Annotated in this window: 39 protein-coding genes; 18 read left to right on the top strand and 21 right to left on the bottom strand. The window is 73.7% G+C overall.

Annotated elements, in window-relative coordinates; genetic code table 11:
* Nucleotides 1-102: 102 nt before the first annotated feature.
* The 6 genes from AB0M92_RS35895 to AB0M92_RS35870 form a co-directional block, all read right to left on the bottom strand.
* Nucleotides 103-1,134 carry a lactonase family protein gene (locus AB0M92_RS35895; RefSeq protein ID WP_366106553.1) on the bottom strand — a complete coding sequence of 344 codons (1,032 nt, stop codon included), beginning with the start codon at nucleotides 1,132-1,134 and terminating at the stop codon, nucleotides 103-105.
* 138 nt (nucleotides 1,135-1,272) lie between these two features.
* Nucleotides 1,273-2,409, bottom strand: a complete 1,137-nt coding sequence (locus tag AB0M92_RS35890; RefSeq protein ID WP_366106548.1) for a nitric oxide synthase oxygenase — start codon at nucleotides 2,407-2,409, stop codon at nucleotides 1,273-1,275.
* Between the two features lie 227 nt (nucleotides 2,410-2,636).
* Nucleotides 2,637-4,130 carry an FUSC family protein gene (locus tag AB0M92_RS35885; protein WP_366106552.1) on the bottom strand — a complete coding sequence of 498 codons (1,494 nt, stop codon included), beginning with the start codon at nucleotides 4,128-4,130 and terminating at the stop codon, nucleotides 2,637-2,639.
* Between the two features lie 274 nt (nucleotides 4,131-4,404).
* Nucleotides 4,405-5,046 (bottom strand): methyltransferase domain-containing protein, encoded by a 642-nt coding sequence (locus AB0M92_RS35880; protein WP_366106547.1) that lies wholly within the window; start codon nucleotides 5,044-5,046, stop codon nucleotides 4,405-4,407.
* Between the two features lie 102 nt (nucleotides 5,047-5,148).
* Nucleotides 5,149-7,299, bottom strand: coding sequence for an FUSC family protein (locus AB0M92_RS35875; protein ID WP_366106546.1), 2,151 nt, complete (start codon nucleotides 7,297-7,299; stop codon nucleotides 5,149-5,151).
* A 54-nt stretch (nucleotides 7,300-7,353) separates the two neighbouring features.
* Entirely contained in the window at nucleotides 7,354-7,947 is a 594-nt protein-coding gene (locus tag AB0M92_RS35870; RefSeq protein WP_366106545.1) for a histidine phosphatase family protein, read from the bottom strand.
* A 51-nt stretch (nucleotides 7,948-7,998) separates the two neighbouring features.
* Here AB0M92_RS35870 and AB0M92_RS35865 point away from each other — a divergent pair, with 51 nt between their 5' ends.
* Together AB0M92_RS35865 and AB0M92_RS35860 are read left to right on the top strand one after the other, a co-directional pair.
* Nucleotides 7,999-8,730, top strand: a complete 732-nt coding sequence (locus tag AB0M92_RS35865; protein WP_366106544.1) for a YoaK family protein — start codon at nucleotides 7,999-8,001, stop codon at nucleotides 8,728-8,730.
* 131 nt (nucleotides 8,731-8,861) lie between these two features.
* Nucleotides 8,862-9,449: a sigma-70 family RNA polymerase sigma factor gene (locus AB0M92_RS35860; RefSeq protein ID WP_366106543.1), complete on the top strand. Its 588-nt coding sequence runs from the start codon at nucleotides 8,862-8,864 to the stop codon at nucleotides 9,447-9,449.
* Here AB0M92_RS35860 and AB0M92_RS35855 read toward each other — a convergent pair.
* From AB0M92_RS35855 to AB0M92_RS35845, 3 genes are all read right to left on the bottom strand, one after another.
* A complete protein-coding gene (locus AB0M92_RS35855) occupies nucleotides 9,376-10,344 on the bottom strand; it encodes a MerR family transcriptional regulator (RefSeq protein WP_366106551.1) in 969 nt (322 codons plus the stop codon). The two genes, AB0M92_RS35860 and AB0M92_RS35855, sit on opposite strands and share 74 nt — an antisense overlap.
* 126 nt (nucleotides 10,345-10,470) lie before the next feature.
* Nucleotides 10,471-11,859: a deoxyribodipyrimidine photo-lyase gene (locus AB0M92_RS35850; protein ID WP_366106542.1), complete on the bottom strand. Its 1,389-nt coding sequence runs from the start codon at nucleotides 11,857-11,859 to the stop codon at nucleotides 10,471-10,473.
* Nucleotides 11,856-13,487 (bottom strand): SDR family oxidoreductase, encoded by a 1,632-nt coding sequence (locus AB0M92_RS35845; protein ID WP_366106541.1) that lies wholly within the window; start codon nucleotides 13,485-13,487, stop codon nucleotides 11,856-11,858. The genes AB0M92_RS35850 and AB0M92_RS35845 overlap by 4 nt, the downstream gene beginning before the upstream one ends.
* A gap of 112 nt (nucleotides 13,488-13,599) precedes the next feature.
* Here AB0M92_RS35845 and AB0M92_RS35840 point away from each other — a divergent pair, with 112 nt between their 5' ends.
* Genes AB0M92_RS35840 through AB0M92_RS35830 form a run of 3 tightly spaced genes read left to right on the top strand, consistent with a single transcriptional unit; the run spans nucleotide 13,600 to nucleotide 16,020 of the window.
* Nucleotides 13,600-14,079, top strand: coding sequence for an Lrp/AsnC family transcriptional regulator (locus AB0M92_RS35840; RefSeq protein WP_366106540.1), 480 nt, complete (start codon nucleotides 13,600-13,602; stop codon nucleotides 14,077-14,079).
* Between the two features lie 46 nt (nucleotides 14,080-14,125).
* Nucleotides 14,126-14,803, top strand: coding sequence for an HAD family phosphatase (locus tag AB0M92_RS35835; protein WP_366106539.1), 678 nt, complete (start codon nucleotides 14,126-14,128; stop codon nucleotides 14,801-14,803).
* Nucleotides 14,804-14,853: 50 nt separating this feature from the next.
* The gene (locus AB0M92_RS35830) at nucleotides 14,854-16,020 is read left to right on the top strand and encodes an FAD-dependent oxidoreductase (RefSeq protein WP_366106550.1); all 1,167 of its coding nucleotides are present in this window, start codon (nucleotides 14,854-14,856) and stop codon (nucleotides 16,018-16,020) included.
* On the opposite strand, the gene mltG is transcribed toward AB0M92_RS35830, so the two are convergent.
* A complete protein-coding gene (gene mltG, locus AB0M92_RS35825; RefSeq protein ID WP_366106538.1) occupies nucleotides 16,017-16,991 on the bottom strand; it encodes an endolytic transglycosylase MltG in 975 nt (324 codons plus the stop codon). The two genes, AB0M92_RS35830 and mltG, sit on opposite strands and share 4 nt — an antisense overlap.
* A 63-nt stretch (nucleotides 16,992-17,054) precedes the next feature.
* Complete coding sequence (locus AB0M92_RS35820) at nucleotides 17,055-18,911, bottom strand: ABC transporter ATP-binding protein (protein WP_366106537.1); 1,857 nt, start codon at nucleotides 18,909-18,911, stop codon at nucleotides 17,055-17,057.
* 112 nt (nucleotides 18,912-19,023) lie between these two features.
* Between AB0M92_RS35820 and AB0M92_RS35815 the strand changes: the two genes are divergently transcribed.
* The 4 genes from AB0M92_RS35815 (at nucleotide 19,024) to AB0M92_RS35800 (ending at nucleotide 26,289) form a co-directional block, all read left to right on the top strand.
* A complete protein-coding gene (locus AB0M92_RS35815) occupies nucleotides 19,024-19,485 on the top strand; it encodes a MarR family transcriptional regulator (RefSeq protein ID WP_366106536.1) in 462 nt (153 codons plus the stop codon).
* Between the two features lie 68 nt (nucleotides 19,486-19,553).
* Nucleotides 19,554-22,502, top strand: a complete 2,949-nt coding sequence (locus tag AB0M92_RS35810; protein ID WP_366106535.1) for an FAD-binding and (Fe-S)-binding domain-containing protein — start codon at nucleotides 19,554-19,556, stop codon at nucleotides 22,500-22,502.
* A 155-nt stretch (nucleotides 22,503-22,657) separates the two neighbouring features.
* The gene (locus tag AB0M92_RS35805) at nucleotides 22,658-24,511 is read left to right on the top strand and encodes an ABC transporter ATP-binding protein (RefSeq protein ID WP_366106534.1); all 1,854 of its coding nucleotides are present in this window, start codon (nucleotides 22,658-22,660) and stop codon (nucleotides 24,509-24,511) included.
* Nucleotides 24,508-26,289, top strand: coding sequence for an ABC transporter ATP-binding protein (locus AB0M92_RS35800; protein WP_366106533.1), 1,782 nt, complete (start codon nucleotides 24,508-24,510; stop codon nucleotides 26,287-26,289). Before AB0M92_RS35805 ends, AB0M92_RS35800 begins: the two co-directional genes overlap by 4 nt.
* Before the next feature lie 97 nt (nucleotides 26,290-26,386).
* Here the strand turns inward: AB0M92_RS35800 and AB0M92_RS35795 are convergent, their stop codons facing one another.
* Nucleotides 26,387-27,178, bottom strand: a complete 792-nt coding sequence (locus tag AB0M92_RS35795) for a metal-dependent hydrolase (RefSeq protein ID WP_366106532.1) — start codon at nucleotides 27,176-27,178, stop codon at nucleotides 26,387-26,389.
* Between the two features lie 145 nt (nucleotides 27,179-27,323).
* On the opposite strand from AB0M92_RS35795, the gene AB0M92_RS35790 reads away from it, so the two are divergent.
* The 3 genes from AB0M92_RS35790 (at nucleotide 27,324) to AB0M92_RS35780 (ending at nucleotide 31,313) form a co-directional block, all read left to right on the top strand.
* On the top strand, nucleotides 27,324-29,846 hold the full coding sequence (locus AB0M92_RS35790; RefSeq protein ID WP_366106531.1) for a DUF3516 domain-containing protein: 2,523 nt from the start codon (nucleotides 27,324-27,326) through the stop codon (nucleotides 29,844-29,846).
* 82 nt (nucleotides 29,847-29,928) lie between these two features.
* Complete coding sequence (locus AB0M92_RS35785) at nucleotides 29,929-30,831, top strand: acyl-CoA thioesterase II (RefSeq protein ID WP_366106530.1); 903 nt, start codon at nucleotides 29,929-29,931, stop codon at nucleotides 30,829-30,831.
* Nucleotides 30,832-30,911: 80 nt separating this feature from the next.
* Entirely contained in the window at nucleotides 30,912-31,313 is a 402-nt protein-coding gene (locus tag AB0M92_RS35780) for a YchJ family metal-binding protein (protein ID WP_366106529.1), read from the top strand.
* On the opposite strand, the gene AB0M92_RS35775 is transcribed toward AB0M92_RS35780, so the two are convergent.
* Nucleotides 31,277-32,137, bottom strand: a complete 861-nt coding sequence (locus tag AB0M92_RS35775; protein WP_366106528.1) for a DUF6397 family protein — start codon at nucleotides 32,135-32,137, stop codon at nucleotides 31,277-31,279. The two genes, AB0M92_RS35780 and AB0M92_RS35775, sit on opposite strands and share 37 nt — an antisense overlap.
* Before the next feature lie 104 nt (nucleotides 32,138-32,241).
* Complete coding sequence (locus tag AB0M92_RS35770) at nucleotides 32,242-32,640, bottom strand: roadblock/LC7 domain-containing protein (protein ID WP_030158066.1); 399 nt, start codon at nucleotides 32,638-32,640, stop codon at nucleotides 32,242-32,244.
* Between the two features lie 107 nt (nucleotides 32,641-32,747).
* On the opposite strand from AB0M92_RS35770, the gene AB0M92_RS35765 reads away from it, so the two are divergent.
* Nucleotides 32,748-33,176: a PPOX class F420-dependent oxidoreductase gene (locus tag AB0M92_RS35765; protein WP_366106527.1), complete on the top strand. Its 429-nt coding sequence runs from the start codon at nucleotides 32,748-32,750 to the stop codon at nucleotides 33,174-33,176.
* Between the two features lie 39 nt (nucleotides 33,177-33,215).
* Here AB0M92_RS35765 and AB0M92_RS35760 read toward each other — a convergent pair whose 3' ends face one another.
* The 5 genes from AB0M92_RS35760 to AB0M92_RS35740 are packed head-to-tail and all read right to left on the bottom strand — an operon-like array spanning nucleotide 33,216 to nucleotide 38,190.
* Entirely contained in the window at nucleotides 33,216-33,863 is a 648-nt protein-coding gene (locus AB0M92_RS35760; RefSeq protein WP_366106526.1) for an ATP/GTP-binding protein, read from the bottom strand.
* Nucleotides 33,863-34,243 carry a DUF742 domain-containing protein gene (locus tag AB0M92_RS35755; RefSeq protein ID WP_366106525.1) on the bottom strand — a complete coding sequence of 127 codons (381 nt, stop codon included), beginning with the start codon at nucleotides 34,241-34,243 and terminating at the stop codon, nucleotides 33,863-33,865. Before AB0M92_RS35755 ends, AB0M92_RS35760 begins: the two co-directional genes overlap by 1 nt.
* 17 nt (nucleotides 34,244-34,260) lie before the next feature.
* Complete coding sequence (locus AB0M92_RS35750; protein ID WP_099894014.1) at nucleotides 34,261-34,704, bottom strand: roadblock/LC7 domain-containing protein; 444 nt, start codon at nucleotides 34,702-34,704, stop codon at nucleotides 34,261-34,263.
* Nucleotides 34,704-37,340 (bottom strand): nitrate- and nitrite sensing domain-containing protein, encoded by a 2,637-nt coding sequence (locus AB0M92_RS35745; protein ID WP_366106524.1) that lies wholly within the window; start codon nucleotides 37,338-37,340, stop codon nucleotides 34,704-34,706. Before AB0M92_RS35745 ends, AB0M92_RS35750 begins: the two co-directional genes overlap by 1 nt.
* Before the next feature lie 49 nt (nucleotides 37,341-37,389).
* Nucleotides 37,390-38,190: an MHYT domain-containing protein gene (locus tag AB0M92_RS35740; RefSeq protein WP_366106523.1), complete on the bottom strand. Its 801-nt coding sequence runs from the start codon at nucleotides 38,188-38,190 to the stop codon at nucleotides 37,390-37,392.
* A 157-nt stretch (nucleotides 38,191-38,347) separates the two neighbouring features.
* On the opposite strand from AB0M92_RS35740, the gene AB0M92_RS35735 reads away from it, so the two are divergent.
* Nucleotides 38,348-38,947: a methyltransferase domain-containing protein gene (locus tag AB0M92_RS35735; RefSeq protein WP_366106522.1), complete on the top strand. Its 600-nt coding sequence runs from the start codon at nucleotides 38,348-38,350 to the stop codon at nucleotides 38,945-38,947.
* Nucleotides 38,948-39,011: 64 nt separating this feature from the next.
* Here AB0M92_RS35735 and AB0M92_RS35730 read toward each other — a convergent pair whose 3' ends face one another.
* On the bottom strand, nucleotides 39,012-39,926 hold the full coding sequence (locus AB0M92_RS35730) for an oxygenase MpaB family protein (protein ID WP_366106521.1): 915 nt from the start codon (nucleotides 39,924-39,926) through the stop codon (nucleotides 39,012-39,014).
* A gap of 135 nt (nucleotides 39,927-40,061) precedes the next feature.
* Here AB0M92_RS35730 and AB0M92_RS35725 point away from each other — a divergent pair, with 135 nt between their 5' ends.
* Entirely contained in the window at nucleotides 40,062-40,856 is a 795-nt protein-coding gene (locus AB0M92_RS35725) for a hypothetical protein (RefSeq protein ID WP_366106520.1), read from the top strand.
* Between the two features lie 22 nt (nucleotides 40,857-40,878).
* Entirely contained in the window at nucleotides 40,879-41,334 is a 456-nt protein-coding gene (locus tag AB0M92_RS35720) for an SAM-dependent methyltransferase (protein ID WP_366106549.1), read from the top strand.
* A 26-nt stretch (nucleotides 41,335-41,360) separates the two neighbouring features.
* Here the strand turns inward: AB0M92_RS35720 and AB0M92_RS35715 are convergent, their stop codons facing one another.
* The gene (locus AB0M92_RS35715; protein ID WP_366106519.1) at nucleotides 41,361-41,543 is read right to left on the bottom strand and encodes a hypothetical protein; all 183 of its coding nucleotides are present in this window, start codon (nucleotides 41,541-41,543) and stop codon (nucleotides 41,361-41,363) included.
* A gap of 213 nt (nucleotides 41,544-41,756) precedes the next feature.
* Between AB0M92_RS35715 and AB0M92_RS35710 the strand changes: the two genes are divergently transcribed.
* Nucleotides 41,757-43,145, top strand: coding sequence for a GAF domain-containing protein (locus AB0M92_RS35710; RefSeq protein WP_366106518.1), 1,389 nt, complete (start codon nucleotides 41,757-41,759; stop codon nucleotides 43,143-43,145).
* A 57-nt stretch (nucleotides 43,146-43,202) separates the two neighbouring features.
* Nucleotides 43,203-44,726: an aldehyde dehydrogenase family protein gene (locus AB0M92_RS35705; RefSeq protein WP_366106517.1), complete on the top strand. Its 1,524-nt coding sequence runs from the start codon at nucleotides 43,203-43,205 to the stop codon at nucleotides 44,724-44,726.
* Nucleotides 44,727-44,816: the final 90 nt, after the last annotated feature.

The following is a 44,816-nucleotide window of genomic DNA, read 5'->3' as shown; positions in this document are numbered from 1 at the left end:
TCCCCCCGCCGGGGCCCCCCCGTCGGGGGCCCCCCCCGCCGGGGGTTGAATCCCCCGGGTCGCGGGCCCTCGTCCGTGTGCACGGGCAGGGTTGGGCGCCGGTCAGGCGAAGACCACGCAGGTCGCGGCCGGTACCGCCACCGATCCGGCCCGCCGCGGCTGCCCGGTCAGCGGGTCGACGTCGAACCAGGTGACGTCCCCGGAGCGCTCGTTGGCCGCGTACAGCCGTCGCCCCGAAGGGTCGGCGGCGAGGTCCCGCGGCCAGCTGCCGCCGCAGTCCACGCTGCCCACCAGGCGCGGCTTCTCGGGCCCGTCGGCGAGCGAGAAGGTGGCGATGGCGTCGGCCCCGCGCACGGCCGCCCACACGAAGCGGCCGTCGGGCGAGGCCACCACGGCCGAGGGGTAGGCCCGTACGGCCCCTGGAGCGGTCGCGGGGGCGACCGGAACCTCGCCGATCGGTTCCAGCTGCCCGGAGTCCGCGTTCCAGCGGCAGACGGTCAGCTGCGGATCCAGCTCGTGCAGGACGTACACCACGTCCGCGTCCGGGTGGAAGACGAGATGGCGCGGGCCCGTCCCGGCGCGCAGCGCGGTCTCGGCGTGCAGGCGCAGCTCCCCGGTGGCCGGGTCCGGGGAGCAGACCCGGACCGAATCGGTGCCGAGGTCCACGCTGAGCACCCAGCGGCCGCCCGGATCGGGCATCACCTGGTGGGCGTGCGGCCGTTCCTGACGGCTCGCGTCGGGGCCGTCGCCCTCGTGGACGAGGACCGACGCCGGTCCGCGGAGGCTGCCGTCCGCGGCGAGCGGGAGGCTGCTGACGCTGCCGGAGGTGTAGTTGGCGGTCAGCAGCCGACGCCCGGCCACGCCGAGGTGGGTCGGTCCGGAGCCGCCGACGGGGACGGCGGGACCGAGGGCGGTGAGGCCTTCGGGGGTGGACCGGAAGGCGGCGGCCGCGCCGTGGTCCGTCTCGCTCACGGCATAGAGCACCCCGGTGCCCGGATCCAGGGCGAGGTACGAGGGGTCCGCGACCGCGTCGGTGGCGGAGAGGAGGGTCAGGGCACCCGTCGCCGGGTCCACGGCCGCGGTGGTGATGCCGCGGCCGCCTCCCGAGGTGAACGAGCCGATGTGGGCCCGCAGTCCGCCGCTCCGGCCCGTGCCGTCCGCGCCTTCCGTACCTTCGGCGCCTTCCGCGCCTTCGGTGCCTTCCGTGCCGTTCACAAGGTCCCCTCTCCACCGTCCGGATCGATCCGTGGGGAGCCGACGGTAACAGAAGGTCTAGACCAGATGGCGCCCTTGGGCCCGTTCCTGCGCGCCCGGGTGGTGCACGTACGCCGTCGAGCTCGGCCGGTCGTCGTACGTGCGGTGGAAGACGGGGGTGGCGGAGCCGGAGATCGGCGGCACGATCCAGGACCAGTCCGCGCCCACGTCACGCCCCTTGCGCTCCTCGCGCTCCACGTGACTGAGGAAGCGCCGGGACTCGGTGTGGTGATCGGCGATGGTGACCCCGGCCCGGTCGAAGGAGTGCAGTACGGCCCGGTTGAGCTCGACGAGGGCGCGGTCCTTCCACAGCGAACGGTCGCTGGCGGTGTCGAGGCCGAGGCGCCGGGCGACGGCGGGGAGGAGGTTGTACCGGTCGTTGTCGGCGAGGTTGCGGGCGCCGATCTCCGTCCCCATGTACCAGCCGTTGAAGGGCGCGGCCGGATAGTGGACTCCGCCGATCTCCAGGCACATGTTGGAGATGGCGGGTACGGCGTGCCAGCGCAGCCCCCAGTCCGCCCAGCCGGCGTCGTCGGGGTGTTCGATCGGAACTTCCAGCACGGCGTCCGCGGGGGTGTCGAACCAGCGGGGCTTGTCGTCGACGCCCTGGACCACGAGCGGCAGGAGATCGAAGGGCGTGCCCGCTCCCCCGGTCCAGCCGAGGGCGAGCAACGCACTGGTGAGCGGGGCGTTGCGGGCGTCGCCCACGGTCACGGAGTGGTGGTCGCCGTAGCCGGCGTACCGGACCAGCTGCTCGCTCCAGATCGTCGGGCCGGGTCGGTCCGGGGCGTCCGGGGCGAAGACGGTGATGGTGGGTCTGACCCGGCCGCCGTTGGTCGCGTCGCGCAGGTGCTCGAAGCACTCGGCGGCTATCTCGTCGGCGCCGGTGAGCTCGCGGCGGTCGCGCACGCGCAGCGAGTTCCAGTACAGCCTGCCGATGCAGCGGTTGCTGTTGCGCCAGGCGACACGGGCCCCGTGGACCAGCTCTTGCGGGGTGTGCCGGTAGCTTCCGGTGGCCGCGAGCTCGGCCCGCACGGCGGCGAGCCTGGCCCGCGGATCACCCGCCTGCGGATTCTCCCGGTGGAAGAGCTGGATGAACTCCTCGGCCGCTTCCCACACCTGGGCGGTGGTCGAGCGCTGTTGAAGTATTTCCATCCCGGGCGTTACCCCCTGTCCGGCCAGATCCACCCCGTACCTACCGGATGAATGCGCGGTCAACCCTCACCCGTTGTACATGCGGCAGGTCAGCGGCGAAGGGCACGTACATCCGGAACAACTCCACCGAGTGATCTTCGGGCCATTGCCCTGCGGAGCGGACCTGACAGGGCGTACGATCCGCCGACGCCGTTCTCCGACGTGGCGGATCAGGGGCCGGGGCCGGGTCAGGCCGTGATGGCCAGGGGGGCGCGCGGGTCGGTGCGCAGGGGGCCGTGGAGGGCCACGAGGGCGTGCTCCAGGCCGTGCAGGTGCGCGAGGACCGGCTCCGCGGCGGTGGGTCCGGGATGGGCCGCGGCGACGCGTTCCGACATGACCCGCGGGGCGGTCAGCGCCTCCACCGCCCTCTCCACCCGCCAGCAGGCGGCGGCCAGCCGGGCGTCGTGCGAGGCCTGCGGGTCTGCGGCGACGGCCACCAGTCCGCGCACCTCGCGGGCGCAGTCGTCGAGCAGGCCGAGCACCTGCCGGGCCCGCGCCTTGCGGGCGCGCAGCGGGCTCAGCGGGTGGACGAGGGGGGCGAGGGCCATGCGTACGCGGCCCAGCAGCAGTTCGAGTTCGGCGGCGTGCGGGGCCGGATCCGCGTCGGGGTCCCCGGCGAGGCGGTCGAGGGCGGCGGCCGTGGAGGCCCGTACGCAGTGCAGGGCGCGCTGGATCCAGGCGTCGTTGGCGGCGTGCGTGGTCACCGGGAGGACGAGCGCCACCGCGAGCGCCGCGCCGAGCGCGCCGATCGCGGTCTCCTCGAAGCGCAGGAGCAGCAGGCCCGGGTGCAGGACTCCGAGGAGCCCGTAGAGCAATCCGGCCATGACGGTGACGAAGAACATCATCCAGGAGTACGAGGGCGCCGCGGTGTAGAAGATCCCGAAGACGCATACCGCGACCAGGGCCGCCGTGGGCGCGGGGGCGCCGTGCAGCGGTACGGCGATCAGCAGCCCGGCGGCGATGCCGACGACCGTGCCGAGGACCCGGCGGAACCCGCGGACGAGGGTCTCGCCGCGGGAGGCGGTGTTGACGAAGATCCACCAGGCGGTGCCGACGGCCCAGTACCAGCGGTCGTCGGAGAGCGCCTGGCCGATGCCGAGCGCGAAGGCGCAGGCGGCGGTGGCCTGGAAGGCCTGGCGCGTGGTCGGCCGGGCCAGGCCGGTGCCGGGCAGGCCGGGCGGCGCGGCGGGCGGCGGGGTGCGGCGCTCGATCGGCCACAGGACGAAGCGCACGGCTCCGGCGGAGAGCAGCGCCAGCCCGACGGCGGCGTACAGCTCGGGCAGCTGACCGGGTACGGCGTGCAGGAACTGCGTGACGAAGAACATCATGAAGCCGAAGATCCCGAGGGCGTGCCCGCGCGGCCCCCAGCGGCGGGCGTAGACCCCGGCGAAGACGACGGCGAGGAAGGCGGCGTCCCGGGCGGGCGGCGTCCCGTGCAGGGTGGTGGCCAGGGCGAGGACGGGAAAGCCGGCGACCGGCAGCAGGGCACTGGTCACGCGCTGGGCCCGCACGGTCGGGTCGAGCACGGTGAAGAGGGTGAGCAGGGCAGCCAGTCCCCCGGTGATGGAGGCGGTGAGGGAGAGGCCGCAGAGCTCGGACACGGCGACGGCGAGCCCGATGCCGAGCACGGCCCGCAGCGAGTTCCTCAGTCTCTGGCGCCCCGGATCCGGAGCCACGAACATCCTCTTCACGGCGGTGTGCCGCCCCCCTTGCAGTGGTGCGCGCCGGTCCCGCGTCCGCCCGGGGGTGGTGGGCGGCAGGCGGGCACGGCGAAGGCACCGCGCTCCGGACCGGCCTCGTTGCCGCCCGGCGCTGCGCGGCGCCGTAAGTACATGGATACGACACAGATAAGCATCCGAAGGCCCACTGGCTCAACACACCTCCGCTTCACTGGACCATTGGCCCAGTACAGGCGTGCAGCCGTCGGCCACGAGCGACCAACGGACCAGCGTTCGCTCAGGCGGGCCGACGGGCGTGGCAGAAGAAGTGCTCCTCGGGCTCGCCCCCCTCGGGCCGGAACAGCGCGGTGTGGTGATCCAGCACCTCCAGGCCCGCCGCGCCGAGCAGTCGCAGGTGCTCCGCCGGGGAGAGGCTGCTGACCGTGACCTCGTGCCCCATCCACACGATGTCCAGGTCGCTGATGTCCCCCGGGACCGTGGCCAGTACGAGGTACCCGCCGGGCGCCACCCACGAGGCCATCCGCGCCAGGGCCGCGGCCACCTCCGGCTGGGACATCACGAGCAGCGGGAAGAAGGAGCACACCGCGTCGAAGCCGCCCTCGGCGGGCGTGTAGGTGCGTACGTCGGCCTGCTCGAAGCGGGCCCGCGGGACCCGGGAGCGCGCGAGGCCGACCATGTGCGCCGATACGTCGATGCCGGTCACGGCGCAGCCGGCCCGCGCGAGGACTTCGGCGGTCGGACGGCCCGTACCGCTGCCGACGTCGAGGACGCGGGCGCCGGGGGCGAGGCGGGCGGTGAGCCAGTCCAGTGCGGCGAGCTGTCCGGGGACGTGCCCGAACGCCTCCTCGTACCGTGCGCCGACCTCGTCGAAGACCTCTGCCGCGGACCGACCGCCCTTCATCGGCTCCCCCACCGTCACCCTCGATCCGTGCGTCCGCGCCCGGCCGGTCCGGACGCCGTGGAGGTTCTGCCCGGCGGCGCGGCCGGGAAACGGCGGGGCGGGGTACCGGCGTGCCGGCGCTCATCCGGGGATGCGGGCCGCGGCGCGGCCCGAGGCGATGGTTTCGAGGTCCGCAGTCAGGGAGTCCAGCCAGGCCGTCGTGGCGAAGTAGGGAAGCCCGGCGTCGGGCGGCGCCGCCTCCGTGGGCGGGGTCAGTGCCTCCGGGAGGAGGTCCCCGGGGCCGCCCGGTGGGCCGCCGTCCCGGGTCTTGTGGGGGGTTTCCGCAACCGCCGCCGCGCGGCGCAGTCCGGCCGCGACGCGGGCCGCGTACTCCTGGAGCCCCGCCGCCTCGCCGCCCGCGAGCGGTGTGCCGTCCGCGCTGCCCAGCACCCGGCCGGCGCCCCAGAGCACGTGGTGCCCGGTCATCACCGCGGCCTGCCAGTCGGGGCCCGGCCCGGGCGGGCGCTGCGCCTCGCTCTGGTACTGGGCGTACGCCGACTCGGCCATCACCAGCGTGACCCGGACCCGGTGCTCCTGGTCCCCGGGCGGCTCCGCGGGCCGCCCCGGCGCCGTGACCACGGCGGTGGTCGACTCGACGTCGTCGGCGCAGGCGCGCAGCAGCCCGGCGACCGCCCGGCCCAGCTCGTCATGGGCCCCGCGCGGCCAGGCGAGCAGCCCGCACACGATCCCGATCGAGCTGCCGATGAGCACGTCGAGGAAGCGGACCTCGGCCAGCTGCCAGGTGACCGCGGACAGCTGGGCGAAGACGACCGAGACGACGAGCGTGAACAGCGCCTGCGCCCAGCCCACGCCCTTCACCGGCCCGACGGTGAACGTGAACAGCATCAGCGGCGCGAGCGCGATCGCGTACACGGTGGTCTGGCCGCCGGCCAGTGCGAGCACCGTGCCGGCGGCGAGCGCGCCCACGCAGGTGCCGATGAGTGCGCTGCGCACGGTGCCCCGGGTCTGCACGGCGGTGGTCCGGGTGAGGCTGACGACGGCGAGCATCGCCCAGAAGCCGTGCGGGAGGGAGTCGATCCCGGCCACGGTGCGGGCCACGGCGAGGGCGAGGGCGATCCGTACGGCGTTCTGGAAGTGCACGGACCGGGGCCCGGTGTGCGCGGCGAGCCGGTGCCACCACAGGCGTACGGTGCTCTGCCGGACGTACCAGAACCGGTCCGCCGCGTCGGCGTCCGGATGCGCGCCGCGCCCCCGCACGGCGATCTCGGCCGACGTGCGCAGCGCCACGGCGGCGTCCGCGACCTCCAGCAGGGCGGCCTGCCGGCGGCGGGACTCGGGCAGTTCGGCGGGGGTCCGGGCGTTGCGGGCGCGCAGCCGGAGCAGTTCCGCCGAGTCCGTGGCGGGCCGGCGCCCGTCACCGAGCAGGGTCGCGGTCCCGCACACCGATTCGCGGACGGCGCCGAGGAGGTCGATCCCCGCCTGTCTCGGCTCCCGCCCTGCGGGTGGTGCGGGCAGGTTCCGCAGCCGGGAGAGCAGGGTGCGCGCGGCCAGTCCGGTGTGGGCCAGGCCGCGCTGGCGCACCCCTGGTCCGGCGGCCCGCTCCGCCTCCGGGACGCGGGAGGAGCGCAGCGATTCGGCGGCCGCCCGGGCCCGGTCGGAAGCCGGAGCGGTCAGTACGTACGGCGGCCGCCCCAGCGCGGCGGCGCACCGTACCGCCTCGGCCGCGGCGCCCGCGGCCCGCTCCGCGTACGTGGGCACGCGCGGGTCGGGCAGGATTGACGCCTCGGCGGCGATGAGCAGCAGGAGGCCGACGAGGGCGCCGCCCAGCCGCTCGCCGAGGGTGTGCGGGAGGTACGGCGGGAAGCTGGGCAGGATGTAGAGCAGCTGGAGGCCGGGCGCGGCGCCCGCCGCCCGCGGTCCCGCCGCCGAGGAGAAGGCCAGGCAGAAGCCGACGACGGCCATGCCGAGGACGGCGCTCCAGGTCCGTACGGCGAGGAAGGTGCCGAGGACCACCAGGAAGCAGACCACCGGGAGGAGCCTGACCATGACGGCGGCCCGCTGCCGTCCGGTGCCCGGGATGCGGGCGAGCCCGGCCAGGGAGACGGCGCCGAAGAGGGCGTAGGTGGCGGCGACGGGCCGGTCGAACACGTACAGGAGCACGAGGAAGCTCGTGCAGGAGGCGAACGTGGTCCGGACGGCGCGGCGCGCGGCCGCCGGCACCGGGCCGGTGCCCGTCCGCAGTTCCCGTTCGAGTTCCCCAAGGGCTCGCACGGTTTCAGAATCCCACGGGGACGGCCGCGGGACCTGTGGACGGGCCGGACCTGCCTATGGGTGGGTGTTCCAGCCCGCGATCACCGGGAGGCCGTGTTCGGTGGACAGGATGCTGACCGTGCCGGTGCGCAGGAGGAAGAGCCGGCCGTCCTGCGGCGGCAGGCCGAGGTAGCGGGCGGTCAGGACGCGCAGGAAGTGGCCGTGGGCGACGATGACGGCATCGCCGCGGTCCTCGGCGAGGACCTCGCCGGCCCGGGCCAGGGCGCGGTCCGCCCGGGCGCCGACCTGGGCGGCGTCCTCGCCGGGGTGCTCGGCGTCGCCGGGCGGGACGCCGTCGGTCCACAGGGACCAGTGCGGCCGCGTCCGCTGGATCTCGGCCGTGGTGACGCCCTCGTAGCCGCCGTAGTCCCATTCGTACAGGTCGGGGTCGGTGACGCCGCCGTTCAGGCCCGCGAGTTGGGCGGTGGCGACGGCGCGGCGCAGCGGGCTCGTCAACACCAGGGCGAAGTGCCGGTCGCGAAAGTACGGGGCGAGCGAGATGGCTTCTTCGACCCCGGCGGCGGTCAGCGGGATGTCGGTCCGTCCGGTGTGGCGCCCGTTGGCGCTCCAGGCCGTCTCGCCGTGTCTCACCAGCAGCAGGTCACTCATGATCCGGACCCTAAGCCCTCCGGCATGTCGGCGCCGGAGGATTCGGACGGCATGTCACTGTCGGGCGTCATGGACGAGAGCGCGCACCTGTGGCGGCTGCCGCCGTTGACGGCGCTGTTGGTCGTACTGACCTTCGTGACCGGAATGATCGAGGCGGTCAGCCTGCTCGCGCTGGGGCCCGTGTTCACGGCGATGCAGACCGGGAACGTGCTGTTCCTGGCCTTCGGGGTGGCGCGGGAGGGGAGTCTGCCCGCCCTGGCGCCCGCGGTGTCGCTGGCCGCCTTCGCTCTGGGGGCGGTGTGCGGGGCCCGGCTCGAAGACGCGGCGGAGGCGCTGGGGCGGCGCTGGTTCGTGATCGGCCTGGGGATCGAGGGAGGGCTGATCCTGGTCGCGGCGGGGGCGGGCTGGGGCCTGGCGGCCCATTACGGCGAGCCGACCGGGCGGCACATGACGGTGGCGGCGCTGCTGGCCGCGACGATGGGCATGCGCAACGTCACCAGCATGCGGGTGAACGTGCCCGGGCTGCCGACCACGCTGGTCACCCGGTCCATGACCTCCTTCCTCGGCGGTTCGGCGCTGGGGCAGGACAGTGCGTTCGGGTACGGGACGGGGGCCTGGGCGCGGCGGGCCGCCGCCGTCCTGGCGATGTTCACGGGCGGGATGGCGGGGGCCCTGCTGGTGCGGGCCGGCTGGCCGGTGAACTGGCTGCTGGTGGCGCCGGGCGCGGTGGTGCTGGCGGTGGCCCTGGCCTATCTGCCGCAGCCCCTGCTGCACGCACGCTGAGCGACCGGACGCCGGCCGTCGGCAGCTGGCGTCGGCGTCGGCGTGGGAGTGGGAGTGGGCGTGGGCGTGGGAAAATCGATGCGCAAACGCTGCGAGTGGCTCCTTCGGGGCGCGCTCGCGAGGCTCGGACCATGGACGAAGCCATGGACGAGCGGGAGCGCGAGGAGTGCGTCGCGGCAGGTTTCGCGGCGGGCGACGAGCGGTGCATGGAGGCGGTCTACCGGCGCTGGCGGCCGCTGGTCCACGCACTCGCCCACCGGTACCTGGGTGACGAGCGGGAGGCGGAGGACGTCACCCAGCAGGTGTTCCTCGCCGCCTGGAACGGCCGGCACCGCTACCGGCCCGGGCCCGGGGGCCTCGGGGCCTGGATCACCGGAATCACCCGTCACAAGGTGGCCGACGCGCTGGAGGCGCGGACCCGCCGGGCCCGGGTGACAGCAGCCGCCGTACGCACCTCGCCCGGCGCCACCGACCGGCTCGGGGGGCCGGCGCGCCAGGAGGCGGAGCAGGTCCTGGACCGGGTGCTGGTGCTCGGGGAACTCGCCCGGCTGCCGTCCGAGCAGCGGCGGGTGCTGCACCTCGCCTTCTACGCGGACCTGACCCAGACCCAGATCGCGGACCGCACGGGGCTGCCGCTGGGCACCGTCAAGAGCCATATGCGAAGGGCCCTGCACCGGCTGCGGGGGTCGCTTCTCCAGGCGGCGCCAGCGACTCGATGACCACCAGGCCCGAACGCAGCCCGTACAGCCGCTCGGTGCGCGGCCCCGGCGCCTCGGCTCCCCATCCGGGCCCGGCGAGCAGCAGGGCCGGACGGGCCCGGGCACCGCGCAGACCCCACTCGATGCCGGCCACCGACCGGGCCAGGGCCACGTCGGCGGTCGTACGGGACTGCGCCCACAGGACGACGCCGCGCGGGCCGGTGCGCCGCACGGCGTCGTGCAGGGCCTCGGGCGGCAGGGCGGCCCCGAACATGCGGGCGGGCACGCCGCGCTGGCCGAGGGCCGCGGTCAGGGCCTCGATGGGCAGGCTGTGCTGTTCGCCGGGGACGCAGGCCAGGAGTACCGGCGGGCTCATGGGCGGCTCGGGCAGGGGCCGGATCCGGTGCAGCGCCGCGGAGATCTGCCAGGACAGCAGGTGTTCGACCTCCACGTAACGCTCCCCGGCCGTGGCCCACTTGCGGCCCACGGCGTGCAGGGTCGGCGCGATGACCTCCTCCCAGGCCGTGACCAGACCGTCCTCGGCCAGGACCCCCTCCAGCAGCTCCGCCACGGTCGGCGCGTCCAGGCGTACGGCGGCCCGCGAGAGCCCCCGGCACTCCTGACGGACCGCCCCGAGCGGGAGGGCGTCGGGCCCGCCGGGGGTCGCCGGCGGTACGGCCGCCCCGGCGCGGGTCGCCGCGGGGGCGCCGCCGAGCGCGGCGCGGGCGGCCTCGGCCGGAGGGATCCCGTCGGCGGTGAACCGGCACATCAGCTCCAGCCGGGCGATGTCCTCGGGGGTCCAGCGGCGGTGCCGGCCCGTCTCGCGGCGGGCCGGGCCGATCGCGTACCGGCGCTCCCAGGAGCGCAGCGTCGTCGGCGAGACCCCGAGGCGGCGGGCGACCGCGCCGGTGCTCAGCGCGGCGGCGGGGCCGGGCGGGGACTGGGGCGGCGGCTGGGGGTGCGGTGGTGTCTGGGGGTGCGGTGGTGTCTGGGGCACGCGGTCCACGCGCTCACGATAGGGGTCAGGGAACGGCTCCGCCGCTCACTCCGCTCCCCGGCCGCGCCGGAACCGGTCGAGCCCGTCGGCCAGTTCCACGATCGGGTCCGGGTAGTCGTAGCGGGCCCGCTCCAGCCCGGGCAGCCGCCAGGGCTCGTGCACCCTGGGGGCGTCCAGCCCGGCGAGCTCGGGGACCCAGCGGTGTACGTACCGTCCCGACGGGTCGTAACGCAGGCCCTGGCGCACCGGGTTGAGGACCCGGTTGGGACGGGTGTCGGTGCCCGTCCCGGCCACCCACTGCCAGTTGAGCTGGTTGTTGGCGAGGTCCCCGTCCACGAGGAGGTCCAGGAAGTACCGGGCTCCGATCCGCCAGTCCACGTACAGGGTCTTGGTGAGGAAGCTGGCGGTGAGCAGCCGGCCCCGGTTGTGCATCCAGCCCTCGTGGCGGAGCTGGCGCATGGCCGCGTCGACCACCGGGTAGCCGGTGCGGCCCTCCTTCCAGGCCTCGGCCTCCTCCTCGGCGGCCGCCCCGGTGCGCCAGTGGTCCCGGCGGTCGCGGTAGTCCCGTGCGGCCGTCTCGGGCCGGGCGGCGAGCACTTGGTGGTGGAAGTCGCGCCAGCAGAGCTGGCGGACGAACGCCTCGGCGCCGGGGTCCCCGGCGGGCCCCGCGGCGGCGGAGCGGGCGCGGTGGACGGCCTCGGTGGGCGAGAGCGTGCCGAAGTGCAGGTGCGGGGAGAGCCGCGAGGTGGCGTCGCCGGCCAGGTCGTCGTGGGAGTCCGCGTAGCGGGAGAGGCCGGCGCGCAGCCAGCGCCGGAGGAGGTCGCGTGCTTCGCGCTCGCCGCCCCGGGCCAGGCCCGGGGAGACCCCGGTGAGGTCCGCGCGCCGCGGCAGCGGGTCGGAGCCGATGCCGTCGGGCACGCGGACGGAGCGCGGGGCGGCGGCGACGGCGCGGGGCGGCAGTTCGGACCAGCGGCGGAAGTACGGGGTGAAGACCGCGAAGTGGTCGGAGCCGGCGGGGAGCACCGCCCCGGGGGCGGCGACCGTGACCACCGCCTCGTGTACGTAGAGCCGCACGCCCTCGGCTTCGAGGGCGGCGCGCAGCCGTTCCTCGCGGGCGTGGGCGTAGCCGCTGACCCCGGCCGCCATGTGGACCTCGTCGGCGTCGCATTCCCGGACGAGGGCGAGGACTTCGGCGACGGCGTCGCCGGAGCGCAGGACCAGGCGGCCGCCGCGCTCGCGCAGTCCGTCGTCGAGGTCGGCCAGGCAGTCGGCGAGGAAGGCGAGCCGGTTGGGCGCGGCGAAGCCGGCCGCGTCGACGGCCCGGTCGCGTACGAACAGCGGCACCACCCGGTCGCAGGAGGAGAGGGCCGCGCGCAGCGGCGGGTGGTCGTGCAGGCGCAGGTCGGAGGTGTACAGGACCACCGCGACGTTCATGGGTTCTCTCGCTCCGCGTCGGGACCGGGGGGACGGCTGTCGTCGGATACTTCGGCGGACGGGCCCCGGCCGGATGCGGACACGGGGGCCGGATGCGCGGCGGCCTCCTCGTCCAGGCGGTGCGCGGCGCGGGCGATGTTGCGGGCCATGCCGCCGAAGACGACGGCGTGGAAGGGCGACACGCTCCACCAGTAGAGGTGGCCGAGCAGTCCGTGCGGATGGAACAGGGCCCGCTGGCGGTAGCGGGCGCCCTGCACGGCGCCGCCCCGGTCCCCGTCCCGTGGTGAGGGGGACACCGGGTCCGCGCACATCTCCAGCCACGCCAGCCCCGGCAGCCTCATCTCGGCGCGCAGCCGCAGCAGGCGACCGGGTTCGATCGCCTCCACCCGCCAGAAGTCCAGCGAGTCCCCCACCCGCAGCCGGGACGCGTCGCGCCGGCCGCGCCGGATGCCGACGCCGCCGGCGAGCCGGTCGAGCCAGCCCCGTACGGCCCAGGCCAGGGGGAACGAGTACCAGCCGTTCTCCCCGCCGATCCCCTCCACCACCCGCCACAGCGCGGCGGGCGAGGCGTCGACCGCGCGTTCGCGCCGGTCGGTGTAGAGGCTGCCGCCCGCCCAGTCGGGGTCGGTCGGCAGCGGGTCGCTGGGCGCGCCGGGCAGGGAGGCGGAGGACCAGCGGGTGGCCACGTCCGCCTCGCGCACCTTGCGCAGGGCCAGGGAGACGGCCCGGTCGACGCCGATCGGGGCGCCGGGCGGATCGGGGACGTACCGGGCGATGTCGTGTTCAGCGCACACGACCTCGTGGCGCAGGGATTCGGCGAGCGGCCGGGCCAGCGCCCGCGGCACGGGCGTGACCAGGCCGATCCAGTGGCTGGACAGCCGCGGGGTCAGCATCGGCACGCGCAGGATGAGCCGGTGGGGCAGCTCGGCGACGGATGCGTAGCGGCGCATCATCTCCTCGTACGTGAGCACGTCGGGCCCGCCGATGTCGAAGGCCCGGCTCACCTCGGGCGGCATGGCGGCGCTGCCGACGAGGTAGCGCAGTACGTCGCGGACGGCGATGGGCTGGACGCGGGTTCCGACCCAGCTGGGGGTGACCATGACGGGGAGCCGCTCGGTCAGGTAGCGCAGCATTTCGAAGGAGGCCGAGCCCGAGCCGATGATGACGGCGGCGCGCAGGACGGTGGTCGGCACCCCGGAGCCCAGGAGGATCTCGCCGACCTCGGCGCGGGAGCGCAGGTGCGGGGACAGCTCGCGGACCGGGATTCCGGCCGGGGTGAGGCCCCCGAGGTAGACGATGCGGCCGACGCCCGCCGCACGGGCCTGTTCGGCGAAGATGCGGGCGGCGGTGCGGTCGCGGTCCTCGAATCCGGATCCGGCGCCGAGGGCGTGGACGAGGTAGTAGGCGACGTCGATGCCGCGCAGGGCGGCCGCGACGGACTCGGCGTCGGTGACGTCGCCGCGGACGGTCTCGGCGCGCCCGGCCCACGGGTGGTCGCGCAGCTTCTCGGGGGACCGGGCCAGGCACCGCACGCGGTGCCCGGCGTCGAGCAGCTCGGGAACCAGGCGGCCTCCGATGTAGCCGGTGGCCCCGGTGACCAGGCAGTGCAGGCCGGTTGTGGCCGTCATCGCGCTCTCCGTTCCTCGACGTGTGCCCACAAGGGATTCCGGCCGACCGCTGGTCGCGGATGCGGCGGTCCGCCGGAAAGGCACCGCTCTGGGCCATTGGTACAGTCGCGGCATGGCGGTGGACGAGCTCGACACCCGGATCCTGCGTCTGCTGATCGAACAGCCGCGCACCAGCGTCCGCGAGTACGCGCGGATCCTCGGGGTCGCGCGGGGCACCTTGCAGGCCCGGCTGGACCGGCTGGAGCGCACCGGGGTGATCACCGGGACCGGCCCCGTCCTGTCCCCCGCGGCGCTCGGGCATCCGGTGCTGGCCTTCGTGCACATCGAGGTCACGCAGGGACACCTGGACGAGGTGGGCGACGCCCTGGCCGCCGTGCCCGAGATCATCGAGGCCTTCTCGATCACCGGCGGCGGTGACCTGCTGACCCGGGTCGCGGCCCGGGACAACGCGCATCTGGAGGACGTGATCCAGCGGCTGATCCGGCTGCCGGGCGTGGTGCGCACCCGTACGGAGGTGGCGCTGCGCGAGCGGGTCGCGCACCGTTTGCTGCCGCTGGTCGAGTCCGTGGCACGAGGAGTGCGCAAACCCTGACAGGATGGCCGGGACAGGTACACAACCGGCAGGACGGGCAGAGCGGATGATTTCCGTCATATTCGATCTCGACGGCACCCTCGTGGACAGCGAGCCGAACTACTACGAGTCGGGGCGCCGCACCCTGGCCCGGCACGGTGTCCGCGACTTCACCTGGGAGCAGCACGCGCGCTTCATCGGCATCGGCACCCTGGAGACGCTGGAGATCCTCAGGGAGCGGTACGCGATCGAGGCCCCGGTGGAGCAGCTGCTGGCCGAGCAGAACGCCGCTTACCTGGAACTGGCCCGGACCGGGACCGAGGCCTTCCCCGAGATGCGGAAGTTCGTGGAGCGGCTGCACGCGGAGGGGATCCCGATGGCGGTGGCGTCCGGGTCCTCGCGCGAGGCGATCGACGCCGTCCTGGCCGGGACGGGCCTGGACGCGCTGCTGACCACGGCGGTCTCCGCCGAGGAGGTGGCGCACGGCAAGCCCGCGCCCGACGTCTTCCTGGAGGCGGCCCGCCGCCTCGGCGCGGACCCCGCCGACTGCGTGGTGGTCGAGGACGCGGCCCCGGGAGCCCGGGCCGCGCACGCGGCCGGCATGTCCTGCGTGGCGATCCCGTACGTCCCGGCCACGGCCCACGACCCCGCCTTCACCGGCGCCGGCCTGCTGTTCCGCGGCGGGCAGCGCGATTTCAGCGCGGAGGCGGCCTACGACTGGCTCTGCGAACACCCGGCCGCCTAGCGGGTGGGAAGATCCCGCGGTCGGCGCGGGTTGGTAGAACCGTGAACGACATGGTGCGGGGAGCGGCGGGCGTCGACGTGGTGGTCGTCGGGGCCGGGCAGGCGGGGTTGTCGAGCGCGTACCACCTGGCGCGGGCCGGGATCGGGTACGTGGTGCTCGATCACGCGCCGCGGCCGGGCGGGGCCTGGCAGTTCCGCTGGCCCTCACTGACGTACGGCAAGGTGCACGGGATGCACGCCCTGCCCGGCATGGAGCTCACGGACGCCGACCCGCGGCGGGCCTCCTCGGCGGTGATCGGGGAGTACTTCGCGGCGTACGAGGAGCGGTTCGGGCTGCGCGTGCGGCGGCCCGTGGACGTCACGGCCGTACGGGACGGGGACGGCGGGCGGCTGCGCGTGGAGTCCTCGGCCGGGATCTGGTCCGCGCGGGCGCTGATCAACGCGACCGGGACCTGGGACCGGCCGTTCTGGCCGCGCTACCCGGGCCAGGAGAGCTTCCGGGGCCGCCAGCTGCACACCGCGAACTATCCGGGGCCCCAGGAGTTCGCCGGGGCCCGGGTGGTCGTGGTGGGCGGCGGCACCTCGGCGGTGCAGCACCTGCTGGAGATCGCGGAGGTGGCGGCCGGGACCACGTGGGTGACCCGCAGGCCCCCGGTGTTCCGCGACGGGAGCTTCGGAGAGGCCGAGGGCCGGGCCGCGGTGGCCCTGGTCGACGAGCGGGTACGCCAGGGGCTGGCGCCCCAGAGCGTGGTCAGTGTGACCGGGCTCCCGCTGAACGAGGCCGTCCGCGCCGGGCTGGCCTCGGGTGCGCTGGACCGGCAGCCGATGTTCGACCGGATCACGCCGGCGGGCGTGGTCTGGGCGGACGGGCGCCAGGTGGAGGCCGATGTGATCCTGTGGGCCACCGGCTTCCGGGCCGCCATCGATCACCTGGGTCCGCTGCACCTGCGTGAACCCGGGGGCGGCATACGGGTCGAGGGCACCCGCGCGGTCCGCGACGAGCGGATCCACCTGGTCGGCTACGGCCCGTCGGCATCGACGATCGGCGCCAACCGCGCCGGCGGGGCCGCGGTCCGCGAGATCCGCCGCCTACTGGCCGGCGGCGCGGCCGGCACGCGGAGTACGGACCGCACGGCGGCCACGGACGGCACGCAGGCCACGGACCGTACCGATGGCGGCCGCCGCCCGGATCGCGCCCCTTCCGCCCGGCCGGCCTAGCCGGCGCGGGAGCCGGGCCGGGCGCGGCCGGCGGCGACCTCGCTGGTCCCCGACCCGGCCTCCGACCGCGGCCCCGTGCTCGCGCCGGCACCGGCACCGGTACTGGCACTGGCACTGGCACTGGCACTGGCACCGGCACCGGCACCTGCCCCGGCCCGGATCCGGTTGAACTCCGCGACGTGCTTCTTGTGCTCCTCGTACGTCGCCGAGAAGCGGGTGTCCCCCGGCTTCACGGTGACGAAGAACAGCCAGTCGCCGGGCGTCGGCGCGACGGCCGCGGCCATGGCCTCCACTCCCGGACTGTCGATCGGCGTCGGCGGGAGCCCTTGGCGCTCATAGGTGTTGAAGGGGCTGTCGATCCGCGTCTCGCTCAGCCTGGTGCCCACCGTGCTGCGGCCCAGCGCGTAGTTGATGGTGGAGTCCATCTGGAGCGGCATCGACCTCGCCAGCCGGTTGTGGACCACGCGGGCGACCTTGCCCCGGTCCGAGCGGGACTCGGCTTCCGCCTCGATGATGCTGGCGAGCGTGGCCGTCTGGTACGGGGTCATCCCGTGGGCCTTGGCGCCGTCCGCGACGGCTCTGGTCGCCAGCTTCCGATTGGCCGTGTCCACCATGTACGCGAGCAGGGAGGCCGGGGTGGACTTCGAGGTCACCGGGTACGTCGCCGGGAAGAGGAAGCCCTCCGGATTGCCCTTCGCCTCCGCGGGCAGGGCCAGTGCGGCCTTGGGCACCACGGACTTGGTGGAGCCGGCCGGGAGCTTCAGCTCGCGGTCGATCGCGGCGTACACCTGGGGTGCCCGCCACCCCTCCGGAATGGTCAGCCGGCGTGGCTTCTCGGGGGCTTCTCCGCCTCGCATCAGCGGAAACAGGGCGGCCGCACCGACGGCGAGCAGCATGCCGAGGAAGAGCGCCAGACGGCCCCGGCGGGTGAGCCGGGAGCGACGCCGTGGCGGCTGGTACTCATGGCGCATGCCGGCACGCTAACCCGCGAAGGGTCACATTTCCGGTATCACACCCAAAATCCGGTCATACGATCACACTTTTACCGGCGTGGGCTGCACGGCCGGCTCCGGCGTGAGCGCGGCGTCCCGGTCGCGGCGGACCAGGGCCGCGTACCGGCCTTCCGCCTCCAGCAGCTCCTCGTGCGTACCGCGCTCGGCGATGCGGCCCTTGTCCAGGACGACGATCTGGTCGGCGTCGCGGACGGTGGAGAGCCGGTGCGCGATGGTGATCGTGGTGCGCCCCTGGGACAGGTTGTCGATGGCCCGCTGCACGGCGTGTTCCGTGCGGGTGTCGAGCGCGCTGGTGGCCTCGTCGAGGATCAGCACCGGCGGATCGCGCAGGATGGTGCGGGCGATGGCGAGGCGTTGCTTCTCGCCCCCGGAGAAGCGGTAGCCGCGCTCGCCGACCAGGGTGTCGTACCCGTCGGGCAGGGACTCGATGTGCTCGTGGATCTGGGCCGCGCGGGCAGCCTCGGCGATCTCCTCGTCGGTGGCGTCCGGCTTGGCGAAGCGCAGGTTGTCGGCGACGGAGGCGTGGAAGAGGTACGTCTCCTGGGAGACCACGCCTATGGAGCGGGCCAGCGAGTCGAAGTCGAGATCCCGTACGTCCACGCCGTCGAGGGCGACCCGGCCGCCGGTCACGTCGTAGAGCCGGGGCACGAGGTAGCTGAGCGTGCTCTTGCCGGAGCCGGTCGGTCCGACCACTGCGAGCGAGCCGCCGGCCGGGACGGTGATGTCGATGCCCGTCAGGGTGGGCCCGTGCTTGGCGTCGTACGCGAAGTGCACGTCCTCCAGCCGGACCTCGCCCCGGGCCCGGTCCAGCCGTACCGCGTCCGCGCGCTCGGTGATGTCCACCGGCAGGTCGAGGTACTCGAAGATGCGGCCGAACAGGGCGAGCGAGGTCTGGATCTGCACACCGGTCGACAGCAGGCTCACGGCGGGCCGGAACAGGCCCTGCTGGAGCGTGACGAAGGCGACGAGGGTGCCGACCGAGAGCGAGGGGGCGCCGGATTGGAGGGCCATGCCGGCCGCCCAGTAGATGAGCGCGGGCATGGCGGCCATGACGATGCCGATGGTGGACATGCGCCACCGCCCGGCCATGCTGGAGCGGACCTCAAGGTCGACCAGCTTCTCGGACTCGTCGGAGAAGGAGCGGGTCAGCGAGTCCGCGCGGCCCATCGTGCGGCCGAGCAGGATGCCGCTCACCGACAGCGACTCGGTGACGGTCGCGGCCATGGCGGCCATCTGCTTCTGCCGCTGGAGGGTGATCTTCTTGCGCTCGCGGCCCACGCGCCGGCTGATCCACACGAACACGGGCAGCAGGAGCAGGGAGACGAGGGTGAGCCGCCAGTCCAGCGCGAGCATCGCGACGATGGAGGCGATCACGGCCGTCAGGTTGGAGACGAGGGAGGTCGCGGTGGAGGTGACGGTCGCCTGCATGCCGCCGATGTCGTTGGCTATGCGGGACTGCACCTCACCGGTCCGGGTGCGGGTGAAGAAGGCCAGCGGCATCCGCTGGAGCTGGGCGTAGACGGCGGTGCGCAGGTCGTGCATGACGCGCTGCCCGACGGTGGTGGATATCAGGGTCTGCAGCACGCCGAAGACGCTGGTGACGACGGCGGTGAGGATCATGCCGAGCGCGAGCAGGCTGAGCAGCCCGGTGCGCCCCTGCGGGATGGCGACGTCCAGGATCTCCTTCAGCAGGAACGGCGAGGCCACCGAGACCAGCGAGGAGGCGCAGACGAGCAGCCCCACGACGGCGAGGCGGCCGCGGTAGGGGCGGAACAGGGCCACGATCCGGCGCAGCTCACGCGGCTGCTCCGCAGGGGCGGGGCGGGTGGGATCGAGCGCTTCTTTCGATGGGGTCCATTTCGGCTCTTCGGGGCGCATGGGCCTCCTTCTGGCGAGACCTGACGGAGTACAAGACCTGTGAGACTCGAATGAGCATAGCTCATTGTTACCTATGCTCACAATGAACGTGGTCCTGGTACTGTTTCCCAGTATGAGGACAGCTTCCGAAACCGACAGCACGGACGGCGTGCTCGCCGAGCAGCTGCTGCGGCTGACCCGCCGGCTCCACCGGATCCAGAAGCACCACCTGGAACCGCTCGGCATCACCCCCGCCCAGAGCCGGCTGCTGCGCCTCGTCTCGCACTACGACGGCGACCAGCCGCCCCGGATGGCGGACCTCGCCGCCCGCCTCGAAGTCGTGCCCCGCGCCGTGACCACGCTGGTGGACGGCCTGGAGGCCGCCGAGTGCGTGCGCCGCGCGCCCGACCCGGCGAACCGGCGCGTCATAAGGATCGAGCTCACCGACACCGGCCGCGCCACGCTGCGCCGGCTGCGCAACGCGCGAACCGACGCGGCGGAGGAGATCCTGGCTCCGTTGACCGCCGAGCAGCGCGAGGTGCTCGGCGGCCTGCTGAACGCTCTGACGGACATGCCGATGGAGCGCAGCTGCTGAGCAGGCCGCACCGGGGCCGGGAGAGGGTTCCCCGGATTGGGCCGAACGAGTAAGGCGAGGGGTCGCGCATGCCGCTGCTGGAACCGAAGCCCGGGGCCCTGCGGCCGCACGGCGTCGCCGGCCCCGCTCCCGACCGGGTTCCCGACCACCGGGCCGCCGGCACCCCGGATCCGCTGCGCGCCGAGCTGACGGAACTGCTGGGCGCCGAGAAGGTGCTGTGGAAGGTCTCCGACCTGGTCCGCTACGCCTCCGACGCCTCGCCGTACCGGTTCGTGCCGCAGGTGGTGGTGGTCGCCGAGGACATCGACGACGTCTCCGCCGTCCTCTCGTACGCGCACGGCCGCGGGCGCGAGGTGGTCTTCCGCGCCGCGGGGACCTCCCTGAACGGCCAGGCCCAGGGCGAGGACGTCCTGGTCGACGTACGCCGCCACTGGGCCGGTGTCGAGGTGCTGGAGGAGGGCCGGCGGGCCCGGATCCGGCCCGGCACCACCGTGGCCCGGGCCAATGCCGCGCTCGCCCGGCACGGCCGCGTCCTCGGCCCCGACCCGGCGAGCGCCATCGCGTGCACCCTCGGCGGGGTCGTCGCGAACAACGCGTCCGGCATGACGGCGGGCACCACGAGGAACTCGTACCGCACCCTGTCCTCCCTCACCTTCGTGCTGCCCGGCGGGACGGTCGTGGACACCGCGGACCCACGTGCGGACGAGGAGCTGGCGCGCGCGGAACCGGCGTTGTGCCGCGGGCTGATGGAGATCAAGCGGGAGATCGAGGGCGATCCGGAGCTCGTCGCGCGGATCCGGGCCAAGTACGAGATCAAGAACACCACCGGCTACCGCCTCGACGCGTACCTGGACGGCGCCACCCCCGTCGAGGTCCTGCGCGGGCTGATGGTCGGCTCGGAGGGCACGCTCGGCTTCATCGCCGAGGTCGTCTTCGACACCGTGCCGCTGGACCGCGAGCTCACCAGCGCGCTGCTCTTCTTCCCCTCGCTGCCCGCGGCGGCCGCCGCCGTACCGCGGTTCAACGCGGCGGGCGCCCTCGCCGTGGAGGTGATGGACGGCAACACGCTGCGCGCGTCGGTCAGCGTCGACGGCGTTCCCGCCGACTGGGCCGGGCTCCCCAAGGACACCACCGCCCTGCTGGTGGAGTTCCGCGCCCCGGACGAGGCGGGCCGCGCGGAGTACGAGCGCCGCGCCGCCGAGGTGCTCGCCGGGCTGGACCTGGTCGCTCCGGTGGCCTCGGTCACCAATGCGTTCACCCGCGACGCGGGGACGGTCAACGGGTACTGGAAGGCCCGCAAGGCCTTCGTCACCGCCGTCGGCGGCGCCCGCGCCCCCGGCACCACCTTGATCACCGAGGACTTCGCGGTACCGCCCTCCCGGCTGGCCGAGGCCTGCGAGGCGCTCCTCGCGCTCCAGGCCGAGCACGGCTTCGACGCGGCCGTCGCCGGCCACGCGGCCCACGGCAACCTGCACTTCCTGCTCGCCTTCGACGCGGCGAAGCCCGCCGACGTCGAGCGGTACGGGGCCTTCATGGAGGCCTTCTGCCGACTGGTGGTGGAGGTCTTCGACGGCTCGCTGAAGGCCGAGCACTCCACCGGCCGCAACATGGCCCCGTTCCTGGAACTGGAGTGGGGGCCCAGGGCAACGGAGCTGATGTGGCGGACGAAGCGGGTCGTCGACCCGGACGGGCTGCTCGCCCCGCGCATCCTCCTCGACCGCGATCCGGCGGCGCATCTGCGCGGGCTGAAGACGATCCCGCGCGTCGAGGCGGTCGCCGACCCGTGCATCGAGTGCGGCTTCTGCGAACCGACCTGCCCCAGCGGGGACCTGACGACCACCCCGCGCCAACGGATCGTGCTGCGCCGGGAGATGATGCGCCAGCAGCCGGGCTCGCGCGTGCTGGGGGGACTGCTCGACGCCTACGGCCACGACGCCGTGGACACCTGCGCGGGCGACTCCACCTGCAAGCTGGCCTGCCCCGTCGGCATCGACACGGGCGCGCTGATGCGCGGCTTCCGCCACCGCCGGCACAGCGCGCGCGAGGAGCGCGCGGCCGCCCTCGCCGCGCGGCGGTTCAAGGCCGTGGAGGGCGCTTCCCGGCTGGCCGTGGCCGCCGCCGACCAGCTGGTGGGCCGTCTCTCCGACCGGGTCGGTGACCGGCTGTTGGAGGCGGTCACCGGGGCCGCCCGCAAGGCCGTGCGACCCGACCTGGTTCCGCAGTGGCTGCCGCAGCTCCCCGGCGCCGCCGCCCGGAAACCGCCCCGCACCGAGCGGGTGGGCGCGGCGGCCGTGTACTACCCGGCCTGTGTGAACAGGATCTTCGGCGGCCCCGGGGGCAGGCCCGGCCCCTCGTTGCCCGAAGCCGTGGTGGCGGTGTCGGAGCGGGCCGGGAGGCCGGTGTGGATCCCCGGCGACGTCGCGGGCACCTGCTGCGCGACGATCTGGCACTCCAAGGGCTACGAAGCCGGGAACCGGGTGATGGCCAACCGGATCGTGGAGGCCGCCTGGGGCTGGACCGCCGGCGGGCGCCTGCCGCTGGTGGTCGACGCCTCCTCGTGCACGCTGGGCATCGCGCAGGAGGTGGTCCCGTTCCTGACGGACGACAACCGGGCGCTGCACGCGGAGCTGACCGTCCTCGATTCGGTGGTGTGGGCGGCGGACGAGCTGCTCCCGCACCTGGAGATCCGGCGCACCGTGGGCTCGGCCGTGCTCCATCCGACCTGCTCGATGCAGCACTTGGGCGATGCGGCGCAGCTGCGGTCGGTGGCCGAGGCCTGCGCCGCGGAGGTGGTGGTCCCGGCGGATGCGGGCTGCTGCGCCTTCGCGGGCGACCGGGGCATGCTGCATCCGGAGCTGACGGCCTCGGCGACGGAGCGCGAGGCGGCGGAGGTGACATCGCGGGCGTTCGACGCGCATCTGTCGGCGAACCGGATGTGCGAGGTGGGCATGGACCGGGCGACCGGCCGCAGTTATTACTCGGTCCTGCTGGAACTGGAGCGGGCCACCCGCCCTTGACCCGCCGGCACGCGGCCTTGACCTGGCGGTTTACGGCCGCGCGGGCCGCACATCCCGCCGCGTGAGGCCGTGGCCAACGCAAAATCGATTGCCCGGAACCGGTCCGGAAGGCGAACCTTGCTCGGTTTGAACCACTCGACCAGTCTTGAGGCGTCATGCAGATCAGCGATCTTCCGTATCCGGACCCCGGAGTACCCGACGCCCGCTCCGGCCCGCGATTCTTGGTGTGGCTGGGGCGCGGCCAACTCGGCGGACAGGCCAAAAGCCTGTGCTGGGGACTGGTGCACTTCGGCGGCGTCGCCGGGCTCCCGTACGCGGTGGGCCTGGGCGTCGAGGCGGTCGTGCAGCGCGACGGCACCCGACTGCTGCTGGTCGGCGCCCTCCTGGCGCTGATCGGCGTCGCCATCTCGGTCGGCGACACGATGCTCCACCGGACGGCCGTCACCAACTGGATCACCGCCGCCGCGCGGGTCCAGCAGCTGCTCGCCCGCAAGACCGCCGAGCTGGGCTCCGCCCTGACCCGGCGGGTCGCGGCGGGCGAGGTGGTCGCGGTCTCCACGGGAGACGTGGAGAAGATCGGCTGGTTCGTCGAGGCGGTCTCCCGCTTCCTCGCCGCCGCCCTCTCCGTCGTCGCCATCTGCGTCGGCCTGCTGTTCTTCGCGCCCTCGATCGGCTTGGTCGTCGCGATCGGCGTCCCGGTGCTGGCCCTGTCGGTACTGCCGCTGCTGCCGCGCGCCACCCGGCGCGCCGACGTCCAGCGCGAGAAGGCGGGCAAGGCCACCGAACTGGCCTCCGACACCGTCGCCGGCCTGCGGGTGCTGCGCGGCATCGGTGGCGAGGAACTGTTCCTGGGCCGCTATCGCGAGGCTTCGCAGGAGGTCCGCAAGGCGGCCGTGCGCAGCGCCCGGATGTGGGCGCTGATCTCCGCGATCCAGGTGCTGCTCCCGGGCGCCCTGCTGATCACCGTGGTCTGGTACGGCTCCGTGCTCGTGCTGGACGGCCGGCTGGAGGTCGGTGAACTCGTCGCCGCCTTCAGCGCGGTGGCCACGATGCTCTATCCGCTGCGGCACTTCGAGGAGATCGCCATGGCGTACTCCTTCTCCCGGCCCTCCGCCGCGCGGGCGGCGCGGGTGCTGTCGCTGACGCGTACGGACGTCCCGGAGCCCGAGGCTCCGCGGGCCCGGATCCCCGAGGCCCCGGCTCCGGGCGGGGACCTGTACGACCCCGCGACGGGGCTGCTGGCCCCCGCGGGCCGGTTCACCGCCGTGGTGTGCGGGGATCCGGACCTGGCGGGACGGCTCGCCGAGCGCCTCGGCGGGCATCCGGCGGACGACGGCCCGGCCGCCGACCGGGTCCCGGTGCTGCTGGGCGGGGTCGCGCTGGACGAGCTCGCGCTGGACACGGCGCGCACGCTGGTCCTCGTACAGGACAAGGATCCGGTGCTGCTGTCGGGAACGCTGCGCGAGCTGTTCGCCGTACCGGCGTCCGGAGCGGTCGAGCCCGGGGCGGCGCTGGGCGCCGCCGAGTGCGGGGACGTCCTGGACGCGCTGCTGCAGTCGGCGCCCGACGGGGTGGAGGACCCGATGGACACCCGGATCACCGAGCGCGGCCGGTCCCTGTCGGGCGGGCAGCGTCAGCGGCTCGCGCTGGCGCGGTCCCTGGCCACCGACCCGGAGGTGCTGGTGCTGGACGAGCCGACCTCGGCGGTCGACTCGCACACCGAGGCACGGATCGCGGACGGGATCAGCGCCCTGCGCGCCGGGCGCACGACGGTGGTACTGGCCTCCTCGCCGCTGCTCCTGGACCGCGCCGACCGGGTGGTCCTGATCCACGAGGGCCGGGTCGCCGCGACCGGTACGCACCGCGAACTGCTGCACGGCGAACCGCTCTACCGGGCCGTCGTCACCCGCGAGACCGAGGCGGAACAGCGGGTGGCCCGGATGGAACTGACCCGGCTGGAAGAAGCCCGGCTGGAAAAGGCACTGACAGAGATCGAGGAATCCGCATGATCGGCGTGGCGCCGCCGCAATATGATCCGGCGGCCCCCTCATCGGCCGCCACCCTGCCCGTGGGCACGACGGCGACCGTACGGGGCTACGTGCGCGGCCTGTTCCGCCGGCACCGGCGGGCCTTCGTGCTGCTGGTGACGGTGAACGCGGCCGCGGTGACGGCCTCCATGGTCGGCCCGTACCTGCTCGGCCGGGTCGTGGACCAGCTGGCGGCGGGGGCCCGCGAGCTCCATCTGGAGCGCGTGGCCCTGCTGTTCGCGCTGGCCCTCGTGGTCCAGACGTTCTTCGTCCGGCAGGTCCGGCTGCGCGGAGCGATGCTCGGCGAGGAGATGCTGGCCGACCTGCGCGAGGACTTCCTCGTGCGCTCCGTGGGCCTGCCCCCGGGCGTACTGGAGCGGGCCGGCACCGGTGACCTGCTGTCGCGGATCACCACCGACATCGACCGGCTGGCCAACGCCATGCGCGAGGCCGTGCCGCAGCTGGCCATCGGCGTGGTCTGGGTCGGGCTGCTCTTCGGGGCGCTCACGGTGACCGCGCCGCCGCTGGCGCTGGCCGCGCTGGTGGCCCTTCCGGTGCTGGTCGTCGGATGCCGCTGGTACTTCCGGCGGGCGCCTTCGGCGTACCGCTCCGAGGCGGCCGGGTACGCGGCGGTCGCGGCCGCGCTCACCGAGACGGTGGACGCCGGGCGCACGGTCGAGGCGCACCGCCTCGGTCCGGGCCGGATCGCCCTGTCGGAGCAGCGGATCAAGGAGTGGACGGCGTGGGAGCGGTACACGCTGTACCTGCGCACCGTCCTCTTCCCCGTCATCAACGTGACCTTCGTGACGATCCTCGGCTCCGTGCTGATGATCGGCGGCTACTGCGTGCTCCGGGGCTGGATGTCGGTCGGTCAGCTGACCACGGGTGCGCTGCTCGCGCAGATGATGGTCGATCCGATCGGCCTGATCCTGCGCTGGTACGACGAGCTCCAGGTCGCCCAGGTATCGATCGCCCGCCTGGTGGGCGTGCGGGAGATCGAGCCGGACGCCGGTGACGCGGCCGTCTCCCCCAAGGGGCGGGACGTGCGGGCCGACGAGGTGCGCTTCGGCTACCGGGAGGGCGTGGACGTGCTGCACCAGGTGTCCATGTCCGTGCCGCCGGGCACCCGGATGGCGCTGGTCGGCCCCTCCGGGGCGGGCAAGTCCACGCTGGGCCGGCTGCTGGCGGGCATCTACGCGCCGCGGACCGGCGCGGTCACCCTCGGCGGCGCCGAGCTGTCGCGGATGCCCGCGGAGCGGGTGCGCGAGCAGGTGGCGCTGGTCAACCAGGAGCACCACGTGTTCGTGGGCTCGCTGCGGGACAACCTGCGCCTGGCGCGCACCGGGGCCGATGACTCCGAGCTGTGGGCGGCGCTGGGCGCGGTGGACGCGGACGCCTGGGCGCGGGCGCTGGAGTCCGGTCTGGACACGGAGGTGGGTTCGGGCGGTACGGCACTGACACCGGCACAGGCGCAGCAGATCGCACTTGCCCGGCTGGTGCTCGCGGACCCGCACACCCTGGTGCTGGACGAGGCCACGTCGCTGCTGGACCCGCGGGCCGCGCGGCATCTGGAGCGTTCGCTGGCCCGGGTGCTGGACGGCCGTACGGTGATCGCGATCGCCCACCGGCTGCACACCGCGCACGACGCGGACGTGATCGCGGTGGTCGAGGGCGGCCGGATCAGCGAACTGGGCTCGCACGACGAGCTGGTCGCGGCGGACGGCGCCTACGCGGCGCTGTGGCGCTCCTGGCACGGCTGACCGGTCCGCACCGGCGGTCGTACGAGGCCCCGGTCCCCGCTGACGCGCGGGGGCCGGGGCCCTTGCCGTACCCGAACGCCCAGCCGTACCCGATCGCCTAGATGAAGCCGAGTGCGGAGGCTCCGCCCATGCCGCCGAGCAGCATGAACACGGGCATCAGGACCTTGAGCTCCACCCAGCTGCCGGCCCGGAAGCGCATCCCCTTGGGCGGGCCGATGGGGTACCAGCGCTTCCCGGCGATCGGCAGCGGCCACAGGACGGGGCAGCCGGAGACGGTCAGGGCGTCGCCGATGTCGTGGACCAGGGCTCCGAGCAGGATCGGCAGGCCGAGCCAGAGGTATTCCTGGCCGGGGCCGGTGAACAGCCATCCGGCGCCGTTGCCGGGCTGGTCGAGGACGCCCGCCAGGATCCAGGCACTGGTGGCGCCCAGCAGCCAGACGAGGACGTCGCTGGACATCCGGGCCGCCCGCCACAGCAGGCCCTCGACGGCCAGGACCAGGTGGACGAAGAGCAGGACGAGGACGCCCCAGCGGTCGGTGGTGACCGCCAGCGCGGAGGAGCCGGCCCCGATCAGGACCGCCCACAGCCAGGTGTGCGTCAGGGTGCGGTGGCCACCGGTGCGGCGGGCGTCCTTGGGCGCGCGCGTGGCTTTGTAGACCGCGTAGGAGATCTTGTCGACCACCTCGCACAGGCCCCGGGAGAGCGGGCCGAAGGCGCGCGAGATCGTCGCCGACTTGTGGTCCAGGTCGGGCGCGAGGGCGGCGCCGGCACAGATGAGCGCGCCGACGACGAGCACGGGCCAGGGCATCGGGTGCCCGGCGGCCGCGGCCGCCGCTCCCACCCCCAGCCAGGCTGCCGCCCCGGACAGTGAGTGCGCCGGACCCATCATGGTCGTTCCCCGCCCCAGTCTTGTGGTGGTCGGGCCCTGTTGACGGTTTCGTTCGGGCCCGGTCAACGGCACAGCGTACCGGCGGTGATCTTCGATCCGTCCGCCGGTTCCCTCTTACGGCGGGAAGCCAGGCAAGATGGGGGGTGTGACCCTCATTGATCAGCTCCCGCCGAACGCCGACCCCGACGCCCTCTTCGAGGCTTTCTCCTCGTGGGCGGAGGATCAGGGCATCACCCTGTACCCGGCTCAGGAGGAAGCGCTGATCGAGGTCGTCTCCGGGGCGAACGTGATCTTGTCCACCCCGACCGGCTCCGGGAAGAGCCTCGTGGCGGCGGGCGCGCACTTCACCGCCCTCGCCCAGGACAAGGTGACCTTCTACACCGCCCCGATCAAGGCGCTGGTGTCGGAGAAGTTCTTCGACCTGTGCAAGCTCTTCGGCACCGAGAACGTCGGCATGCTGACCGGCGACGCCTCCGTGAACGCGGACGCCCCGGTGATCTGCTGCACCGCGGAGGTGCTGGCCTCGATCGCCCTGCGCGACGGCAAGTACGCCGACATCGGTCAGGTCGTCATGGACGAATTCCACTTCTATGCGGAGCCGGACCGCGGCTGGGCCTGGCAGATCCCGCTGCTGGAGCTGCCGCAGGCGCAGTTCGTCCTGATGTCGGCGACGCTCGGCGACATGAAGCGGTTCGAGGAGGACCTGACCCGGCGCACCGGCCGGCCGACCTCGGTGGTCCGCTCCGCGACCCGGCCCGTGCCGCTGTCGTACGAGTACGTCACGACGCCCATCACCGACACCATCACCGAGCTGCTGGAGACCCGGCAGGCCCCGGTGTACATCGTGCACTTCACACAGGCCCAGGCGGTCGAGCGGGCGCAGTCGCTGATGAGCATCAACATGTGCACCCGCGAGGAGAAGGACAAGATCGCCGACCTGATCGGCAACTTCCGCTTCACCACCAAGTTCGGCCAGAACCTCTCCCGCTACGTCCGGCACGGCATCGGCGTCCACCACGCCGGCATGCTGCCCAAGTACCGGCGCCTGGTGGAGAAGCTGGCGCAGGCCGGCCTGCTCAAGGTGATCTGCGGTACCGACACCCTCGGTGTCGGCGTCAACGTCCCGATCCGCACGGTGCTGTTCACCGCGCTCACCAAGTACGACGGCAGCCGCGTCCGCACCCTGCGCGCCCGCGAGTTCCACCAGATCGCCGGCCGCGCGGGCCGGGCCGGCTTCGACACGGCGGGCTATGTGGTCGCCCAGGCGCCCGAGCACGTCATCGAGAACGAGAAGGCCCTCGCGAAGGCCGGCGACGACCCGAAGAAGCGCCGCAAGGTGGTGCGCAAGAAGGCTCCCGAGGGCTTCGTCGCCTGGTCGGACACCACCTTCGAGAAGCTCATCGCGGCCGACCCCGAGCCGCTCACCTCCCGGTTCAAGGTCACCAACATCATGCTGCTGTCGGTCATCGCCCGTCCGGGCGATGCCTTCCAGGCGATGCGCCACCTCCTGGAGGACAACCACGAGCCGCGCAAGGCCCAGCTGCGGCACATCCGCCGGGCCATCGCGATCTACCGCTCGCTGCTGGACGGAGGCGTGGTCGAGAAACTGGACACCCCGGACGCGGAGGGCCGCACCATCCGGCTCACCGTCGACCTCCAGCAGGACTTCGCGCTCAACCAGCCGCTGTCCACCTTCGCGCTCGCCTCCTTCGACCTGCTGGACCCGGAGTCCCCCTCCTACGCGCTGGACATGGTCTCCGTCGTCGAATCCACGCTGGACGACCCGCGCCAGATCCTTGCCGCCCAGCAGAACAAGGAACGCGGCATCGCCGTGGGCGCCATGAAGGCCGACGGGATCGAGTACGAGGAGCGGATGGAGCGTCTCCAGGACGTCACCTATCCCAAGCCGCTCGAAGAGCTGCTCCTGCACGCCTACGACGTGTACAGCAAGAGCCACCCGTGGGTCCGGGACCACCCCGTCTCCCCGAAGTCGATCATCCGCGACATGTACGAGCGCGCGATGACCTTCACCGAGTTCACCTCCTTCTACGAACTCGCACGCACCGAGGGCATCGTGCTGCGCTACCTGGCCAGTGCGTACAAGGCGCTGGACCACACCATCCCCGACGACCTCAAGTCCGAGGACCTCCAGGACCTGATCGCCTGGCTGGGCGAGCTCGTCCGCCAGGTCGACTCCAGCCTGCTCGACGAGTGGGAGCAGCTCGCGAACCCGGAGGTGGAGACGGCGGAGCAGGCCCAGGAGAAGGCCGACCAGGTCAAGCCGGTCACGGCGAACGCCCGCGCCTTCCGCGTCCTGGTCCGCAACGCCATGTTCCGCCGCGTGGAGCTCGCCGCCCTGGACCACGTCGACCAGCTGGGTGAGCTGGACGCCGCATCCGGCTGGGACGCCGACGCCTGGGGCGAGGCCATGGACGCGTACTGGGACGAGTACGACGACCTCGGCACGGGCCCCGACGCCCGCGGCCCGAAGCTGCTCCAGATCGAGGAGGACGCGGCGCACGGCCTGTGGCGCGTCCGCCAGACCTTCGCGGACCCCAACGGGGACCATGGCTGGGGCATCAGCGCCGAGGTCGACCTCGCGGCCTCCGACGAGGAAGGCCGTGCGATCGTCCGGCTGACCTCGGTCGGTGAGCTCGGCGCGCTCTGACCGACCCGAGCAAGCGAACCGACCCGCCCGAGCAGCGCCCGGCCCCGCCGGAGCCGCCGGAACCGACAGTGGAGAACCTCTGATGACGAATCCCGCCGAGAGACTCGTGGATCTGCTCGACCTGGAGCAGATCGAGGTCAACATCTTCCGCGGCGCCAGCCCGCAGGAATCCCTCCAGCGGGTCTTCGGCGGGCAGGTCGCCGGCCAGGCCCTGGTGGCCGCCGGCCGCACCACCGAGAGCGACCGCCCGGTCCACTCCCTGCACGCGTACTTCCTGCGCCCCGGCATCCCCGGGGTGCCGATCGTGTACCAGGTGGAGCGGGTGCGCGACGGGCGGTCCTTCACCACGCGCCGCGTCACCGCGGTCCAGCAGGGCAAGACGATCTTCAATCTCACCGCCTCCTTCCATCATCCGGAGGAGGGCGGCATCGAGCACCAGCTGCCTCCCCGACTCGACTTCCCCCACCCGGAGACGCTGCCGAAGGTCGCGGACGAGATCCGCGAGCACTTGGGCGCGCTGCCCGAGGCGCTGGAGCGGATGGCCCGCCGCCAGCCGTTCGACATCCGGTACGCGGACCGGCTCCGCTGGACTCCCGAGGAGCTCAAGGACGCCGATCCGCGCAGTGCGGTGTGGATGCGCGCGGTCGGCCCGCTGGGCGACGACCCGCTGGTGCACACCTGCGCCCTCACCTACGCCAGTGACATGACCCTCCTCGACGCCGTGCGCATCCCCGTGGAGCCCCTGTGGGGCATGCGCGGATACGACATGGCCTCGCTGGACCACGCCATGTGGTTCCACCGGCCGTTCCGCGCGGACGAGTGGTTCCTGTACGACCAGGAGTCGCCCATCGCGCACGGCGGCCGGGGCCTCGCCCGTGGCCGCATCTACGACGTGGAGGGCAGGCTGCTGGTCTCCGTGGTCCAGGAAGGCCTCTTCCGCCCGTACGCCGAGAACGCGGCCAAGCCGCCCGTGTCACCGCAGTAGCCCCCCTTCCGGCCGTCCGCAGAACCCGCCGGTCCAGTAGTCGATTTGTCGATCCCGTCCACGAAGAGCTGAGCGCACCCATGCCCACCCCGGCCCTCCCCTGCCCCTGCGGGCTGCCCGCCGCCTATCCGCAGTGCTGCGGCCGCTTCCATTCCGGTGCGCAGCAGGCGCCCACCGCCGAGCTGCTGATGCGCTCCCGGTTCAGCGCGTTCGCCCTCGGTGACACTGCCTACCTGCTGCGCTCCTGGCACCCGGGCACGCGCCCCGGCCGGCTCGACCTCGATCCCGGCCAGCGCTGGGAGCGCCTGGAGATCCTCGCCACCGAGCGCGGCGGGATGTTCGAGACGGAGGGGTCGGTGGAGTTCCGGGCGCACTACCGCGAGGGCCGGCACACCGGTTCCCTGCACGAGCACAGCTCATTCAGCCGGGAGGCCGGGGCCTGGGTCTACGTCGGCCCCCTCTCTCCCGTCGACTTCGGCTGACCGCGCGCTCCGGTCAGCGCGAAGTCCAGGCTGGTGCGGTACCAGTGGACCTCGTCCGCCGGCTCCGCCCGCAGCAGCCGCAGCGCCACCGCCGCCGCGGCCGGGATCTGCGGGTGCCCGTACGGCGGGGGCGGCGCGAGCGCGGCCAGCACGATCCGCTCCGCCGGATCGGGCACCGCCTGCCGCAGCTCCTCCCCGGGAAGTACGGAGGCGAGCACGGCGGCCCGCTCCCAGGGGTCCGCGGTTCGTCTCAGCAGCAGGCCGACATGCCGCCCGCGCCACTTCCGCGGCCGCAGATCCGCCTTCGCCGCGAGCAGCTCCCGGTCGGCCTGGCACGCGCTCCCGCGCAGCAACCCCGGCTCGCGGTCGGCGAACTCCCTCAGCTCCGCGGTCAGATAGAGCCACACCACCACCCGGTAGCGATTGATCCGGTAGCCGACCGGGGTGAAGTGCCCGCACCGCGCGAGCCGGGTGAACCGGCCCGGGCTGATGCCCAGCACCGCCCCGGCGGCCTCGGCTCCGGCCACGGTCCCGACCCGCTCGCGCAGCCCGTCCGGGAACCCCTCGGCCGACCGGATCCGCTCCAGCTCGGCCCGCTCGTAGCGCGCGCCCCCTCCCGGCGCCGGCGGCCCGGCCCGTACGATGCCCAGCTGCACGGCCCGGGCGAACTCGGTCCGCGTCAGCCCCAGTTCCCCGGCGGCCCGGGCGCCGCCCACCGCCGCATCCGGCAGCGGCTCCGCCCGTACGACCGGGGGCCCGGCCGCCCGGATCACCGGCAGAACCGGCCCCCGCACCTCCGACAACACCTGCGTCGCCACGTCCATGACGGTCCTCCCCCCACACGAGACAATTACTCTGTGTGAAGAACGTAACTCAGCGCCACGACACCCCGCGAGACCTGTGGATAACTCCCAAGACCCCGAAGGCCTCAGCCCCCGGTGATCCGCCGCTCCGCCACGCCCAGGTGCTCCCCCACCCGGTTGACCAGCAGCGTCATCTCGTACGCGACCTGGCCGATGTCGGCCTCGGCGGCACTGAGCACGCACAGCGAACTCCCCGCGCCCGCCGCCATCACGAACAGGGCGCCGTCGTCGTACTCGACCATCGTCTGCCGCACCTCGCCCGCCCGGAAATGCCGCCCCGACCCCTTCGCCAGGCTCTGCAACCCCGCCGCCACCGCCGCCAGATGTTCCGCGTCCTCCCGGGCCAGCCCCGCGCTCGCGCCTGTCACCAGACCGTCGTTGGACAGCACCACCGCATGCCTGACCTGCTGGACCCTGCGCGTCAGGTCGTCGAGCAGCCAATCGAGTTGCTTGTCCAGTGCCATGTCGAGCCCCTCCCCGTTGACGCCGCCGGCATGGCCGCGCCCCACCCCTCGTAGTAAGTGCCGCCAGCCTTCCCCACCAGCGCCTTTCGGGCAAGGAGGATGTCCCCATGGCGAAGAAGATGACTCAAGAGGAATGGCGGGCGTTCGTCTCGCACGGGACCCGTACCGGCAAGCTGTCCACCGTCCGCGAGGACGGCAGCCCGCACGTCGCACCCGTCTGGTTCGTCCTCGACGGCGACACCTTCGTGTTCAACACCGGCAAGGACACCGTGAAGGGGCGCAACCTGCTGCGGGACGGACGCGTGGCGCTCTGCGTGGACGACGACCGTCCGCCGTACTCCCACGTCGTCCTCCAAGGGCGCGCCGAGATCGGCGAGGACTTGGAGGAGATGCTCCCCTGGGCGACGCGCATCGCCGCCCGCTACATGGGTGAGGAGCGCGCCGCGGCCTTCGGCCGCCGCAACGCCGTCCCCGGCGAACTCCTCGTCCGCGTCACCATCGACAAGGTGATCTCCGTCGACGGCATCACCCACTGACGCGGGCACCGCCCACCCCACCCCGCCACCGGCCGCCGCTCACACCGAATCGGCCTGCGGCCCCACCGAGTCCAGCAGCCGGGCGGTGTGCACCCGCCCGGCATACTCGACCAGCCTGATCAGCACTTCCTTCCCCGAATCCTTGTCCCGGGCGTCACACAGCACCACCGGAGTCCCCGACTCCAGGTCCAGCGCCCGCGCCACGTCGTGCGCCCCGTACCGCCGCGCGTCACTGAAACAGTTGACGGCCACCACGAACGGGATGCGGCGGTGCTCGAAGTAGTCCACCGCCGGGAAGCAGTCCTCCAGCCGGCGCGTGTCGGCGAGCACCACGGCTCCCAGCGCACCTTGCGACAGCTCGTCCCACAGGAACCAGAACCGGTCCTGGCCCGGGGTCCCGAACAGATAGAGCGACAGCCCGGACCGGATGGTGATCCGCCCGAAGTCCATGGCCACGGTGGTCGTCGTCTTCTGGGCGACCCCTCCCGTGTCGTCGACCAGTTCGCCCGCCTCGCTGAGCAGTTCCTCCGTCCGCAGCGGCCGGATCTCGCTGACCGCGCCGACCAGCGTCGTCTTGCCGACCCCGAACCCGCCCGCCACGAGTATCTTCAGCGCGAGCGCGGCCAGTTCCCCGTCATCCTCCGGATCCGCGTCCGGTCCGCCCGTTGCGTCCTGGTGTTGTCCCATCACAGCGCTCGCAATCCCTCGATGACTTCACGCAGAATCCGCTCGTCGGGCAGCCGGGCCGGCGGCACCGGCCGGCTCACCCTGACGTGCCCGCCCTCCAACAGGTCCCCGAGCAGCACCCGCACCACGCCCACCGGAAGATCCGCGTCCGCGGCGAGCTCCGCCACCGACTGCGTCTCGGACCGGCAGAGCCCGAGCAGCGCCCGGTGTTCGGGGCCGAGCAGCGACTCGGCCGCCGCGTCCCCGCCTTCGCCGTCCACGACGACCAGCGCGATCAGGTCGAACCGGACCCCGTGGGGTCCCGGCTTCGTCCGTCCGCCCGTCATGGCGTACGGACGGACGAGCGGGCCCGCATCGGCGTCGTACCACAGGCCGTTCATGTACCGGACCGCCGCTCTCAGCCCGCGGCCGGCGGCCGCGCCGCGAACCGGGACGGGGTGTACAGGTGCTCCCCGACCCGTTTCACGAGCCGGGCCATCTCGTACGCGATCAGCCCGATGTCGGCGCTGGCCGCGCTCAGCACCGCCAGGCAGGAGCCGTCTCCGGCGGCCGCGACGAAGAGGAACCCCTCGTCCATCTCCACCATCGTCTGGCGCACGCCCCCGGCGTGGAAGTGCCGGCCCGCGCCCTTCGCGAGACTGTGGAAGCCGGAGGCGACGGCGGCCAGGTGCTCGGCGTCCTCCCGGCTGAGCGCGCTGGACGCTCCCACCGCCAGGCCGTCGTTGGACAGGACCACGGCGTGCCGGACCTCACGGACCCGGACCACCAGATCGTCCAGCAGCCAGTCCAGCTCACCGGACCTGCGGATTCCGTCGGGATTGAATCTCTGGTGTTCGATCATCACACTTCTCCTTCGCTGCCTGCGTGGGCGGAGCTCTCCCGGGCGCCGCGGACCCAGCCCGCCCGGTATGCGGCCATCCGGTCCCGGGCCTGCTCGGGGCTGCGCCCCGGCGGGTCCTCGGGCAGGCCCGCCCCGGCCGGGTCCTTGGGGGCGGGGGCCTCGCGCAACTGCGGGACCAGACTGGCCTGGCGCACGCGGCGCGGCAGTTCGGCGTTCCCCGGGCCGCCGGGAACCCGCGGCCGCAAGGGGGCCACCGGGGCCGGCCGCGGCTCCTCCTGCCTCACGGGGCTCCGCTCCGGCGCCGTGATGCCCCGCGGTGCCTCCCCTACCCCCGGCCGGCGCGCCTCCTCCCGTACGACGGTCATGGCGGCCGGCGGCTGCGGCACGGGCTCCCGGGACTCCCCCGGCTCACGCGGTTGCGCCGGGGCCTCGGACCCTGCCTCCCGGAACCCCGCCTCCGGGCTCGGTTCCGGGGCCGGTCCGGAGCCGGTCTCGATGGCGCCCTGGAGAAGGGAGTTGGGCAGGAGCACCACGGCGGTCGTGCCGCCGTACGGCGAGGTGCGCAAGTGCACCCGCACCCCGTGCCGGGCCGAGAGCCGGCTGACCACGAAGAGCCCGAGCCGGTCGCTGTCGAACAGGTCGAGCGACTCGGACTGCTCGATGCGCCGGTTGGCCTCGCGGAGGGAGCCGGGGCCCATGCCGAGCCCGCGGTCCTCGACCTCCAGGACGTATCCGGCGCCGACGGGTTCGCCGCTGACGCGGACCTTGGTGTGGGGCGGGGAGAACTGGGTGGCGTTCTCGATGAGTTCGGCGAGCAGGTGCGTGAGGTCCGCGACGGCGCCGCCGAGCACGGCGGCCTCCGCCAGCCGGCGGACCTCGACGCGCTGGTAGTCCTCGATCTCGGAGACGGCGGCCCGGACGACGTTGGTCAGCGGGACCGGCATCCGCCAGGCGCGGCCGGGCGCGGCGCCCGACAGGATGATCAGGCTCTCGGCGTGCCGGCGCATGCGCGTCGTGAGGTGGTCGAGGCGGAAGAGGTCGCCGAGTTCGCCGGGGTCGTCGGCTCGCCGCTCCATCGAGTCGAGCAGCGTGAGCTGCTTGTGCACCAGGACCTGGCTGCGGCGGGCGAGGTTGACGAAGACGCCGCTCACTCCGCTGGCGAGCTCGGCGCGCTCGACGGCCGCGCCGAGGGCTGCCCGGTGGACGGTGGCCAGGGCCTCGCCGACCTGGGTGATCTCGTCGGCGGCGGGCGGTGGGGGCGGGGTCTCGGCCTCGACGTCGATGTCCTGGCCGGCCCGCAGGCGGTCCATGGCGTGCGGGAGTTTGCGGTGGGCGATCTCCAGGGCGGTGTTGCGCAGTGAGACGAGTTCCACGACGAGGGCCCGGCCGATGCGCACGGAGATGACGAGGGAGGCGGCGACGGCGGCGAGGCCCAGCAGTACGGCGGCTCCGGCGGGGCTGAGCATGCCCTGGGCGAGGGGGGCGGTGCGGTCGACGGCTCCGGAGTGGGCGGCGGCGCCGATCTCGCGCATCGAGGTGCCGATGCTCGCGTACGCGGCGTCCCAGCCGACGGGCGCGCCGCGGGTCGCCTCCTTGGCCGCGTCCTTGACGGGTCCGGTGGCCGCGTCCTTGGCCGTTCCCGTGGCCGCGTCCTTGGCCGTTCCCGTGGCCGCCCCGCCGGTGAGCACCCGGTCCTCGGCGGCGGTCAGCTCTGCGTACGCGGCGCTCTTCGCGACGGACTGCCAGGCCGCCCGCTGGGCGGCGGGCAGGTCGTCGGCGGCGGCCGCCGTGAGGGCGCGCCGGGTCTCGATGACGCCGGTGAGGCGCCGAAGCGTTTCGGCGGTGCGCGGGCCGGGCGCGGCGATCAGCGCGTCCTCGCGGGAGAGGAGTTCCCCGGCACGCGCGAACTCCAGCAGGACGCGGGCCTCGGGACCCAGTTCGGCCCCCGTTCCACCGGTGAGGGAGCCGTCGACGGCGAGCGCGCCGTCGACCACGCCCGTGTAGGCCTCGTACGCCGCGTCCTGCGTCGCCCGCCGGTCCGTGACGTCCTTGCGGGTGGCACCCAGCCCCTCCGCCGCCGCCACGAAGGCCCCCACGCGGATCACGACATCGGTGCGGTGGTCGCCCGACTCGGCGACGGTGTGGCGGTCGCCGAGCCGGAGCCGCCGGACGGCGGCGTCGGTGCGCCGCGCCTGCTGTTCGAGTACGGCACCCTGGTCGGAAGCCGGGTCGGCCAGGTAGCGGACGGCGGCGCGCCGTTCGGCCTGGAGCTCGGTGACGGCGGCCGCGACGGGTGTGCGTATCTGCTCGTCGACGCGCTGGGCGCGCGTGACCCGGGCGATGTCCTGGGCGGTGCTGACGGTCGCGAAGCCCCAGAGGGCGAGCAGGGAGACGACCGGGACCATCAGGAGCGAGAGGACCTTCGCGCGGACGGACGCGGGGCGCAGCCGCGGCCGCGTCCGGCGGGAGCCGCCGTCGGAGGCCGCCGCCGTCGCCGGGCGGCGGGGATCGTCCGGCTGCCCGCCCTCCCGCACCGCCGGTTCCTCGGCGGGCGGTCCGGCGTGGGCCCGGCGGCCGCGCGCCGGGGGCACGGGCAGCTGCGGCGGCGCTGCCGGTGGTCTGCGGGATGTGCGCATGGGCTCCTCGTTCCGGGTGCGGTCCAGCGGGGCGGTACGGAGTGGCGGTTCAGCGGGCCGGCGCGGCCGACGCCGGTGCCTGCCCGCCGCCCAGGTGCCGGGCTGCCGATGCGGAGGCGGCACGCTCGTCGGCGGTCGGGGAGAGCGCGACGAACGCGGAGGTGATGAACAGGTACGAACCGAGGCCGACCGCGAGCGGGAAGATGAACTGCATCGCGGTGGCGCCGGACAGGGCCTGCTCCGAGGGGACGACCCGGACCGCGACGGCCAGCATCCCGGTGTAGTGCATGCTGCTGACGGCGGCGCCCATGACGAGCGAGGCCACGGCCACGGCGACCGGGGACTTGATGTTGAGTGCGGCCCACAGCGCGGCGGTGGCCGCGACGACCGCGATCGCGACCGAGAGCCCGACCATGAGCGGGTCGTACGAGACGCTGCCGTGCAGGCGCAGGGCCGCCATGCCGAGGTAGTGCATGCTGGCGACGCCGAGGCCGGTGGTGAGCCCCCCGAGGACGAGGGCGCGGCCGCGGGCCCGGCCGTACCCGACGGCGAACACCCCGGCGCCGACGACGAGCATGGCGCCGAGCAGGCTGAGCATGGTCAGCGGCACGTTGTAGTGGATCTCGGTGCCGGTGACGTTGAAGCCGAGCATCGCGACGAAGTGCATCGTCCAGATGCCGGTCCCGATGGCGGAGGCGGCGGTGAGGAGCCAGTTGCGGCGGGAGGATCGGGTCGTCGCGGCGAGCGCGCAGACGGTGCAGCGCAGCCCGAGGGCGGAGCCGATGCATGCCATCACATATGACAGTACGGGTGTCAGCCAGCCATAGGCCGCGTGGTCGAGGTGTCCCATGGCCCCGGGACGCTAGTCCGGGTGAGGGCGCGAACAAGGGGCGCATTTCGAAAGCAGCTGGAACTGCTGGAATATGACAGAGCTACACCCTGCTTCGATCACGCCACGTGCCACCTTGCACACGCACCGCGCCGAGCCCGTGGGGGATCATGTCCACATGAGCGAAGACCACACGCACGTGCAGGAGTTCTTCGGGACGCGCGCCGCCGACTGGGACCGGAAGTTCCCGGCGGACGGGCCCGCCTTCACGAAGGCCGTGGCCGAATTCGGCCTGCGCCCCGGAGACCGCGTCCTCGACGCGGGCTGCGGTACCGGGCGGGCGCTGACCGCGCTGCGCGCCGCCGTCGGCCCGGCCGGCACGGTGCTCGGCGCGGACCTCACCCCGCAGATGCTGGCGGCCGCCCGGCGGGCCGGGCGGGACGCCGAGGGCGCGCTGCTGCTCGCGGACGTGGCCCGGCTGCCGCTGCGCGACGGGGTGCTCGACGCCGTGTTCGCCGCCGGGCTGATCGCGCACCTGCCCGACCCGGAGGCCAACCTGCGCGAGCTCGCCCGCGTCGTCCGCCCCGGCGGCCGCCTCGCGCTGTTCCACCCGATCGGGCGGGCGGCCCTGGCGGCGCGGCAGGGCCGCGAGCTGACGCCGGACGACATGCGGGCCGAGCACAACCTGGGCCCGCTGCTGGCCGGTTCGGGCTGGGACATGACCTCGTACGCCGACGAGGACGCCCGCTTCCTGGCGCTCGCGCTGCGCCGCGCCTGACCGGCCCTCCCCCACGCATGTCGTACGTCGGCACCTGCCCCCGAACCCGAGGAGGCGCCCCGGGTCACGCCGGAGGCTGAGCCTCGGCCCCGGCCGGCCGGCGCGGATGGGGTACGGGGCAGCCCCCCGAGCCGGGCACCGGAAACGTGCCGAGCTCGCCCACGTCGTAGCCGTGGGGGTAGCCCTTGATCTCCGGGTTCTGCCGGGCGTAGTGCGGGGCCTTGCGGGGCGGCAGCAGCCGGACGGCGCGCCCGCGCAGCCTGAGGGCGCCCCGGAACAGCCGCTTGACCCGCGGGCGGGGGCCCTCGTAGCGGAAGGCGGCCAGCAGCGGCTCGTCGAGGAGGGAGAGCGCCAGTGCGCGCGTCGCGGGGGCGAGCGGCGCCGGGTACCAGGAGGCCATCAGGCCGAGGGTGGAGTCGGCGACCTTGCGGCCGCCCTCGTCCCAGCCGAAGTGGGCCTCCTCGTAGGCGTTCAGGGTCTCCTCGAACTCCTCGTAGGAGTCCGGGATGTCCTTGACGCCCAGGTGCCGGCCGAGCTCGGCGTAGTAGTTCGCGCTGGCGCGGCGCTCGTGGTGGGTCAGCGGGCGCCAGCCGTAGGCGTCCAGCCAGCGCGCAGGAATCACCACGAACGTGCACAGGACGTAGCGCATGTCCTCGTTGGTGATGTCGTAGGCGCGGTGCATCTGGTTGACGCGGCGGATCGCGGTGCGCGCGGTGTCGCTCTCGAATCCGTGCTCCACGACCGCGTCGAGGAGCAGCGAGGTGTCGTCGTAGCGCTTCTGCGGGTGGGCCGTGAACTCGGCCGTCTCGGCGAGCAGGCGCCCGATGCCGGGGACGGCGTAGGTCCGGAAGAGGGCGAGCTCCAGGGCGCGGGTGAAGTCCCAGGGGAACTCGTAGGTGGCGGTGAGCCGGTAGATGGCGAGGAAGTCCTTGTCGGGGTCGAGACGGAGGATCTCCCTCAGCCGGTCGTAACGCTGCACCGGGTGTCCCTTTCTGTGGCGGGCTGCCAACTCTACGTGCAGGTGGCGGCCTTGGAAATCGACGGCCGCAGGCTCTCGACGCAGGGGTTACCCGCTGGTTAGGGTGCGCCGACGAGAGAGCGATCGGGAGGCCACGTGACGGACGAGGAGGGGGGCGGTTCGCTCTACGTGCTGACCGCCGTGCTGCTGACCCCCGCGCAGTTTCCCGGCATCCTGGGCGACGATTTCCCGGAGGCCTGCTCCCTGCTGGGCGTGAAGCCGGCGGCGCAGGGATACGGGCTGGTGCTCGGCCAGGACGAGGAGGGCGCGCGCTGGACGGTCGTCGTGGACGACGTCTCGCTCGTCGCCATGGCGATCGCCTCCTGGGACTGCGGCATGGAGTACGACCTGTCGCCCGACGAGCGGTCGATCGTGGTCTCGCTGGCGGGCTGGCCGCTCGCCCTGTCGGTGGCGGCGCCGGGCGTCCCGGAGCCGCACGACCCGGAGCAGGGCGCCGACGGCACCGGGCGGGTGCCGCTGGCACCGCCGTCCGCCGAGGCGTGGGGGGCCGTGCAGCGGCGGATGGGCGCGGACCAGATCGCCCGGGAGTGGACCGGGTGGCGCGAACAGGTCGCGGCGGACGGCGGGGCGGCCGCCGCGGCGCACCCCGGGCTCGCGAGGGCGCTCCGGGAGGCCTCGGAGTACGCGCAGAGCCCGCCGCCGCCCGGTCGGGTCCGGTCCTCGTTCGCGGGCGAGGGCGTGCGGACGCTGCGGGTGGACGGCCCCGGGTGGTCGCTCGTGGCGCGGACCGGCGACGCCGCCTTCGTTTTGCTGGACGAGGAGCCGGGCGAGGTCCTCACCGTCCCCGCCGACGGGGATCCCGATCTCGGCCTGCCGAAACTGCCGGAGCTGCTCGCGGCCCTGGACCGCGTCGCCGTACGCCCGGCCTGAACCCGAAGGAGAACTCGTGCTGGTGGAATCGGAGCCGGTGGCCGTGGTGGTGGGCGGCCGCGCGGAGGCGGTCGACGACGACTGGGGACGGGAGACGGCCGTGATCCGCCTGGACTCCGGGCGGTTCGGCCCGCAGGCCCTGTACGGGCTGGCCGAATTCTCACACCTGGAGGTCGTCTACCACTTCGACCGGGTTCCGGTGGAGAAGATCGAGACGGGCGCGCGGCATCCCCGGGGCAATCCGGACTGGCCGCTGGTCGGCATCTTCGCCCAGCGCGGCAAGAACAGGCCGAACCGGTTGGGGGTCTCCCGCTGCCGGATCCTGAAGGTGGACGGCCTGGACGTGCACGTGGCGGGCCTGGACGCGGTGGACGGCACCCCGGTGCTGGACCTGAAGCCGTACATGGCCGAATTCGGCCCGCGCGGCGAACTCGGTCAGCCCGAGTGGGCCACGGCCCTGATGCGCGACTACTACTGACCGGCCCGGCAGCCCGGGCCGTCGGCTCAGCGGCCCAGCTGCTTCCTGGACACGCCCCGCAGACGACGCCGCTGTGAGGGGTCCAGCAGCAGATAGGCCGCCGCCGGCACGCCGATCAGGACCAGCAGCCCTGCCCAGAACCCGACCGTCCAGAACAACACGATGGCTGCCGCGACTGCGGCAACCGCGACTTTGCCGCGCTTGGACATCTGCGGACACCTCCACCTGTCGTCGTCCACTACCCCCACAACGCCCCGCCGCGACCGCGCGTTCCCGGCTCCCGCGGGACATTGCCGAACGCGACCTGCCGGGCACCCTCGGCAGCGATTCGGCCGGACCTTGGCCGACGCCGCCCCTTGTCGGGGGGCGGCACCGGCACCACGATGGGGCGCTCCGGGCACTGCGGCACCGCGGGAGGGCGAATGGACGATCCGTCGGTGGCGCTGCCGGGCGGGGCCGATCCCGCCGGGCGCACGCGCGTCCTGCGGCGGGCGCACGCCGCGTTCGCACGGGACGGCCGGGTCGAGGATCCGGTCCGGGCGGTGATCGCCACGTCCTGGCGCCGGTGCGACCGCGCGGGGGTCAGCCCGGAGTCGGCGCCGGAGGTGGATCTGGCGGAGGTGGAACTGCGGTCGTACCGGGCGCAGCACCCGCTGGCCCGGGTGATGCCGGTGTTCCGGGACCTCGTGGGGGCGTTCGCGGCGCACGGGGCCCATCTCCTGGCGGTGTGCGACGCGCGGGGCAGCCTGCTCTGGGTGGAGGGCGAGCCGGGCACGCTGCGGCGGGCGGAGCGGCTCGGCTTCGTGCCGGGCGCCCGCTGGGCGGAGACGGCGATGGGGACCAACGCCCCCGGCACGGCGGTCGCCGTCGGGGAGCCGGTCCAGGTCTTCGGGGCCGAGCACTTCAGCCGCCGGGTCCACCCCTGGACCTGCGCGGCGGCTCCGGTGCGCGATCCCCGGACCGGCCGGCTGCTCGGCGCGGTGGACATCACCGGCGGGGACGCCCTGGCCCATCCGCACTCCCTCGCCTTCGTCCGGGCGGTGGCCCGCGCCGCGGAGGCTCAGCTGGCACTGCTGGACCCGGTCCCGCCGACCGCCGGGGACACCCTGGGCGCCCTCGGCCGGGACGAGGCCCTGCTGGCCGGCGGAGGCGGCGCCACGATCCGCCTGGGCAGACGGCACAGCGAGATCATGGCGCTCCTCGCCCACCACCCGGCCGGTCTGTCGGGCGAGGAGCTGGCGATCGCGCTGTACGAGGACGAGTCGGTGTCACCGGTGACCCTGCGCGCCGAAATGTCACGGCTGCGCGGACTGCTGGGAGACCGGGCCCCGCTCGCGCGCCCGTACCGTACGGCGGCGCCGCTGGAGGCGGACTTCACCGTCGTGGCCCGCCACCTGGCGGCCGGAGCCGTTTCGGCGGCGCTCCACGACTACGCGGGCCCGCTGCTCCCCGGCTCGACCGCGCCGGGCATCGTCCGGCTGCGGCGCCGGATCGAGGACCAGGCACGGGCCGCTGTGATCGCGCGGGCGGACGTGGGGCTGCTGACCGACTGGGTGTGCGCTCCGTGGGGCGCGGACGACGCGGCGGCCTGGCGGGCGCTGGCCGAAGCGCTGCCGCCGGAGGGGCGCCCGGCCGCGCTGGCCCGGGTACGGGCCCTCGACGAGGAACTCGGCGCCGCAGTACGCGTCGCAGTACGCGCCGGAGTGCGTGCCGGAGCCGGCTTCGCACGACCGGAGCCGACTCCGCCCGCGTGCCCGCCCGCGTCCCCGCCCGCGCGCCGTGCAACGTATCCGCAACCTGAGCGCTCCTAGCCTCCTCCCGAGCGCTGTCCGACGGCGGCCGGCGCCCGGCAACAAGGGGAGGACACCATGGCCCGTTACGCTGCGCCCGGTACCGAAGGCGCGCTCATGTCGTACGCGTCCCGCTACGGCCACTTCATCGGCGGCGAATACGTCGATCCCGCCCTCGGCGCCTACTTCGCCAACCCCTCCCCCGTCAACGGCCGGACCTTCACCGAGGTCGCGCGCGGCACGGCCGAGGACGTGGAGCGGGCGCTCGACGCGGCGCACGCGGCAGCGCCCGCCTGGGGCCGCACCCCGGTCGCCGAGCGATCCACGATCCTGCTGCGCATCGCCGACCGGATGGAGCAGAACCTGGAGGCCCTGGCGGTCGCGGAGACCTGGGAGAACGGCAAGCCGGTCCGGGAGACCCTCGCCGCCGACATGCCGCTGGCGATCGACCAGTTCCGCTACTTCGCGGGTGCGCTGCGCGCCCAGGAGGGGGCGCTGAGCCAGCTCGACGACGACACCGTCGCCTACCACTTCCACGAACCGCTGGGCGTGGTCGGGCAGATCATCCCGTGGAACTTCCCGATCCTGATGGCGGTGTGGAAGCTGGCTCCGGCTCTGGCGGCCGGGAACACGGTGGTGCTGAAGCCGGCCGAGCAGACTCCGGCCTCGGTGCACTACTGGCTGAGCCTGGTGGCGGACCTGCTGCCGCCGGGCGTGGTGAACATCGTGAACGGCTTCGGCGAGGAGGCGGGCAAACCGCTGGCGTCCAGCCCGCGCGTGGCGAAGATCGCCTTCACCGGGGAGACGTCCACGGGGCGCCTGATCATGCAGTACGCGGCGGAGCACCTCAAGCCGGTCACCCTCGAACTCGGCGGCAAGAGCCCCAACCTCTTCTTCGACGACATCTGGACCACGGACGACGACTTGCGGGACAAGGCGTTGGAGGGGTTCACCATGTTCGCCCTGAACCAGGGCGAGGTCTGCACGAGCCCCTCGCGCGCGCTGATCGAGCGCGGGCGGTACGGGGACTTCCTCGACGCGGCCGTGGCCCGTACCGAACTGATCGTGCCGGGACACCCGTTGGACACGGACACCATGATCGGAGCGCAGGCCTCCGAGGAACAGCTGCGGAAGGTCCTGTCGTACGTGGAGATCGGCCAGCGGGAGGGGGCGAAGATCCTTACGGGCGGCGAGAGGCAGGACTTGGACGGCGACCTGGCCGGGGGCTTCTACGTTCAGCCGACCATCTTCGAGGGGGACAACCGGATGCGGATCTTCCAGGAGGAGATCTTCGGCCCGGTGGTGTCCGTGACCTCGTTCCAGGACTTCGACGACGCCGTTCGGATCGCCAACGACACGGCGTACGGACTGGGCGCGGGCGTGTGGACCCGCGACATCAACACCGCGTACCGCGCGGGCCGCGCGATCCAGGCCGGCCGCGTCTGGACGAACTGCTACCACGCCTACCCGGCCCACGCCGCCTTCGGCGGCTACAAGCAGTCGGGCATAGGCCGCGAGACGCACAAGATGATGCTGGAGCACTACCAGCAGACGAAGAACCTCCTCGTCAGCTACTCCCCCAAGAAGCTCGGCTTCTTCTAAAGGGTGTTGCAGAAGGCTGAGTTCCGGGCATTTTCCGTGTATGGGTGGGGTGTTGCGGGTTGAGCCGTTGTGGGTTGAGACGTTCACGGG

The sequence above is a fragment of the Streptomyces sp. NPDC051582 genome (genome assembly GCF_040681715.1).
Classification (GTDB): domain Bacteria; phylum Actinomycetota; class Actinomycetes; order Streptomycetales; family Streptomycetaceae; genus Streptomyces.
Note: the sequence above shows the minus strand (reverse complement) of the source record. Positions and strands in the feature narration are given on the sequence as shown.

Excerpts from the sequence above, each read along its gene's own strand:
- AB0M92_RS35775 (WP_366106528.1), bottom strand. The coding sequence starts at position 32,137 with ATGGACGTGGCGACGCAGGTGTTGTCGGAGGTGCGGGGGCCGGTTCTG.
- AB0M92_RS35765 (WP_366106527.1), top strand. The coding sequence starts at position 32,748 with ATGGCGAAGAAGATGACTCAAGAGGAATGGCGGGCGTTCGTCTCGCAC.
- AB0M92_RS35860 (WP_366106543.1), top strand. The coding sequence starts at position 8,862 with ATGGACGAAGCCATGGACGAGCGGGAGCGCGAGGAGTGCGTCGCGGCA.
- AB0M92_RS35830 (WP_366106550.1), top strand. The coding sequence starts at position 14,854 with ATGGTGCGGGGAGCGGCGGGCGTCGACGTGGTGGTCGTCGGGGCCGGG.
- AB0M92_RS35815 (WP_366106536.1), top strand. The coding sequence starts at position 19,024 with ATGAGGACAGCTTCCGAAACCGACAGCACGGACGGCGTGCTCGCCGAG.
- AB0M92_RS35820 (WP_366106537.1), bottom strand. The coding sequence starts at position 18,911 with ATGCGCCCCGAAGAGCCGAAATGGACCCCATCGAAAGAAGCGCTCGAT.
- mltG (WP_366106538.1), bottom strand. The coding sequence starts at position 16,991 with ATGCGCCATGAGTACCAGCCGCCACGGCGTCGCTCCCGGCTCACCCGC.
- AB0M92_RS35810 (WP_366106535.1), top strand. The coding sequence starts at position 19,554 with ATGCCGCTGCTGGAACCGAAGCCCGGGGCCCTGCGGCCGCACGGCGTC.
- AB0M92_RS35715 (WP_366106519.1), bottom strand. The coding sequence starts at position 41,543 with ATGTCCAAGCGCGGCAAAGTCGCGGTTGCCGCAGTCGCGGCAGCCATC.
- AB0M92_RS35865 (WP_366106544.1), top strand. The coding sequence starts at position 7,999 with ATGTCACTGTCGGGCGTCATGGACGAGAGCGCGCACCTGTGGCGGCTG.
- AB0M92_RS35885 (WP_366106552.1), bottom strand. The coding sequence starts at position 4,130 with ATGTTCGTGGCTCCGGATCCGGGGCGCCAGAGACTGAGGAACTCGCTG.
- AB0M92_RS35745 (WP_366106524.1), bottom strand. The coding sequence starts at position 37,340 with ATGCGCACATCCCGCAGACCACCGGCAGCGCCGCCGCAGCTGCCCGTG.
- AB0M92_RS35750 (WP_099894014.1), bottom strand. The coding sequence starts at position 34,704 with ATGATCGAACACCAGAGATTCAATCCCGACGGAATCCGCAGGTCCGGT.
- AB0M92_RS35735 (WP_366106522.1), top strand. The coding sequence starts at position 38,348 with ATGAGCGAAGACCACACGCACGTGCAGGAGTTCTTCGGGACGCGCGCC.
- AB0M92_RS35770 (WP_030158066.1), bottom strand. The coding sequence starts at position 32,640 with ATGGCACTGGACAAGCAACTCGATTGGCTGCTCGACGACCTGACGCGC.
- AB0M92_RS35740 (WP_366106523.1), bottom strand. The coding sequence starts at position 38,190 with ATGGGACACCTCGACCACGCGGCCTATGGCTGGCTGACACCCGTACTG.
- AB0M92_RS35705 (WP_366106517.1), top strand. The coding sequence starts at position 43,203 with ATGGCCCGTTACGCTGCGCCCGGTACCGAAGGCGCGCTCATGTCGTAC.
- AB0M92_RS35795 (WP_366106532.1), bottom strand. The coding sequence starts at position 27,178 with ATGATGGGTCCGGCGCACTCACTGTCCGGGGCGGCAGCCTGGCTGGGG.
- AB0M92_RS35780 (WP_366106529.1), top strand. The coding sequence starts at position 30,912 with ATGCCCACCCCGGCCCTCCCCTGCCCCTGCGGGCTGCCCGCCGCCTAT.
- AB0M92_RS35805 (WP_366106534.1), top strand. The coding sequence starts at position 22,658 with ATGCAGATCAGCGATCTTCCGTATCCGGACCCCGGAGTACCCGACGCC.
- AB0M92_RS35890 (WP_366106548.1), bottom strand. The coding sequence starts at position 2,409 with ATGGAAATACTTCAACAGCGCTCGACCACCGCCCAGGTGTGGGAAGCG.
- AB0M92_RS35800 (WP_366106533.1), top strand. The coding sequence starts at position 24,508 with ATGATCGGCGTGGCGCCGCCGCAATATGATCCGGCGGCCCCCTCATCG.
- AB0M92_RS35710 (WP_366106518.1), top strand. The coding sequence starts at position 41,757 with ATGGACGATCCGTCGGTGGCGCTGCCGGGCGGGGCCGATCCCGCCGGG.
- AB0M92_RS35840 (WP_366106540.1), top strand. The coding sequence starts at position 13,600 with ATGGCGGTGGACGAGCTCGACACCCGGATCCTGCGTCTGCTGATCGAA.
- AB0M92_RS35785 (WP_366106530.1), top strand. The coding sequence starts at position 29,929 with ATGACGAATCCCGCCGAGAGACTCGTGGATCTGCTCGACCTGGAGCAG.
- AB0M92_RS35760 (WP_366106526.1), bottom strand. The coding sequence starts at position 33,863 with ATGGGACAACACCAGGACGCAACGGGCGGACCGGACGCGGATCCGGAG.
- AB0M92_RS35845 (WP_366106541.1), bottom strand. The coding sequence starts at position 13,487 with ATGACGGCCACAACCGGCCTGCACTGCCTGGTCACCGGGGCCACCGGC.
- AB0M92_RS35755 (WP_366106525.1), bottom strand. The coding sequence starts at position 34,243 with ATGAACGGCCTGTGGTACGACGCCGATGCGGGCCCGCTCGTCCGTCCG.
- AB0M92_RS35835 (WP_366106539.1), top strand. The coding sequence starts at position 14,126 with ATGATTTCCGTCATATTCGATCTCGACGGCACCCTCGTGGACAGCGAG.
- AB0M92_RS35870 (WP_366106545.1), bottom strand. The coding sequence starts at position 7,947 with ATGAGTGACCTGCTGCTGGTGAGACACGGCGAGACGGCCTGGAGCGCC.
- AB0M92_RS35850 (WP_366106542.1), bottom strand. The coding sequence starts at position 11,859 with ATGAACGTCGCGGTGGTCCTGTACACCTCCGACCTGCGCCTGCACGAC.